Source organism: uncultured Brevundimonas sp. (assembly GCF_937863155.1).
In the GTDB taxonomy this organism is placed as follows: domain Bacteria; phylum Pseudomonadota; class Alphaproteobacteria; order Caulobacterales; family Caulobacteraceae; genus Brevundimonas.
On sequence record NZ_CALMFB010000034.1, the window covers coordinates 1 to 57671 of the forward strand.

At 68.7% G+C, this 57671-nt stretch carries 43 protein-coding genes (1 of these 43 running past the window's edge); 17 read left to right on the top strand and 26 right to left on the bottom strand.

Annotated features, from left to right (window positions below):
* The first annotated feature begins 150 nt into the window (after positions 1 to 150).
* A complete protein-coding gene (gene ugpC, locus Q0581_RS05465; protein WP_298698338.1) occupies positions 151 to 1239 on the top strand; it encodes a sn-glycerol-3-phosphate ABC transporter ATP-binding protein UgpC in 1089 nt (362 codons plus the stop codon).
* A 31-nt stretch (positions 1240 to 1270) separates the two neighbouring features.
* Here ugpC and Q0581_RS05470 read toward each other — a convergent pair whose 3' ends face one another.
* The 8 genes from Q0581_RS05470 to Q0581_RS05505 all read right to left on the bottom strand — a co-directional run bounded on the left by Q0581_RS05470 (position 1271) and on the right by Q0581_RS05505 (position 15107).
* On the bottom strand, positions 1271 to 4429 hold the full coding sequence (locus Q0581_RS05470; protein ID WP_298698339.1) for a discoidin domain-containing protein: 3159 nt from the start codon (positions 4427 to 4429) through the stop codon (positions 1271 to 1273).
* Positions 4430 to 4570: 141 nt separating this feature from the next.
* Positions 4571 to 5386 (bottom strand): carbohydrate ABC transporter permease, encoded by an 816-nt coding sequence (locus Q0581_RS05475; protein WP_298698341.1) that lies wholly within the window; start codon positions 5384 to 5386, stop codon positions 4571 to 4573.
* Between the two features lie 172 nt (positions 5387 to 5558).
* Positions 5559 to 6503, bottom strand: a complete 945-nt coding sequence (locus Q0581_RS05480; protein WP_298698343.1) for a sugar ABC transporter permease — start codon at positions 6501 to 6503, stop codon at positions 5559 to 5561.
* Complete coding sequence (locus tag Q0581_RS05485; protein WP_298698344.1) at positions 6500 to 7771, bottom strand: sugar ABC transporter substrate-binding protein; 1272 nt, start codon at positions 7769 to 7771, stop codon at positions 6500 to 6502. The genes Q0581_RS05480 and Q0581_RS05485 overlap by 4 nt, the downstream gene beginning before the upstream one ends.
* The gene (locus Q0581_RS05490) at positions 7768 to 9207 is read right to left on the bottom strand and encodes a glucoamylase family protein (RefSeq protein WP_298698346.1); all 1440 of its coding nucleotides are present in this window, start codon (positions 9205 to 9207) and stop codon (positions 7768 to 7770) included. Before Q0581_RS05490 ends, Q0581_RS05485 begins: the two co-directional genes overlap by 4 nt.
* Positions 9208 to 9293: 86 nt before the next feature.
* Entirely contained in the window at positions 9294 to 12302 is a 3009-nt protein-coding gene (locus Q0581_RS05495) for a TonB-dependent receptor (protein WP_298698348.1), read from the bottom strand.
* A 17-nt stretch (positions 12303 to 12319) separates the two neighbouring features.
* Entirely contained in the window at positions 12320 to 13369 is a 1050-nt protein-coding gene (locus tag Q0581_RS05500) for a LacI family DNA-binding transcriptional regulator (RefSeq protein ID WP_298698350.1), read from the bottom strand.
* A 211-nt stretch (positions 13370 to 13580) separates the two neighbouring features.
* Entirely contained in the window at positions 13581 to 15107 is a 1527-nt protein-coding gene (locus tag Q0581_RS05505; RefSeq protein ID WP_298698352.1) for a carboxylesterase family protein, read from the bottom strand.
* Between the two features lie 107 nt (positions 15108 to 15214).
* Here Q0581_RS05505 and Q0581_RS05510 point away from each other — a divergent pair, with 107 nt between their 5' ends.
* Complete coding sequence (locus tag Q0581_RS05510) at positions 15215 to 16726, top strand: HWE histidine kinase domain-containing protein (RefSeq protein WP_298698354.1); 1512 nt, start codon at positions 15215 to 15217, stop codon at positions 16724 to 16726.
* Between the two features lie 6 nt (positions 16727 to 16732).
* Positions 16733 to 17098, top strand: coding sequence for a response regulator (locus tag Q0581_RS05515; protein ID WP_298698356.1), 366 nt, complete (start codon positions 16733 to 16735; stop codon positions 17096 to 17098).
* Here the strand turns inward: Q0581_RS05515 and Q0581_RS05520 are convergent.
* The 4 genes from Q0581_RS05520 to Q0581_RS05535 are packed head-to-tail and all read right to left on the bottom strand — an operon-like array spanning position 17095 to position 24357.
* Entirely contained in the window at positions 17095 to 18678 is a 1584-nt protein-coding gene (locus Q0581_RS05520; protein ID WP_298698357.1) for an NAD(P)/FAD-dependent oxidoreductase, read from the bottom strand. The two genes, Q0581_RS05515 and Q0581_RS05520, sit on opposite strands and share 4 nt — an antisense overlap.
* A gap of 48 nt (positions 18679 to 18726) precedes the next feature.
* Positions 18727 to 22209, bottom strand: a complete 3483-nt coding sequence (locus Q0581_RS05525) for a DNA methyltransferase (RefSeq protein ID WP_298698359.1) — start codon at positions 22207 to 22209, stop codon at positions 18727 to 18729.
* 49 nt (positions 22210 to 22258) lie between these two features.
* On the bottom strand, positions 22259 to 23470 hold the full coding sequence (gene hutI, locus Q0581_RS05530) for an imidazolonepropionase (protein WP_298698477.1): 1212 nt from the start codon (positions 23468 to 23470) through the stop codon (positions 22259 to 22261).
* Complete coding sequence (locus Q0581_RS05535; protein ID WP_298698361.1) at positions 23470 to 24357, bottom strand: agmatinase family protein; 888 nt, start codon at positions 24355 to 24357, stop codon at positions 23470 to 23472. The genes hutI and Q0581_RS05535 overlap by 1 nt, the downstream gene beginning before the upstream one ends.
* A gap of 154 nt (positions 24358 to 24511) precedes the next feature.
* Here Q0581_RS05535 and hutU point away from each other — a divergent pair, with 154 nt between their 5' ends.
* From hutU to hutH, 3 genes are read left to right on the top strand one after another with little or no spacing between them, the layout of a single operon-like run.
* Positions 24512 to 26182 (top strand): urocanate hydratase, encoded by a 1671-nt coding sequence (gene hutU, locus Q0581_RS05540; protein WP_298698363.1) that lies wholly within the window; start codon positions 24512 to 24514, stop codon positions 26180 to 26182.
* Positions 26183 to 26197: 15 nt separating this feature from the next.
* On the top strand, positions 26198 to 27049 hold the full coding sequence (locus tag Q0581_RS05545) for a bile acid:sodium symporter family protein (protein WP_298698366.1): 852 nt from the start codon (positions 26198 to 26200) through the stop codon (positions 27047 to 27049).
* Positions 27050 to 27087: 38 nt separating this feature from the next.
* A complete protein-coding gene (hutH, locus tag Q0581_RS05550) occupies positions 27088 to 28614 on the top strand; it encodes a histidine ammonia-lyase (protein WP_298698369.1) in 1527 nt (508 codons plus the stop codon).
* Between the two features lie 7 nt (positions 28615 to 28621).
* Here the strand turns inward: hutH and Q0581_RS05555 are convergent, their stop codons facing one another.
* Together Q0581_RS05555 and Q0581_RS05560 are read right to left on the bottom strand one after the other, a co-directional pair.
* Positions 28622 to 29596, bottom strand: a complete 975-nt coding sequence (locus tag Q0581_RS05555) for a class I SAM-dependent methyltransferase (protein WP_298698372.1) — start codon at positions 29594 to 29596, stop codon at positions 28622 to 28624.
* A 7-nt stretch (positions 29597 to 29603) separates the two neighbouring features.
* The gene (locus Q0581_RS05560; RefSeq protein ID WP_298698373.1) at positions 29604 to 31415 is read right to left on the bottom strand and encodes a PPC domain-containing protein; all 1812 of its coding nucleotides are present in this window, start codon (positions 31413 to 31415) and stop codon (positions 29604 to 29606) included.
* 99 nt (positions 31416 to 31514) lie between these two features.
* Here Q0581_RS05560 and folD point away from each other — a divergent pair, with 99 nt between their 5' ends.
* The 5 genes from folD to Q0581_RS05585 all read left to right on the top strand — a co-directional run bounded on the left by folD (position 31515) and on the right by Q0581_RS05585 (position 35473).
* Positions 31515 to 32429, top strand: coding sequence for a bifunctional methylenetetrahydrofolate dehydrogenase/methenyltetrahydrofolate cyclohydrolase FolD (gene folD / locus Q0581_RS05565; RefSeq protein ID WP_298698375.1), 915 nt, complete (start codon positions 31515 to 31517; stop codon positions 32427 to 32429).
* Between the two features lie 66 nt (positions 32430 to 32495).
* Positions 32496 to 33182, top strand: a complete 687-nt coding sequence (locus Q0581_RS05570; protein ID WP_298698377.1) for a LemA family protein — start codon at positions 32496 to 32498, stop codon at positions 33180 to 33182.
* A gap of 2 nt (positions 33183 to 33184) precedes the next feature.
* The gene (locus tag Q0581_RS05575; RefSeq protein WP_298698379.1) at positions 33185 to 34003 is read left to right on the top strand and encodes a TPM domain-containing protein; all 819 of its coding nucleotides are present in this window, start codon (positions 33185 to 33187) and stop codon (positions 34001 to 34003) included.
* Complete coding sequence (locus Q0581_RS05580) at positions 34003 to 34689, top strand: TPM domain-containing protein (RefSeq protein ID WP_298698381.1); 687 nt, start codon at positions 34003 to 34005, stop codon at positions 34687 to 34689. Before Q0581_RS05575 ends, Q0581_RS05580 begins: the two co-directional genes overlap by 1 nt.
* Before the next feature lie 52 nt (positions 34690 to 34741).
* Positions 34742 to 35473, top strand: coding sequence for an endonuclease/exonuclease/phosphatase family protein (locus Q0581_RS05585; protein WP_298698383.1), 732 nt, complete (start codon positions 34742 to 34744; stop codon positions 35471 to 35473).
* On the opposite strand, the gene Q0581_RS05590 is transcribed toward Q0581_RS05585, so the two are convergent.
* Positions 35461 to 36930, bottom strand: a complete 1470-nt coding sequence (locus Q0581_RS05590) for a phospholipase D-like domain-containing protein (protein WP_298698385.1) — start codon at positions 36928 to 36930, stop codon at positions 35461 to 35463. The genes Q0581_RS05585 and Q0581_RS05590 overlap by 13 nt on opposite strands.
* A gap of 176 nt (positions 36931 to 37106) precedes the next feature.
* Between Q0581_RS05590 and Q0581_RS05595 the strand changes: the two genes are divergently transcribed.
* The 3 genes from Q0581_RS05595 (at position 37107) to Q0581_RS05605 (ending at position 40672) form a co-directional block, all read left to right on the top strand.
* Positions 37107 to 37304 carry a hypothetical protein gene (locus Q0581_RS05595; protein WP_298698387.1) on the top strand — a complete coding sequence of 66 codons (198 nt, stop codon included), beginning with the start codon at positions 37107 to 37109 and terminating at the stop codon, positions 37302 to 37304.
* 125 nt (positions 37305 to 37429) lie between these two features.
* The gene (locus tag Q0581_RS05600; RefSeq protein ID WP_298698389.1) at positions 37430 to 39979 is read left to right on the top strand and encodes a tipN; all 2550 of its coding nucleotides are present in this window, start codon (positions 37430 to 37432) and stop codon (positions 39977 to 39979) included.
* Between the two features lie 93 nt (positions 39980 to 40072).
* On the top strand, positions 40073 to 40672 hold the full coding sequence (locus Q0581_RS05605; RefSeq protein WP_298698391.1) for a hypothetical protein: 600 nt from the start codon (positions 40073 to 40075) through the stop codon (positions 40670 to 40672).
* 9 nt (positions 40673 to 40681) lie between these two features.
* Here Q0581_RS05605 and Q0581_RS05610 read toward each other — a convergent pair whose 3' ends face one another.
* Entirely contained in the window at positions 40682 to 41836 is a 1155-nt protein-coding gene (locus tag Q0581_RS05610) for an MFS transporter (RefSeq protein ID WP_298698393.1), read from the bottom strand.
* 49 nt (positions 41837 to 41885) lie between these two features.
* Here Q0581_RS05610 and Q0581_RS05615 point away from each other — a divergent pair, with 49 nt between their 5' ends.
* Together Q0581_RS05615 and pip are read left to right on the top strand one after the other, a co-directional pair.
* On the top strand, positions 41886 to 42257 hold the full coding sequence (locus tag Q0581_RS05615) for a DUF423 domain-containing protein (protein WP_298698395.1): 372 nt from the start codon (positions 41886 to 41888) through the stop codon (positions 42255 to 42257).
* Between the two features lie 31 nt (positions 42258 to 42288).
* A complete protein-coding gene (gene pip, locus Q0581_RS05620; protein ID WP_298698397.1) occupies positions 42289 to 43260 on the top strand; it encodes a prolyl aminopeptidase in 972 nt (323 codons plus the stop codon).
* On the opposite strand, the gene Q0581_RS05625 is transcribed toward pip, so the two are convergent.
* The 9 genes from Q0581_RS05625 to Q0581_RS05665 form a co-directional block, all read right to left on the bottom strand.
* Positions 43257 to 43721: a DUF6173 family protein gene (locus Q0581_RS05625; protein WP_298698399.1), complete on the bottom strand. Its 465-nt coding sequence runs from the start codon at positions 43719 to 43721 to the stop codon at positions 43257 to 43259. The two genes, pip and Q0581_RS05625, sit on opposite strands and share 4 nt — an antisense overlap.
* A 40-nt stretch (positions 43722 to 43761) precedes the next feature.
* Positions 43762 to 44919 (bottom strand): rod shape-determining protein RodA, encoded by a 1158-nt coding sequence (rodA, locus tag Q0581_RS05630; RefSeq protein ID WP_298698400.1) that lies wholly within the window; start codon positions 44917 to 44919, stop codon positions 43762 to 43764.
* Entirely contained in the window at positions 44916 to 46970 is a 2055-nt protein-coding gene (gene mrdA, locus Q0581_RS05635; protein WP_298698402.1) for a penicillin-binding protein 2, read from the bottom strand. The genes rodA and mrdA overlap by 4 nt, the downstream gene beginning before the upstream one ends.
* A gap of 85 nt (positions 46971 to 47055) precedes the next feature.
* A complete protein-coding gene (locus tag Q0581_RS05640) occupies positions 47056 to 47526 on the bottom strand; it encodes a hypothetical protein (protein WP_298698404.1) in 471 nt (156 codons plus the stop codon).
* Positions 47527 to 47570: 44 nt separating this feature from the next.
* On the bottom strand, positions 47571 to 48632 hold the full coding sequence (gene mreC / locus Q0581_RS05645; protein WP_298698406.1) for a rod shape-determining protein MreC: 1062 nt from the start codon (positions 48630 to 48632) through the stop codon (positions 47571 to 47573).
* A gap of 128 nt (positions 48633 to 48760) precedes the next feature.
* Complete coding sequence (locus tag Q0581_RS05650; protein WP_298698409.1) at positions 48761 to 49798, bottom strand: rod shape-determining protein; 1038 nt, start codon at positions 49796 to 49798, stop codon at positions 48761 to 48763.
* Between the two features lie 224 nt (positions 49799 to 50022).
* Positions 50023 to 50646, bottom strand: a complete 624-nt coding sequence (locus Q0581_RS05655) for a glutathione S-transferase C-terminal domain-containing protein (protein ID WP_298698412.1) — start codon at positions 50644 to 50646, stop codon at positions 50023 to 50025.
* A 77-nt stretch (positions 50647 to 50723) separates the two neighbouring features.
* Positions 50724 to 51440, bottom strand: a complete 717-nt coding sequence (locus tag Q0581_RS05660; protein ID WP_298698414.1) for a VTT domain-containing protein — start codon at positions 51438 to 51440, stop codon at positions 50724 to 50726.
* Positions 51441 to 51443: 3 nt separating this feature from the next.
* A complete protein-coding gene (locus Q0581_RS05665; RefSeq protein WP_298698415.1) occupies positions 51444 to 52505 on the bottom strand; it encodes a hypothetical protein in 1062 nt (353 codons plus the stop codon).
* Between the two features lie 84 nt (positions 52506 to 52589).
* Here Q0581_RS05665 and Q0581_RS05670 point away from each other — a divergent pair, with 84 nt between their 5' ends.
* Complete coding sequence (locus tag Q0581_RS05670) at positions 52590 to 53795, top strand: pyridoxal phosphate-dependent aminotransferase (RefSeq protein WP_298698418.1); 1206 nt, start codon at positions 52590 to 52592, stop codon at positions 53793 to 53795.
* A gap of 89 nt (positions 53796 to 53884) precedes the next feature.
* Here Q0581_RS05670 and rpoC read toward each other — a convergent pair whose 3' ends face one another.
* Positions 53885 to 57671 carry the 3' portion of a DNA-directed RNA polymerase subunit beta' gene (gene rpoC, locus Q0581_RS05675; RefSeq protein ID WP_298698420.1) on the bottom strand. 410 nt of this gene lie beyond the right edge of the window, so the window shows 3787 of its 4197 coding nt (coding positions 411-4197); the start codon falls outside the window, past its right edge; the stop codon is at positions 53885 to 53887.

A 57671-nucleotide genomic window follows, 5' to 3' on the forward strand; every position in this document is an offset into this window, starting at 1 on the left:
AGCACCTCGTTCACACCGAGGGGGTCACAGGTTCAATCCCTGTCGCATCCACCATTCCCCACTTGCAGAGAGTCGCCCCCAGCCCCGCCTTGCGGTGCGGCTGTAACCGTTTACGGTGGTGGCAAAAGAAAGTTCGGGTGAGGAAGATCGATGGCGCAAGTCCGGCTGACCGGCGTGACCAAGGCGTTCGGCGCGGTCCAGGTGCTGAAGGGCGTCGATCTGGACATTGCGGACGGCGAGTTCGTGGTCTTCGTCGGCCCGTCCGGCTGCGGCAAGTCGACCCTGCTGCGCACCATCGCCGGACTGGAAGAGGCGACATCGGGCACGGTCGAGATCGGCGGGCGGGTGGTCAACGCACTGTCGCCGTCGGATCGGGGCATCGCCATGGTGTTCCAGTCCTATGCGCTTTATCCGCACATGACGGTCTATGAGAACATGGCCTTCGGGCTGAAACTGGCCAAGGCGGACAAGGCCGAGATCGACCGCCGGGTGCGGGCGGCGGCCGAGACCCTGAACATCACCGACTATCTGGACCGCAAGCCCAAGGCCCTGTCGGGCGGCCAGCGCCAGCGGGTGGCCATCGGTCGGGCCATCGTGCGCGAGCCGGAGGTGTTTCTGTTCGACGAGCCGCTGTCGAACCTGGACGCCGCCCTGCGGGTGCGGATGCGGTATGAGTTCGCCGCCCTGCACCAGCGGCTGAAGACCACCATGATCTATGTCACCCACGACCAGGTCGAGGCCATGACCCTGGCCGACCGGATCGTGGTGCTGAACGGCGGGCGGATCGAACAGGTCGGCGCGCCGATGGAGCTGTATGAGCACCCCAAGAACCTGTTCGTGGCCGAGTTCATCGGCAGCCCCAAGATGAACCTGATCGCCGCCCAGGTGACCCAGGCGTCGGCGGCGGGCGCGACGGTGAAGACGGCCGGGGGCGAGACGGTGACGGTGGCGGTGGACGCCTCTGCCGCAAAGGCCGGGGACACGGTCACCCTGGGCGTGCGGCCCGAACATCTGACGCTGGACGGCGACGGCGGCGCCCTGGCGACCACGGCGGACTTCGTCGAGACCCTGGGCAACGCCACCTATGCCTATGTGCGTCATCCGGGGTCGCCCGAGACCCTGACGGTGCAACTGCCCGGCGATGTGCGGCCGCGGGCGGGCGACGCCATGACCATGCATGTCGCACCAGGCCAAGCGCATCTGTTCGATGCGGACGGGGCGGCGTTCAAGAGACTCTGATCCTTCTCCCGCAAGGGGAGAAGAATCGCCTTCATCGCATCTCGACCCGGCGGGCGCCGACCGGGATGGACAGTTCGCCGTCAGCCCATTCGGCCGCCTGTCCGTCGATGGTGACGCGCGCGGGCGGCGTGGCGTCTTCGGGCCAGCGCAGGGCGAAGCCGCCGGGCGGAACCGCGCCGGGCGCCAGGGTCAGGACATAGGCCACCCCTTCCCGCTTCAACCGGTATGACAAGGCGCCATGGGCGGTGCGAAGCCGCTCGACCCCCACGCCCGCCTCGCTGTCGATCCAGGCCAGGGGCAGGCCGGCGGCCAGCACCAGGGCGCCGTCGCGGTCGCGCTCATAGGCGAACAGGTCCAGGGCCGAACGAATGTAGTCCGAGCTGATCCAGGCGTGGGGCATGTCGCCGATGAAGACCGGCCGACGCTTGTCGCGCCCGGCCACCTCGGCCCAGCCGTTCCAGGCGGCGGGTCGAACGTCGTGGAACATCCAGTTCAACGCCTGAAGCGCGCGGTCGCGCTGGCCCAGCCGCACAAAGGCGCCGACGACGCGCAGCTCGTAGGGCGTATAGACATCCCAGTCGTCGCGATTCGACAGACGTTCCTGGAAATTCTCCCAGTATTTGTCGAAGGTTCGGGCCAGAAGCTGTTGCGGCAGATCGTCGATCAGGCCCGCAGGCGACAGGCCGATGGTGGTCGAGGTGGCGTCGAAATCGCCCCTGTCGGCGGCGCCGGCGATCCAGTCAATGCCGTGATGCGCGGCCGTGTTGCGGATCGAGGCCATCAGGTTGGACCGGAACTGACCCGTCGCGGTGCGGATGCGCGCCGCCTCAGCGTCCTCGCCCAGAACATCGGCGATGAAGGCCGCATCGCGATAGCCCAGCAGGCCCCAGAAATCGTCCCAGTAGGAATAGGCCGGACGGTCCGAATAGCCCTCGTGGCTGATCGACGGCGGCAAGAGGCCGAACAGATGCGCCTTGTCGGCGGCTTCGTATTCGGCGGTGCGGGTCTCGGCCCGCAGGGCGTCCATATAGGCGACGGCTTTTTTCACCGGCCCCCACACCTGGCGCAGCAGGGCGTCGTCGCGGGTGTAGCGCCAGGTTTCGGCCGCCAGGAAGATGAACTCGCCGTGGCTGTCGTTCTCGGGCACCGGGTCGGCGCCGCGCGCATCGACGCAGCAGGGAACCTTGCCGTTGTCGAACACATAGGGGGCGTACCAGCGTAGATAGTCGGCCGACAGATCGGCGTGGCCCAGGCGGTTCAGCCCCTCGGCCATCATGGCGCCGTCGCGGATCCAGCTGCGGTTATAGCTGCGGGTGCCGGGCTGCAGGATCGGACCCTGGCGCGACATCAGCATGTGCGCCAGCGACGAACGCAGCACATCCTCGATCCGCTGGGCCTCGGGCGGCAGGATCAGATCGACCCGGTCCAGCTTCTGACGCCAGCCGGCGGCGACGCGGTCTTCGACCCCATCCAGCATCGCCCCGACCGAGCCGGTCACGACCGGCGTGGGCGCGCCGCCCGACAGGGGCGCCATCCAGCCGAAGGTGCGGCGTTCGCCGGGCGCCAGGGTGACGTCATACAGCAGGGCGCCGGACATCAATTCGGTGGCGTCGGATTCGACCAGACGCTGGGTCGCCGGCGACCGGCGGCCGGTGGCGATCAGGCTCTGGGGATCGGCGCCGGCGTCGAAGGTCGCGGCCGTGACGCCATCGGGGCGGGCCAGGGCATTGACGCGGATGGCGTCGTTCAGCACCAGGGCGCCGCCGTTCCAGTCGATCTGCATCAACGGCCCGACGCCGCCGGGGATGGCCAGGAACTGTTTCGGTCCATTGACCTGATACGGCCGCGCCGCCAGCGCCAGGGTCAGGGTCAGCGGGCGTGGCGAGGTGTTGATCAGGTCGTATCGGCCCCACAGTTGCGCCTGATCCAGCGTTCCGTCCGCGAAGGCGGTGACCGTCAGGCGCCAGTCGCCGGCGGTCCAGGTGACCGAGGGGATGGGCAGGTCGTCGTCCCTTTGGCCTTGCGTCACATTGACGTCGGCCCAGGTGAACAAGCGGCCGTCCTGCAAGACGAACGGCTCCATCGACGGGCCGGAGCGGCGCAGTTCGATGGCGCCGTCTTCGCCGATCAGGCCGCTTTCGCCCCCGCCGTCGACGCCGACCAGGGTCCAATAGGGCTGCTCGCCATGGAAGCCGCGCGGATACAGGCCACGGCGGCTGCGCTGGGCTATGGCCTCCACGAAGGCGGTCGGGTCTTCGCCGAAGGCCAGGGGTTCGATGCGCAGATCGTTCAGGGCGTATGCGGTCTGCTCGCCGCCCTGCCCTTCGGTCAGGATCAGGCGCAGGTGGCGGGCCGAGGCCTCGGGCGTGCGCAGCCAGTCGGTTCCGCCGTTTCCGCCGCTGACCGAGGCGATGGGGCGCCAGTCGCGCCCGTCCGACGACGCCTCGACGCGATAGGCGGTGGCGGCCGACCGGGGCGCCCAAGTCAGGGTCAGGCCCCCGAACTCGCGCTCATAACCCAAGTCCAGCGTCAGCGACTGCTCCCTCAGGGCGGCGGTGCGCCAGGCGGTGGCAGGGTCGTCGTCCACCGCGCGGGCGGCGATGTCGGCGCCCGCCTGGCTGCTGGCGGCGGCGACCGGGCGCGGATCGACCGACGGGACCGGCGGCAGTTCGCGGATCGACAGCTGGTCCACCTCGATGAAGCCCAATCCGCCCTGGCCCGCCGTGATCACGAACTCGATGCGGGCGGCGCCGGTGAAGGCCTTGTCGGTCGTCGGCCCCCAGGCGAAGGCGATCTGGCGCTTCTTGATGGTGAACAGGGTCCAGCCGTCCGGCGCGGTCCAGCCGGGCACGCGGCGCCAGTGGACGTTCTCGCCGCTGGCGTCGACGAATTTGATCTCCAGCGTATTAGTCGGGCCTTCGCCGCGCACCCAGAAGCTGATCTCGTAGTTGTCGGGCGTGTTCAGATCGATGGCCCGCGCCGCGAAGGCGTAGCCCGACCGGCCGTTGAAGTCATAGGTCAGGCGCATGGCCTTGCCGTCTTGGCCATCGACCGCGCTGACGGCCGAATCCACGTCGGTCGAGGCGTCGGCGGCCCACGGCGTCAGATCCTCGAAGGCGTCCAGCACCCGCGTCTGGGCGGCGGCCGGGGTGGCCAGCAGAAGGGCGAACAGGGCGATCAGCAGACGCATGACGGACTCCGAAACGATCCTCCCCCATCGGGGGAGGGGGACCACCCGAAGGGTGGTGGAGGGGGCTGGAACCGCCAGTGTCCGGGGTTGCCCCCTCCACCGCTTCGCGGTTCCCCTCCCCCGGTGGGGGAGGATTTGCAGTCAGCCCTTCACGCTGCCCGCGAGCATGCCGCGGATGTAGTAGCGTTGCAGGGCCAGGAAGAGGATCAGCACCGGGGCCACGGTCACCACGGCGCCGGCCATCATCATTTCGATGTCCTGGACATGCTCGCGCGACAGGGCCGCCAGGGCCACCGGCAGGGTGTAGTTCGACTGGTCCGTCAGGATGATCAGCGGCCACAGGAAGTCGTTCCAGCTGCCCAGGAAGACGAACAGGCCCAGGGTGACGATGATCGGCTGCAGGGTCGGCAGAACGACGCGGCGGAAGATCTGGCCTTCGCTGGCGCCATCGATGCGCGCGGCCTCCAGCATCTCGTCGGGGATCGACAGGGAATACTGGCGCACCAGGAACAGGCCGAAGATCGACGCCAGCCAGGGCACCAGGGCGCCGGCATAGGTGTTCACCAGCCCCATCCCCTTCAGCATCAGGAACAGCGGCAGGGTGCCGATCTGGGCCGGAATGACCAGGGCGCCGACCAGCAGCTGGAAGATGCGCTCACGCCCCTTGAAGTTCAGCTTGGCGAAGGCGTAGCCGGCCGGCACCGTGAACGACAGGGCCAGCACCGTGGCCAGGGTCGCCAGGGCGAAACTGTTCCACATATAGCGGCCCATCCCCTGCCCCACGAACAGGTCGCGGTAATGATCCAGGGTGATGGTTCGCGGGATCAGCGGCGGCGGGAAGTTGGCGGCCGCGCCCGTCGGCATCAGGCTGACCGACAGCATCCACAACAGCGGAAACAGCACGATCAGCGCCACGACGGCGACAGCGAGGTTCAGGACCAGGGCCTTGATTTTCATGCCCGCCCTCCCCGCTCGTCATCCTCGGGCTTGACCCGAGGATCAGAGGTCAGGACAGGCTGGACATAGCCGATGCGGCTCAGGCCGTGCGCATGCATTGACCCTAACGGAGCCGACGGTCTGATCCTCGGGTCAAGCCCGAGGATGATGGTTTGGGTTGGGCCGGAGGCGATCATGTCTGGCTCCCGAGGCGGCGCGCGACGGCCAACTGGACCAGGGTCACGGCGAAGATGCACAGGAACAGGATGAAGGCCACGGCGCTGGCGGACCCCAGGTTCCACCATTTGAAGCCTTCCTCGTACATGAAATACAGCACCGTCACGGTCGATTGGGCGGGGCCGCCCTGGGTCATGACGTAAGGCTCGGCGAACAGCTGGAAGAAGCCGGCGACCGAGATGATCGACACCAGAAGCAGCGTCGGCGCGATGGCCGGCAGGGTGACGTGGACGAACTGCTTCCACGGCCCGGCCCCGTCGATGCGGGCGGCCTCGTACAGCTCGTCCGGCACGGTCTGAAGCACGGCCAGGAAGATCAGCATGTTGTAGCCGAAGATCTTCCACACCACGAACATCAGGATGGCCGGGATGGAGGTCTCGGGCTGGCCCAGCCAGTCGACCGGCGACAAACCCACCGACTGCAGCGCCCAGTTGATGACGCCGTATCGGGTGTGCAGCAGATAGCGCCACACCACGGCGGTGGCGACCAGGGTGGTGACGAAGGGAGCGAAGAACATCACCCGCCAGATCGGCCGCCATTTCACCACCCGCGCATTCAGAATCACCGCCGCCCCCAGGGACGCCGCGATCGACAGGGGCACGCCCAGGACAGCGAACCACAGGGTGTTCTTCATCGCCCCCCAGAACAGCGGATTGGTCAGCAACTGCTCGTAGTTCTTCAGGCCGACGAAGCGCAGATTGTTCAGGTCGGCCAGGGCGTAGATGTCGAAGTCGGTCAGGCTGAGCAGCAGGGCCGACACCACCGGTATGACGAAGAAGACGGCGATGGCGATCAGGGCCGGCGCCACGAAGCCCCAGGCCGCGCGCTCGCGGCGGCCGATCCCATGGCGGCGCATGGGTTTGGCGGCGACGGTGTTTGCGGCGGCGGGCACATCGGTCATGCGCTGCGCCCCCGGTCCAGCATCCAGCGGCGCTTCTCCAGCAGGCGGTCGGCGCGGCGGTTGATCTCGGCGCCCGCCGTCTCGGGCGTATATTCGCCGCGCACCATCCGTTCGGCCACGATCTGCATCTCGGTGACGATCCGCTCCCACTCCGGCGCCTTGGGCACGGCCTCGGCGCGGGCCAGCTGGCTCTCGAAGGCCTTCAGATAGGGGTCGTTCGCCACCGTCGGGGTGGACCAGGCGCTGCGCCGGGCGGGCAGGTCGCCGGTGATGCGCGCGAACTCGGCCTGAACCCCTGGCTCCAGCAGGTAGCGCACCAGGGCCCAGGCGGCCTGCTGGTTCGGGGACGACCGGAACACCGCCAGCGACGATCCGCCGGGCGCCGAGGCGCCGGGGCCGGTCGGGCCGGGCACGCCGGCGGTCATCCAGCGGGTTTCCGGCGGCAGGCGACGGCGGAACTCGCCCACGCTCCACGGGCCGGACATGTAGAAGCTGAAATAGCCGCGCTGGAACTCGGTCCAGACGTTCGAAATCTGGGTGTTGGACGCCAGCGGGGCCAGCCCCTCGTCGAACAGGCTCTTGTAGAAGGCCAGGGCCGAGATGAAGCCGGGGCTGGCGAAGTTTCCGCGCGTGGCTTCGTCGATCAGCAGCGGCTCGTCGACCTGAAGCCCCAGGGTCAGAAGCTGCTCGAACTCATTGACCGGCAACAGGATCGCATAGTTGCCCGGCCCCGCCACACGCTTGACCGCATGCATGGCCCGCTTCCAGTCGGCCCAGGTCGTGGGCATGGCGTCCCAGCCGGCGCGCGCCAGCAGATCGGTGCGATAGAACAGCAGCCGGGTGTCCACATACCAGGGCGTGGCCATGGCGCGGCCGTCGATGGCGTTGGTGTCCAGCACCGCCGGGAACTGGTCCGTCAGCAGGTCGCGCGCCATGTCCGGCGTGGGCGACAGGGCGCCGATGGCCGACAGTTCGGCCACCCAGGTGTTGCCGATCTGGCTGACGTCCGGCAGCGAGTCCCCCGCATAGGAGGTCAGCAGCTTTTCGTGCGCCGCCGTCCAGGGAATGACCTGGACCACGACCTTCACGCCCGGATTGCGCCGCTCGAACTCGGGGATCAGGTCGCCGACATGGTCGCCCTCGTTGCCCATGGCCCACAGGCGCAGGCGGGTGACGCCGTCCTGTCGGCCACAGGCGGCCAGGCCCGACGCCGCCGCCCCGGCCATCAGGCCCAGCGCCGCGCGACGATCGGGCCGGCCGTCGATCATGCCTGGTCCAGCCAGCCGCCGGTGAAGCCCGCGCGCTTCAGGCCGCGCATCAGGTTCGGCTCGCCGCGCATGTGTTTCCACACGATGTCCGAGCGGTGGTTTTCGGTCATGACCACGATCGGTCCCTGGTCGATGCCCAGATAGTCGCCGTCGACCCAGCCCACGCCCTGAACCATCTTGCCGTGCAGCAGCGCGGGCACGTTCTCGGCCTGGCCCAGCGTCGGGTTGAAGGAATCCAGGAAGCCCCATTCGGTATAGACGCCCGCCCCGTACCTGGCCTTGATGGCCTTGACGCAGGCGGTGACGTCGTCGGGCGCGAAGGGCATGGACCCGGCCGCCGCCGTGGGGGCGATGGTGCCGTCGTCGCGCGCGCCGGGGCCGCGGGCCGAATAGCTGAAGAACTCGCGCTCGCGTCCCTCGACCATCAGCTTGAAATCGCCCGGCCCATCGCAGGCCGTCAGACCCCAGACCTCGGCCGAATAGCCGGTCCAGCCCATCGGATTGTCCGTGCCGTATTTCTTCTGCGCCTGGATGGCGCGGCGGCTGTTCTCGAAATAGTCGAACGGCGCCCCCAGCTCGGTCGACTTGGCGCGCAGCCAGGCGTCCTGAATGCCGCGGAAGTCGATGAACATGTGGCTGTACTGGTGTCCGAACATGGGCGCGAAATGCAGGTGCGCCGGCCCCCATTGGTCGGTCCAGCTGCGGTCATAGACGCTGCACCACTCGGTCCAGACGGTTTCGGGCACAGGGTGGGTCGGGCTGCCCATCGCCATCAGCAGCACGATCATCGCCTCGTTATAGACGTTCCAGTCGTGCGGGATGTGGCCGGTCTCGGGGTGCCAGCCCATCGAGATGCGGTCGGTGCGCACGATGGCCCAATTCCACTCGATGCGATCATAGATGGCCTGGGACAGACGCCGGATCTCGGCCTCTTCGGCGTGGTCGCCGTCGAACCAGCGTGCGGCGAACAGCATGCCGGCGACCAGCAGGGCCGTGTCCACGGTCGACAGCTCGGTCTGACCAAAGCGGTGGCCGGTCTTCATGTCCAGGAAGTGATAGAAGAAGCCCTTGTACCCGCCGACGCCCGTTGCTTCGGGGCCTTGGGGCAGGTCGTGGAAGAAGCGGACGGTGTTCAGGGTGCGGGTGCGCGCTTCTTCGCGCGTCATCCAGCCGCGTTCGACCCCCACGGGCCAGACGGCCAGGGCGAAGCCGACGGCGGCGACCGAGGCGAAGCTCTCGGTGGGCCAGCGGTCGCGGGTCAGGCCATTGGACCGGTCCGTCGCCTCGATGAACCAGCGGAAGGTGCGTTCCTGAAGCTCGTCGATCTCGGGGTCCAGCACCAGCGGCGTCGCGGCGCCCGGTTTGGTCCCACAGGCCCCCAGCGCCAGAGCGGCGGCCCCGGCGGTCGATCCCAGAAGAAACAGACGACGATCCATGGGCGGCCTCATACTCAGAATGAACTCATACCAAAAAAGAAGGGCCGCCTCCCTCTCGCAAGGAAGGCGGCCCCAGGCTCAGGAGATTACCAGCGGTAACGCAGACCCAGCTGGATGCTGCGGGTCGGCAGATACTGGTTCGTCGGCTGACCATACCGGGCGTTGGTGAAGTTGGTCTCGAACGACGAATAGTTTTGGAAGTTGAAGATGTTGATGCCGTCGATGGTGAATTCGACCGCATTGCCGTCCCACAGCTCCAGCGTCTTGGCCAGGCGCAGATCGATCTGGCGGAAGGCGAAGGCGTTGGGGATGATGAAGCTCTTCTTGTCCGGATAGGCGGCGTTCCAGCAGATGGCCGGTCCGGGCAGTTGAGCGTCGGGGCAGCTGTTGATGTTGTACGGCTTGCCCGAAGCCAGGGTCAGGATCGACGACAGCTTCCAGTCGCCCGGAATACGCATCGTGCCCGAGGCGACCAGCCGGTGACGATCGACGTCGGGCGAGTTGAACGTCGGGCTGATGGCCACCGTGGCGTAGTCGAAGTCGAAATTGCCCAGGCCCTGACCACGGCTGCCGTTCTGGGTCGAGTCCGCCAGGGTGTAGGCGACGTTGAAGCCCCAGCCGTCGATGTCGTTGTAGGGACGGTCGATGGTCAGATACATCGCCTTGTATTCGCGCTCACGGCTGTGGTCGGAATAGAAGACGCTGTCGTTGAAGGCGAACGGACGGCTCGTCGACGGATCGATGAACTGCGACGGACGCACGGTCAGCTGGTTCAGGTTGTTGACGTTCAGGCGCGACCACTGGAACTCGTTCTCGGTCTTGGCGTAGCTGAAGGTCAGGGCCGTCTGGATGTCCCAGAACTTCTGACGGATGCCGAAGTTGAACTGATCGGTGCGCGGCGGGGGGGCCGAGTTGTCGATCAGGAACACCTCGCCGTTCGCCGTGGTGCCGGCCAGCAGCGCATCCAGACCTGCCGCCGTGGCGTAGATCGGGTTCCAGGCCACCGTGTCGGTACGGCCGCCGAACGTACCGCCGGCGGGCGAGAAGTAGATGGTCCGGTTGCGCTGATAGGGCTTGAACCGCTCGTCGAAGGCGAAGTTGAAGCCGATGCGGTCGAAGTAACGACCGGCGCCGCCGAAGATCACCGTCCGCTCGTCGCCGAAGACGTCGTAGCTGAAACCGATGCGCGGCTGCCAGGCGTTGGTGTAGGCGTCACGGCCGTTGGTGATGTAGTTGGCCGGGTTCACCGGCGGCTGGAAGGCCGCATTGGTCTGGAAGGCGGCGATCAGGTCGCGCACCACCTGAGGCGTGGAATAGTCGTTGTTGACCGCGTTGTCCTCATAGTCCCAACGCAGGCCGATGTTCAGTTCCAGCTTGTCGGTGATCTGCCAGTCGTCCTGGATGTACAGGCCCCAGACGTTGTTTTCCGCCTCGGTCGGATCAACCGGCAGGTTGACGCTGACCTGGGTCGGGATGGTGGTCGAACCGAAGATCTCCGGCCGCGCCTGCACATCGTAGGTGAAGAACGGGTTGCGGTTGAACTCCTTGGACACGCCCAGCGTCTGCCTGGAGTATTTCACGCCCATTTTCAGGGTGTGGCTGCCCATCCACTGCAGGTCGGTGAAGGTCAGGTCGTTCTTGATGGTCCAGGCTTCCTGATCCAGGTCCTGGTTGTTCGCGCCGCCACCGAAGTTGAAGATGGTCGCTTCGATCTGGTTGTAGGCGAAGTTGAACGCGCCGCCCGCCACGTTGTCGCGGAACACCACATACCGGCCCGCCGACTGGTCGAAGTTCAGCGCGCGCGGGTTGTAGACCGAGTTGAAATAGTCGATCGAGAACTCGTTCAGGAAGCCATCGCCCTGATACTGGTGACGCAGAACAATCGAGCGGGTCGAGCCGTTCACCGCCGTGGCGCGGTCACGCGACGTCGGGCCGTTGCCGAAGTCACGAACGTCCTGCTCCTCGCGATAGGTCGCCGACAGGTCGATGCGCTGGCGGTCGTCGATCTGCCAGGACAGCTTGCCGAAGGCCAGGTCTTCCTCGAACGGCGCCTCGAAGGTGCCCAGCTCGTTGGTGAACAGGCCATTGTAGGCCGTCTGGTTCAGGAACACCGAACGTTCGCGCGTCTCTTCCTTGCGCTCATAGCTCAGGAAATAGTGCAGCGTGTCCTCGATGATCGGGCCGCCGACCGAGCCGCCGTACTGCAGGCGGTCCAGGCGGGCCTTGGACTCGCCGCGACGACGGGCGAATTCGTTCTGGGCCGTCCAGTCGCCGTTCTGCCAGAAGACGAAGGCGTCGCCGGTGAAGGTGTTGGTGCCCGAACGCGTGACCGAGGTGATGATGGCCGACGAAGCCTGTTCGTACTCGGCCTTGAAGTTCTGGGTCAGGACGCGGAATTCCTGAACCGCGGCCTGCGGGAACGGGTTGCCGCGGCTGTCATCCTGGCCGGCGATGCCGCCGTCGGTGATCAGCGACTTCTGGCTCTGGCCGTCGATGAAAACGTTTACAGTCAAGCTCGGCTGACCGCCCGCCGAGATGGTGCGTTCGGTGTCGCCTTCCTGCACCTGCACGCCGGGAGCCAGGGCGGCGAAGTTCAGGAAGTTGCGGCTGATCTGCGGCAGGTCGTTGATCTGCTGCTGGGTGACGTTGGTGGCCACTTCCGAAGTGCGGACTTCCAGCAGGCGGCGGCCGGTCACGACGATGTCGTCAACCGCGGCGGCGCCGTCGGCGGGCGCGGCCGAGGCGGCGCTGACGTCCAGATTCAGCGTGGTGACCTGACCCAGGCCGATGGTCACGGTGTCGGTGGTCGACTGGCCGTCCGCCGTGGTCACGGTGACGCGGAAGGTGCCGGGGCGCAGGCCGGGGATGACATAGCCGCCGTCAGCCGACACGCGGCCGCGGTTGACATAGCCGGTCGACACTTCGGTCGCGGTGACCGTGCCGCCGGTCTCGATCTGGCCGCTGTCATAGACGGTGCCGCGCAGGGTCGCCGTGGACGACTGAGCCATGGCTCCGCCGGCCGCCAGCAGGGACGCCGCGACCGCCAGGGCCGAAACGGTCCCCAGGGTGCGATAACGTTGGGTCTTGATGGTCATGGGCTTTTCTCTCCCCCTCAGGAAACAAGGACCGGTTCGGGCGCAGGCCCGCCGGCTGTGGTTTTCGGAACGACGACGCTGCTGGACTGGCGGACAATCAGTTCCGGGGTGACAACCTCGCGAGAGGTGTCGGACCGGTCCCGACTGCCGATCATACGGACCAGGCGCTCCAGCGCGCGTCGGCCGGTTTCGGCGATGTTGATGCGCATGGTCGTCAGCGACGGGCGCATCAGGGCGGCGATGGGCACGTCGTCGAAACCGACCACGGCCACATCCTCGGGGCAGCGGACGCCCCGGTCCTGCAGGGCCAGAAGGGCGCCCACAGCCATCATGTCGTTGGCGGCGAAGACCGCATCGGGGCGCGACGGCCCGTCCAGCAGCTCCAGACAGGCCGCATGGCCCGCCGCCTGGGAGAAGTCGCCGCGCAGACTGACGGGCGTCAGGCCGGCCTCGCGCACGGCCTTTTCATAACCGGCCAGACGCGCCTGGGCCTCGGCGTTATGCGCCGGCCCGCCGATATGGGCGATGCGTGTGCGGCCTTGGTCGATCAGATGCCGGACGGCGGTCACGGCCCCGCCGTGGTTGTCGACCACCACCGAGGGGCGTTTGGCGTCCAGATCGCCGCCGTTCATCAGCAGCACGGGCATGCCGCCCGCCAGGCCGCCGGCCAGCTTTTCCCCGTCCAGATGCGGCGACAGGACGATCAGACCATCGACGCGCCCGCGCATCGAGCGAATGGCGGCCGCCGCCTCTTCGGCGTCGTCGTGCGAACTGGAGACGATCAGGTGATAGCCCGCCTGACGCGCCGCCAGGTCCAGGCCGCGGATCAGCTCGGAAAAGAACTCGCCGAACAGGTCCGGCAGGATGACGCCGACACTGCTGGTGCGGCTGGTCGACAGGCTGCGAGCGCCGCTGTGCGGGACGTAGTTCAGGGCCTCGACCGCCTCCAGCACCCGCTTGCGCGTGGGTTCGGTCACTTGACCGGCGCCGGTCAGCACGCGCGACACCGAGGCCACGGAGACGCCCGCCATGCTGGCGACGTCGCGAATCGTGGCCGGCTTCACCATGCCGCCCGTCCGCCGTCGATGAAGGGGGTCGCTGCGCGTCCCAAGCCGTTCTCCCTGGCCGCTCCATGGTTCCGGCCCCCTTGACGAGGGTCCGTCCGTGAAACTTCTGTAACCGATTACATGGCACAGTCGCCCCGCGCCCCGCAAGGGCCCATATTTCGCCACACATGAGATGCGGCATTTTCGCGACGATCCGCCGCGTGCCCCCCGATCAGGGGCGAATGCGGCCGTAGAACGCCTCGATCAGATCCAGCCGCGCCTTGAACGGCATGGGCCGGGCCTCGGCGCCGTCATTGCCGAACTCCAGCAGATGATCGGCCTGGCGGCGAAAGTCGGGCCAGCCGGGACGACCCGCGCCGTTGGGATCACCGGCGGCGGCGAAGGCGGTCCAGTAGTCGGCCATCAAGGTCGCGGCGCGCTGGTCCCGTTCGCCCATGGGCCAGTTCGAGGTGTGCAGATTGTCGAACACATAGGGCCGCTCCGACGCATGGGTGGCGCCGTCGTGCGGCTCGGGATTCGGGTCGGGCACGACGTCGAAACGATAGAGGAAGGTCGGGTTTCCGGCGCCCGCATGCAGCCGCGCCAGCGCCCGCACCGGCTCGTTGAAGGCCAGGTCGCTGATGACATGGGCGTTGTACCCGGCCAGGCCGCCATAGGCTTCGTGGAAGGCCACGCGCTCCTGAACCGTCATGGCGTCGTCGATCTCGCCATAGGGGCTGATCTCGGTCGGTTTGATCCACCAGAACTCGGCGCTGTTGGTCCCCAGCATCAGGGGAACCGGCGCCTGACGCCCGGCCTGGAACGCCGCCATCACGTCCTCGGTCACCACCACCCCGTCGATGGGCAGATTGTCGCCGCCATAGAAGCTGGGCGCCGGGCGCAGCAGCCGCTCGGCCGGAATGGCGCGCAGTGCCTGGGCCGTGGCGTCGGCGAACCCCGCCTGGTCGGCCCAGGCGGCGCCGCGATCCTGAAGCGAGGGGCGGCCCGAGGCGCTGGGCCGGCCCAGCGGCGCGCCCTCGTCGCGGCCCAGGCCCGACTGGATCACCGCCTTGTGGAACAGGCCCCGAGCGGCGGGAGAGATCATCAGCCGCGTCACCGCCGCGCCGCCCGCCGATTCGCCGAAGACGGTGACATTGCCCGCATCGCCGCCAAAGCCGCCGATGTTGTCGCGCACCCATTCCAGGGCCGCGACGATGTCCATCATGCCATAGTTGCCGCCCGCCTCGCTCGCCGGGCGTTCGGCCGCCAGAGCCGGATGATCGAAGAAGCCGAAGCGCCCCAGGCGATAGTTGACCGTGACCACCACCACGCCGCGCCGGGCCAGGTTCGATCCGTCATACAGCGCCGCCGTGCCCGAGCCGTTGTTGAACCCGCCGCCGTGGATCCAGACCATGACCGGTAGCGGCCGATCCCGGTCCGTCGGCGCCCAGACGTTCAGCGTCAGACAGTCCTCGCTGATCGGCGGCGGCCCGACGCCGGGGTCGCCGTTCGAGGGCGGCTGGATGCACAGGGCGCCGTATTGGGTCGCGGGCCGCACCTGGGTCCAGGTCGCCGGTGTCTGGGGAGGTCGCCAGCGCAGCGCCCCCACCGGCGGCGCGGCGTAGGGCAGACCCTTGAAGCTTTCGACGCCCGCATCGACGGCGCCCGCGACGGCGCCCTGGCGCGTCTGGACCACGGGTGCGGCGGCGTCAGGCTGGGTCATCAGGGTCAGGGCGGCGACAATCGAAGCGAGGAACATGGCGCAACCCTAGTGGGCCGCCCGGCCCTGCAAAGTCAAAATTGGTGACGTGCGCCGGAACCAGACCGGACCTTGACCGTTGTGCGCGGATTGCGGCGGGGATTGTGTTGGACGATTTGGTCAAGGCGGACGACAGGGCGGTCGATCTGGCGACGGCCTTCGACGCCTCGCCGAACCCCTATATGCTGCTGACGCCCGAGCTGCGTTATGCGGGCATGAACCAGGCCTATCTGGACGTCACCCGTCGACGCCGCGAAGACCTGATGGGCCGCCACGTCATGGAGGCGTTCGACGCCAACGGCGACACCACCAACGCCGACCTACTGCGTCACTCGTTCGAGAAGGTTCTGGCCACCGGGGAAACCGACCGGATCGCCATACTGCACTACGCCATCCCCCTGCCCGACGACGCCGGGGCGCTGCGTTACGTCGACAAATACTGGAGCTGCACCCACACCCCGGTCCGCGACGACGGGGGGCGCCTGCGCTTCATCCTGCAGCACACGACCGACATCACCGAACTTCACGCCCTGCGGAGCCAGGCCGGACGCGGTCGCGCGGATGAGGGGCAAGCCGTGGACGCCCTGCTGGGCGGGCGCGTTATGCGCCAGGCCGAGGATATCCAGGAGAAGAACCGCCAGCTGGAAACCGAACGCACCCGCCTGTTCGAGCTGTTCCTCCAGGCGCCGGGCTTCATCGCCGTGCTCAGCGGGCCGGACCATGTGTTCGAACTGACCAACGCCGCCTATGCGACGGTGATCGGCCGTACGGGCGTCGAGGGCCGCACTCTGCGCGACGCCCTGCCCGATCTGGCGGGTCAAGGCTTCTACGAACTGCTGGACAATGTCTATCAGACCGGCGAGCCGTATGAGGGCAAAAACCAGAAGATCCGGCTGCAGCGCACGCCCGACGGGCCGCTGGAAGACCTGTTTCTGAACTTCATCTACCAGCCGATCCGCGACGGAGCGGGCAAAATCGCGGGCATCTTCGTTCAGGGGCACGACGTCACCGAAACCGTCCTGGCCGCCGAACGGCAGAAGCTGATGATCGACGAACTGAACCACCGGGTGAAGAACACCCTGGCCACGGTCCAGTCCATCGCCATGCAGACGGCCCGCCACCACCCCGATCCCAAGGGGTTCGCCGAGGCGTTCCAGTCGCGGCTGATGTCGCTGTCGCACACCCACGACCTCTTGACCCGCAGCCATTGGGAAGGCGCCGATCTGCGCGCGGTGCTGCAACACGAAACCGACGCACGAGGCGGTCCGACCCGCATCGTGCCCAACGGCCCGCCGGTGGCGCTGGACCCGGCCCAGGTGCTGTCGCTGGGCATGGTGTTCCACGAACTGGCGACCAATGCGGGCAAGTATGGCGCCCTGTCGACGCCGGACGGGCGGGTGTTCGTGGACTGGTCGGTGGCCGACCAGCGCGCGCCGCGGTTGCATCTGACCTGGCGCGAAAGCGGCGGCCCGCCGGCCCAGCCGCCCCAGAAGCACGGTTTCGGCAGTCGTCTGATCGAACGCAATGTGCGTCATGATCTGGCGGGCGAGATCGAACTGCACTACGGCCCGGAAGGGTTCAGGGCGGACATATCCATGCCGCTGCGCAGGGGGGAGTGACGGTTCATGGACGCGCTGACGGGACGACGCATTCTGGTGGTCGAGGACGAATCCCTGGTCGCCATGCTGATCGAAACGATCCTGGAAGACCTGGGCTGCATTCCGGTGGGGCCGGCTGCGACCGTGCCCGAGGCCCTCAGCCTGATCGAAGGCGACACGGCGATCGAAGCCGCCCTGCTGGACGTCAATGTGGCGGGCCAGCAGGTGTTTCCGGTCGCCGAGGCCCTGGCCGCGCGCGGCGTGCCCATCGTCTTCTCGACCGGCTATGGCGAAGCGGGGCTGGAGGACCAGTGGCGCGGTCGCCCGACCCTGCAGAAGCCCTTTACCGAGGCGGCGGTGGAACAGGCGATCCGGCAGGCGCTGGGGGCCTAGCGCCTGACGTCCTTCAGCACGGCGCGCGCCGCATTATGGCCCGGTGCGCCGGTGACCCCGCCGCCCGGGTGGGCGCCCGATCCGCATAGATAAAGGCCCGGAATCGGCATCCGATGATCGGCGTGGCCCAGCACCGGCCGGGCGCTGAACAACTGATCCAGCGTCAGCCGCCCGTGGAAGATGTCGCCGCCGACCAGGCCGAACCGCCGCTCCAGATCGCGCGGCCCCAGGGCCAGCCGCCCCAGCACCGAGGCCTTGAAGCCCGGCGCATGGCGATCGACCGTCTGGATCATCAGGTCGGCCACCGTCTCGCGATGGTCGTCGGCCAGATCGGGCGACACGTGCTGGCAGAACAGGCTGGCGACATGGGCGCCGGGCGGGGCCAAGCTGTCGTCCAGGGTCGAGGGGATCAGCATCTCGACGATCGGGTCCGACGACCAGCCGTTCAGTCGCGCCTGGGCGTGGGCGCGGTCCATATAGGCCAGGCTGGGGGCGATGATGATGCCCGCCGTCAGATGGTCCCCCGCCTCGGGCAGGGCCGTGAAGCGCGGCAGTTCGGACAGGGCTAGGTTCATGCGGAACGTCCCGGACCCAGACGCATAGCGCCCCATCCGCTCGGTGAAGTCCGCCGGAACCATGGCCGGATCGACCAGCCGGTCGAACAGCAGGCGCGGATGCAGGTTCGACACCACGGCCCGGCCGCGCACGACATCGCCGCCTTCGGTCACCGCCCCGACCGCCCTGCCCTTTTCGGTCAGCACCTGGGCCACGGGCGCATCCAGCCGGATATCCACCCCCTGTTCGACACAGGCCGCCGCCATGGCCTGGGTGATGGCGCCCATGCCGCCGATGGCGTGACCCCAGGCGCCCGGCTTGCCATTCACCTCGCCAAAAACGTGGTGCAGCAGCACATAGGCCGAGCCGGGGGTATAGGGGCTGGCGTAGTTGCCGACCACGCTGTCGAAGCCAAACAGGGCCTTGATCGGATCGCTGTCGAACCAGCCGTCCAGCCAGTCGCCCGCCGACTTGGCGAACAGGTCCAGAAGGTCGCGCCGCCCCTGCACGTCCAGCCCCGCCGCCTGCCGCCCCAGCCGCCCGGCCGACAGCAGCTCCGGCAGGACCGCCAGCCAGCCCCCCTCGGCCATGTTCGGCGGCGGCCGCAGGATCCAGTCGCGCAGCACCCCGGCCACGACCTCCAGCCGCCGCTCGTATTCGGGCAGGCGTTCGGCGTCGCGCGCCGAGAATTTGGCCACCTGCCCCTGCGTCCGCCCCTCGCCCGCCAGCAGGTAGCGACCGTCGTCCAGCGGCAGGAAGTTCGCCGCCCGCCGCTCGACCACCCTCAGCCCATGGCGGGCCAGGTCCATGTCGGCGATGACGCGCGGGTTCAGCAGGCTGACGGTGTAGCTGGCGGTCGAGTTGCGGAAGCCGGGATGGAATTCCTCGGTCACCGCCGCGCCGCCGACGACGCCGCGCCGCTCCAGCACCGTGACCTTCAACCCCGCCCGCGCCAGATAGAAGGCGCAGACCAGCCCGTTATGCCCCCCGCCCAGAATGACGACATCGGTCTGCGTCTCGGCCATGCGGTCGCCCCCCTCGCCCACCTGCCATAGCAGCCGGACCCGGGCGCGTCAGCCGCGACGCACGGCGGCGAACCATCCCGTCTCCGTCCTCTGAACCGATCCGGCCACGGCCAGGACGGCCAGCATCTCGCGCACCCTGGCCTCTCGCGTGCGGCGCGTGCCGCCGTCGAACCGGGCGGACAGGGCTTCGGCCTCCACGGGCGCGCCGCTGCGGCGCAGGGTGGCCAGAAGCGATGACGCCAGACCTTCGGGCGATGGCGGAAGGGTCGGGCGCACCGCCGCCGGCGCCAGGCTGACCTCGATCTGAACCGGCCGGGCCGCCACCGCCACCCGCGCCGCCTGATAGGCGGGCCGCAGGAAGCGCACCAGGCCGCGCGCCTCCTCATCCGCCCGCTCGCGGTTCAGCCGGGCCAGGGCGGCGACGACCGCCGCATCGTCCATGTCGGCAGGCCAACCATAGGCCAGGGCCGTCTGCGCATCTATGCGGCGGTGCAGATGGTCCAGCAGGCGCACCAGCCCCCGGTCGCAGACCTCACGTTCCGCCTCGGTCAGAACGGCCCCGGACGCCAGACGGTCCCTGGCGTTGTACAGGCCCGTCATCGTCAGATCGGGATGGTCGGCCAGGACGCGCGCGCGCAGGGCGTCCATCTCCTCGGCCAGGGCGCCCAGCTCCACCCCCGCCGCCCCGTCCAGATCGGGGAAGGGAAAGGCGTCGAAACAGGCGCTCTTCACATAGACGGCGTCCTTGTCATAGACGCCGATGCGGCCCGAATTGGCCACGAACCACGCACGGTGAAGGCGCGACGACAGAACACCCAGAATGCGCGCGTCATCGCTGGCCACCACCACCAGCTTGTTGTCCGGCAGGATGTCCGCCTCCAGAAATCGGAACCAGCGGTGCTTGGCCGTCTCGACCGTGACGATGTAGCGTTTCAGCCCTTCCAGCGCCGGGCGCATCTCGCGGCGCGGCTCGCCGAGTATCCACCAATTGTCGCGGTAGACCACACGATTGTTGCGCTCCCTTTCAGGCTTCACCGCTTCCAGAAGATGCTGATACAGGCCCGGATGTTTCCGTCGGACGTCAGCCTCGTCCCAGCCGAACAAATCAATCACCTTCAAATCCCTGGTCCGTCCAGCCAGGTCGCGACCGTTCCGGTAACCGCGAACGGGCGGGTCCGCGCCTTCAGACGATGCAGACAGCAAGGCTTCCGCTCGCTGGGCCGTAACCAGAAAGCCCGCGCCATGCAGTTTGACGCCCGGCGAACACAGCCCATCATTGGCCTTCAGCGCCTCCGACCGAGAAGCCGCGCCATCGACCGTCAGATCCGCCGCTATCATTCCGCAGGTCTCACGCAACGCGATGCGCGGCGCATCCGTATTCAGCCCCTCTTCGGTCACCACGGTCAGCAGCCGCCCCTGCCCGTCCGGTTCACCGCGTTCAGCCACGGTCATGGCGATGCGGACCGCCGCCCGGTCCCCGCCCTTCAGCCAGGGATGGTCGGGAATGGCGAAGACCAGCCGCATCGGCGGGCGGCCGCTCAGATGATGCTCCAGCACGCGGCGCGAAAAGGTCTGGGTGATCGAATTGGTGGTGATGAAGCCGAACCGGCGCAGGTTCGATCCCGGCCGCGTCAGGATCTCGGCCGCCCGATCCCACCAGGCGGTGACCAGGTCGGCCGACCGGAACCGTCCCTGACGCACATGCCACAGGGCGTCGACATAGCCGGGCCCTAGTTCGCGCCGCATGTCCTTGCCGCCGATGAAGGGCGGATTGCCCACGATGAAATGCACGTCGGGCCAGGCGGCGGGGCGCGGATCGACATAGCGCACCACCTCGACCGCCTCGTCGTCGGCCTCGAACAGACAGGGCGCGCCTCCGGTCCCGCCCGCGCGTGTCCACCGTCGCGGCCGCCCCCGTCCATCCATGGCCATCTCGACCCGCGACCAGGTCAACAGGGCGTCACGGTGCTGGATCTTCTCGAAATTCCTCAGGATCGGCTCGGACGGCTGGGCATCGCCGAACAGCCTGAAATGCCATTGCAGATAGCCGATCCACATCACCATCTCGGCGATCCAGGCGGCATAGGCGTTCTTTTCGATGCCCCAGAACTGCTCCGGCCCCACCGTATGGCCGTCCAGCGCCAGGCTGGCCTGGGCCTCGCCCAACTCGGCCAGGACGCCCAGGACCTCGCCCTCCAACGCCTTCATCATCCCCATGGCGACATACAGGAAATTGCCGGTGCCGCAGGCCGGGTCCAGCACGCGGACATGACACAGCTGGCGGTGAAACTCGCGCACAGCCTTTCGGGCCGCCTTCTCGTCTCCGGCCAGATAAAGACCGATGGCCCGCGCCTCGACCGCCTCCCAGTCCGCGCGCAAAGGCTCCATCACCGTCGGCTCGACCAGCCGTTCGACATAGGCGCGCGGCGTATAGTGGGCGCCCAGTTCGGTGCGCTCACGCGGGTCCAGCGCCTGTTCCAGCAGGGCGCCGAAGATGGCCGGCTCGACCGACGCCCAGTCCCGCCGCGCCGCCGCGATCAGGGCCTCCAGTTCCGCGTCCGTGATCGGCAGGGTGGTGGCGTGTTTGAACAGGCCGCCGTTGAACCGCCTCAGATCCTGGCGGATGGCGGCGCAATGGCCGCCCTCGTCCATCCGCCGAAAGAAATCGCCCGCGCCCTTGTGGAACTGGTCCGCCTGGCCGCGATAGCTCTCCAGAAAGGCCAGGAACCCCCGCCGTTCGATCAGTCCGACACTGTCGGCGAACATGGCGAAGATGCACTGCATGACGAACAGGGCCGTCTGATTGGCCCAGGCGGCGCGCGTGGCCGCATCCGGCGCGCCCGACGGGCCGTTCGGCACCCGCGCCCCGATGGAGCGCACCAGCCAGGCCAGGCGCGTCGCGATGTCGGTGGTCACCTCGGCCACCTTCTGGGCCGGGTCCAAGCTCATCGGATCGACCCAGACACGGCGCAGCCGCTCGCGGATCGCCGGATCGGCCAGATCCGTCAATTCGATGCGATACCGCGCCCGATCCGGGAAAGGCGCATAGGCCTTTCCCTGCCGCGCAAAGTCGGACCACAGTTCGATGGCGCGGCCCACATCGACGACGATCAGAAAAGGCGGCCATTCATCCAGAGCCTTGGCGTAGCCCTCGGCCTGGCGTTTGGCGGCGCGCATCAGCCGTTCCAGCGCGGCCTCGGAAACCGGGACCGTCCGACGTCCGCGGCCGCCGACCAGGGCCAGTTGCGGCTGCGGGTCCAGGTCGCCGCCATGGCGCCGCTTTCGCGACTGCTTGGCCTCCAGCACGAAGGCGCCGCGTCGATAGCAGTCGATGAAACCGGGATGGGATGTCCCGTCTTCGTGCTGGAAACGCACGGGGCGCTCGAAACAGTAATCGAGGTCGCCGACCCGCGTCTCGTCCGGCGCAGGCGCCCCCACCAGCCGGCACAACTGGCTGATGAAGCCCTGATAGTGCGCGCGTTCGGAAATCCCCGCCGCGCTCCAGACCTGGATGAAGTCGTCGATGTCCATGCTTGCCCCCTGAAGGGCAAGACAACCTCAGATCATATATCAATGCAACCTAGGATGGATCGCCGCCGACGTATCGCGCATGCAGCATCGGCTTGCCCAGCCAATAGGCCAGCTCGGCGGGGCGGTCGATGTCCCAGACGGCCAGGTCGGCGGCCAGGCCCTTCCTGATGCGGCCGACGTCGGCATAAAGACCCAGGGCGCGGGCCGCCTCGCGGGTGGCGCCGGCCAGGGCCTCTTCCGGCGTCAGGCGGAACTGGACGCAGGCCAGGTTGATCGCGGCCGTCATCGAGGCAAGCGGCGAGGTGCCGGGGTTGCAGTCGCTGGCCACCGCCATCTTCACCCCATGCTGGCGGAACAGGGCGATGGGCGGCGCCTGGGTCTCGCGCAGCATCAGGTATGCGCCGGGCAACAGCACGGCGACCACCCCCGCCTGGGCCATGGCCTTCACGCCCTCTTCGGTCGTGTGCTCGACATGGTCGGCCGACAGGGCGCCATAGCGGGCGGCCAGAGCGGCCCCGCCCCCGTCCGACAACTGGTCGGCATGCAGCCGCACCGGCAGGCCCAGGCTGCGCGCCCGCTCGAACAGGCGCGAGACCTCTGCGGTCGTGAAGGCGATGGGCTCGCAATAGGCGTCCACCGCGTCGACCAGATCGTGGTCGTGCGCGGCCGTCAGGATGTCGCCGATGGCCAGATCGACATAGGCATCGCGGTCGTCGCGATGCTCGGGCGGCAGGGCGTGCAGGCCCAGATAGCTGGTGCGGACGCGCACCCCGCCTTCCTTGCCGATGCGGCGGGCGACCCGCAGCATCTTCAACTCGGCCTCCATGTCCAGGCCATAGCCGGACTTGATCTCGACCGTGGTGACGCCGGTGGCCTTCAACCCTTCCAGGCGGCCCATGGCGCTGTCGAACAGGTCGTCCTCGCTGGCCTCGCGCGTGGCGCGCACGGACGAGACGATGCCGCCGCCGGCTTTGGCTATCTCCTCATAGGTGGCGCCGCCCAGCCTCTGTTCGAACTCGCCCGAGCGGTCGCCGCCGAAGACCAGATGGGTGTGGCAGTCGATCAGCCCCGGCGTGACCCAGCGCCCGCCCAGCAGATCGGTCTCGGCCGCCTTGTGCTTGGGCAGTTCGCCGCGCGGCCCGGCCCAGACGATCTTGCCGTGATGGATCAGGATGGCCCCGTCCTCGACCGCGCCATAGGGTTCGTCCGACTGGACCATGGTGGCCAGGCGGCACTCGGTGATCAGTCGGTCGGCCTTGATCATCGCGACTGGAACCCCATCAGCAGTTCGCAGAACCAGCGCCCGGCCGTCAGCGAGCCCAGGTCGCCGATCTCCAGCGACGGATCGTATTCGGTCAGATCGACGGCCCCGACCTTGGCATGAGCGCCGATGATGCGCGTGGCGGCGAAGACGTCGTGCACGGACACCCCGCCTGGCCGCGCGCCGGGGCTGGCCGGCCACTGGCTGCGGTCGATCACATCGATGTCGAAATCGACGTAGAGGACGTCGCACAGGTCCGACAGACGCTCCAGCTCCTCGGCCACGACCGCCGCCAGGCCCCGCGCGCGGCATTCGCCCGCCATGCGCACCGAAATCCCCGCCGCCTTCGCCTTGTCGTGCGCCCGTTTCGTGTTGGCGAAGGGGGCCAGGCCGACCTGGCTGATACGGCGCCCGTCCAGTCCGTCTTCCAGCAGCGCCTGGATCGGATTGCCGTTGGTCAGACCCTGGTCGGTGTCGCGCAGGTCGAAATGGGCGTCCAGCGTCAGCACCCCCACCCGTTCCAGCCCCAGACCATGCACGCCCGGCCGGGTGATGGCGTTATTGCCGCCGATCAGCACCGTCAGCGCCCGCGCACCTTGCGCCGCCACCGCGTCACGCACAGGCGCAAAGGCGTCGGCCGGCGACACGGCCTTCAGCGGCACGTCGCCCGCGTCATGAACCGCTGTCTCCAGACTGACGCCCGTCTCGACGTCATAGGTCGAAAAACGCGGCAGAACGGCCCGGAACGCCTTCGGCCCCAGGTCGCACCGGCCCGGCGTCAGAGACCGCTCGTTCAACGGCGCCCCGATCAGGGCGACCGGCGCGCTTGGGTTATCGCCGACAAGGTCGCCGACCGACCGCCAGCCCAGGGCTTCCGACTCTTCCATGCCTCTCCATAACCCCTTCTCCCCTTGCGGGAGAAGGTGGCGCGCAAAGCGTGACGGATGAGGGGTCACGCCGAACTGTCCGAGCAACCCCTCATCCGTCAGGCCTGCGGCCTGCCACCTTCTCCCGCAAGGGGAGAAGGGATAGGAAGCGCGCATGACTCAACAACAGACCCCGAACACCCGCATCGTCCGCGCGCCCCGTGGCCCCGAAATGACCGCCAAGACCTGGGCGGCCGAGGCGGCCCTGCGCATGATGATGAACAACCTTGATCCCGAGGTGGCCGAGCGGCCCGAGGATCTGGTCGTCTATGGCGGCATCGGCAAGGCGGCGCGCGACTGGGTCGCCTTCGACCACATCGTCGAGCAGTTGCGGGCGCTGGAGGCGGACCAGACCCTGCTGGTCCAGTCGGGCAAGCCGGTCGGGGTGTTCCGCACGCATGAGGATGCGCCGCGGGTGCTGATCGCCAACTCCAACCTGGTGCCCAAATGGGCGACCTGGGAGCATTTCAGCGAACTCGATCGCAAGGGTCTGATGATGTACGGCCAGATGACGGCCGGGTCGTGGATCTACATCGGCACCCAGGGCATCGTTCAGGGCACCTATGAGACCTTCATGGAGGCGGGGCGCCAGCACTACGGCGGCGACTGGTCGGGCAAATGGATCCTGACGGCGGGCCTGGGCGGCATGGGCGGGGCGCAACCGCTGGCCGCCACCATGGCCGGCGCTTCGTGCCTGGCGGTGGAATGCCAGCGCAGCCGGATCGAGATGCGCCTGCGCACCCGTTATCTGGACGTGATGGCCGAAGACCTGGACGAGGCCCTGCGCCTGATCGACCAGGCCAAGATCGAAGGAAAAGCCATATCCGTCGGACTGTTGGGCAATGCGGCGGATGTTCTGCCTGAACTAATCAAGCGCGGCGTCCGGCCCGATCTGGTCACCGACCAGACCAGCGCCCACGACCTGGTGAACGGCTATCTGCCCAAGGGCTGGACGGTCGCGGAATGGGAGGAAAAGCGCCAGTCGGACCCCGACAGCGTGCGCGAGGCGGCGGCGCAATCAATCGTTGATCATGTCGAGGCCATGCTGGCCTTCCAGGCGATGGGCGTGCCGACCACCGACTATGGCAACAACATCCGCCAGGTCGCCTTCGACCGGGGCGTGCAGAACGCCTTCGACTTCCCCGGCTTCGTGCCCGCCTATATCCGCCCGCTGTTCTGTCGGGGGATCGGCCCCTTCCGCTGGGCCGCCTTGACCGGCGATCCGGAGGATATCCGCAAGACCGACGCGGCGATGAAAAAGCTGTTCCCCGACAACGCTGGGCTGCACCGCTGGCTGGACATGGCGGGCGAGCGGATCGCCTTCCAGGGCCTGCCCGCCCGCATCTGCTGGATCGGCCTGGGCGACCGCCATCGGGCGGGTCTGATGTTCAACGAGATGGTGGCCTCGGGCGAGCTTTCCGGCCCCATCGTCATCGGCCGCGATCACCTGGACTCCGGCTCGGTCGCCAGTCCGAACCGCGAGACCGAGGCCATGATGGACGGGTCGGACGCCGTGTCCGACTGGCCCCTGCTGAACGCCCTGCTGAACACGGCCTCGGGCGCGTCGTGGGTGTCGTTGCACCACGGCGGCGGGGTCGGCATGGGCTATAGCCAGCATTCGGGCGTGGTCATCGTCGCGGACGGCACGCCCGAGGCGGCGAAACGGCTGGAACGGGTTCTCTGGAACGACCCGGCGACGGGTGTGATGCGCCATGCCGACGCTGGCTATGACATTGCGAAAGACGCCGCGCGCGCCAACGGTCTGAACCTGCCCAGCCTCGGCTGAACCTAGGAGTCTGATATGGAATTCGCCGCTGTCGCCCTGCCGCTTGCGCTCGGGATCATCATGTTCGGCCTGGGGCTGGACCTGACGCCCGCCGATTTCGTTCGCGTGGCCAAACAGCCCAAGGCGGCGGCGGTGGCCCTGGCCTGTCAGCTGCTTCTGCTTCCGGCGATCTGTTTCGGACTGGTGCTGGCGTTCCAGCTGCCGCCGATCCTGGCGGTGGGCATGCTGCTGCTGGCGGCCTCTCCGGGCGGGACGACGGCGAACCTGTATAGCCATCTGTTCCGCGGGGACGTGGCGCTGAACATCTCGCTGACGGCGATCAATTCGGTCATCGCGGTCATCACCCTGCCGGTCATTACCAATCTGGCCATCGCCTGGTTCCGGCCCGGCGACCTGAGCGTCGGCCTGCAGTTCGCCAAGGCGCTGGAGGTGTTCGTGATCGTGCTGGCGCCCGTCGCCCTGGGCATGGTGGTGCGCGCGATCAAGCCGGAGTTCGCCCGGGCGATGGACAAGCCCGTGCGGATCGCCTCGGTGGCCATTCTGGTGCTGGTGATCGCCGGTTCGGTGGCCAGCAGCTTCGACCTGCTGGCGTCGAACTTCCTGCTGCTGGGCGGCATCACCACGGCCTTCTGCGTGCTGAGCCTGTCGGTCGGCTATATCGTGCCGCGCCTGCTGAAGATCCAAAAGCCCCAGGCGGTGGCCAGCGCCTTCGAGGTCGGCATTCACAACGCCACCCTGGCCATCGTGATCGCCCAGGGCGTGCTGGGTCGGCCGGACATGTCGCTGCCGGCGGCCATCTATGGGGTTTTGATGTTCCCGATCGCGGCACTGTTCGGCCTGCTGATCACGCGACGCCAGGCCCGCTGAACACCCAAAAGACCCCTCGTAAACCGAGCAATGTGACCATGACCCTGACCATCGGCCAGTCTCCCCTGACCCTGTCTCAACTGCGCGCCGTGCTGGAGGGGCCGGTCACCGTCGGCCTGACCGACGCCGCCTGGGCCGATGTGGACAAGGGCGCGGCGACCGTGGCGGCGATTCTGGCCGAGGGCCGCACCGTCTATGGCATCAACACCGGGTTCGGCCTGCTGGCCAACACCTCCATCGCGGCCGAAGACCTGGAGACGCTGCAGAAGAACCTGGTGCTCAGCCACGCCACCGGCGTCGGGCCGCTGCTGAGCGAGCCGGTCACCCGCCTGCTGATGGTGCTGAAGATCGCCAGCCTGTCGAAGGGCGCCTCGGGCATCCGGCGTGAGACGCTTCAGGCCCTGATCGGCCTGGTCAACGCCGACATCCTGCCGTGCATTCCGTCCAAGGGGTCGGTCGGCGCATCGGGCGATCTGGCGCCTCTGGCGCACATGAGCTGCGTCCTGATCGGTGTGGCCCAGGCGCGGGTCGGGGGCCAGACCCTGCCGGCCGAGGCGGCCTTGGCCAAGGCGGGGCTCAAGCCCATCGTCCTGGGGCCGAAAGAGGGTCTGGCCCTGCTGAACGGCACCCAGTGTTCGACGGCCCTGGCCCTGGCCGGCCTGTTCGCGGCCGAGGCCTGTTTCGCCGCCGCCATCGCCGCCGGCGCCCTGTCGGTCGATGCGCTGAAGGGGTCGGACGCCCCGTTCGATCCGCGCATCCACGCCCTGCGCGGCCAGCCGGGCCAGATTGACGTGGCGGCGCGCTTACGTGCCCTGATGGCCGACAGCGCCATCCGCGACAGCCACCGCGAGGGCTGCCACAAGGTTCAGGATCCCTACTCCCTGCGCTGCCAGCCCCAGGTGATGGGCGCGGCCCTGGATGTGCTGCGCCACGCCGCCGCGACGCTGGAGCGCGAAGCCAACGCCGTGACCGACAATCCGCTGGTCTTCATCGAGGACGGCGACGTGATCTCGGGCGGCAATTTCCACGCCGAGCCGGTGGCTTTCGCGGCCGACCAGATCGCCATGGTCCTGTGCGAGATCGGCAATATCTCGGAACGCCGGACCTCCATCCTGGTCGACCCGAAGATGAGCGAGCTGCCGGCCTTTCTGGTCAAGGAAAGCGGCCTGAACTCGGGCTTCATGATCGCCCAGGTGACGGCCGCCGCCCTGGTGGCCGAGAACCGGATGGTCGCTCATCCGTGCGTCGTCGACACCGTGCCCACCAGCGCCAATCAGGAAGACCACGTCTCCATGGCCACCCACGGCGCGCGCCGCCTGCTGGACATGGCCCAGAACACCGCCACCGTGGTCGGCATCGAACTGCTGGCGGCCGCGCAGGGCATCGAGTTCCACCGGCCGCTGACGTCCTCGCCCGCGCTGGAGCAGGTGCACGCCCTGGTGCGCGAGGCGGCGGCCCCTTACGGCTCGGACCACTATTTCGCGCCGGACATCGAACGGGCGACCGAGGGGGTCAGCGCGGGCCTTTATCGTCCGTTCGCGGGCGACCTTCTGCCCTCGGCCTGACGGGCGATTACAGCTTCAGCCCATAGAAGGTGGTCGAGCCGATGATGGCGCCGGTGCGCGCATCGGCCACCACGTCCAGCGGCCGGACGCCGTGCGCGGCCATTTCGGCCAGCACCACCGCGCGCGGCAGGACGTGCATCTCCATCTCGGGCGCGGCGCCGGACAGATAGTCTTCGGCGTCGAAGACATAGCCCGCCTGTTCGCCCAGAAGCTGGAACAGGGCCACGCCTCCCGGTTTCAGCCGGTCGAACACGGCGCGCAGCATCGCCTTCTGCACCGGCGGCGGATTGTGCTGAAGCGTGATGACCGAGAAGAAGGCGTCCATCGGCGGCAGGGCGTCAAAATCCTCCAGCCCCCGAACCAGGCGCGTCTCGACGTTGGTGATGCCGTCCTCGGCCATATAGGCGTCGGCCAGGGCCAGATTGCCGGGCGAAATGTCCAGGGCCAGAACCCGGTCGAACCGGTCGGCCAGATGCCGCGTCACCCGCCCGACGCCGCACCCCAGTTCGACGCACAGGCCCGTGGGCGCCGCTACGCCGGTGCGGGCGGCGAAGGTGTCGATCAGGCCGGCTTCGCGCGCGCCAGTGTGGCGGAAGAAGGCCAGGCTTTCGGGGTCCGCGGCCAGATTACGGGCGCGGAACCGCTCGGCGGTGACGACGGACCAATGAGGCTCGGCCTCGCCCAGGCGGGTCCACTGGTCGCGGATGCGGGCGACCATCCGGGCCATCACCTCGGGCGGGGCGTCATGCTGGACCTGCGGCGGGGGGGCCGACATCAGCCCATGCAGGGCCGCGCGCACTGCCGGAAAGCTGACGCGGTCCAGGAATTCGGACGACGCCAGCATGGCGCGGTAAAGGCTCGCCCGGTCGGCATGGGCGGCACGGTGGTGGGCCACCGCCTCGGCCGATTCCGGCTCGCGTTCCAGGAAGATGCGATAGGCTTCGACGACGTCCGCGTCAGTCAGGCCGCCGTCATGCGCCACAGTCGCCTCAGGGTTGCTTGTCCACGGTCAGGGCGTAGTCCCCGACCCCGCCCGGCGCATAGCTGCGCGCGCGGATGACATAGACGCCGTCGTCCGGCGCCGTCCAGTCCAGCTGGGCGTTTGTGTCCGACAGACCGTCGTCATCGCCGGCCAGGCTCTCGAAGTCGCCGTCGCCGTCGACCCGGCCGATCTCCACAAAGGCGTCGAAGGCGTTGGACACCATCTCCAGCCGCAGCCGGTCGCCCGACTTGACCGCGATCTCATAGGCGTCGAACGACACGCCTTCGCCATTGATGGCGTCCGCCTCGACCAGCGAGCCGCGCGTGGTCACGCCCACCAGTATGCTGCCGGGCAGCGGCTCCGGCCCCCGGTCGATCAACTGGATCGAATACAGCCCCTTGCCGTCGGTCCCCAGCGGCATGGCCCGCACCTGATAGTCGCCGTCTTCGGGCAGGGTGAAATTCAGGCGCGAATCCAGCCCTTCGCCCAGACCGTCGTCATCCACGGCCAGGGCTTCCCAGGCGTCGCCGGGACGGCCGATCTCGACGAAGCTGTCGAAGTCGCCCGAGCGCACGATCACCTGCACCCGGCGGCCGGCCTGTCCAGGGAAGACATAGGCGTCATAGCGTCGGCCATTGTCGTCGGACGCATCCTGTTCGGTGATCTCGCCCTGGACCGTCTCGTCAAAGGCCAGTTGCGCGGCCGGCGGTGGCGGCACGGCCTCGGCCAGCGACAGGCTATAGGCGCCCTGGCCCGAACCGAAGGCCCGCGCCTCGATCACATAGTTTCCGCCCGCCGTCAGGGTGGTGGTCAACCGGGCGTCGGTTCCCGATCCGGCCCCGTCGTCGTCGCGGGTCACCTCTTCGCGCCCGTTGGCCGTCTCGCGATGCAGGATCAGATAGGCGTCGAAGGCCGAGGACGACAGGGTCGCCGTCACCCGCTGCCCCTCGCTGGCGCGGAAGCGATAGAAGTCGGCGTGCTGGCCTGCGTCGTTCAGGCCGTCTTCGGCCGTCAGTTCACCCTGGACCGTGCCGCCGATGGCGATGGTGTTGATGGGCGCCGGCGCTGGGCCTTCAGCCAGTTTCAGCACATAGGCGCCGGCCGCGTCGGCGGCGTATCCGGTGGCCCGGATCACATAGTCGCCGTTGGCCGGCAGGGTGTGCACCAGGCGCGAGTTCAGTCCGCCGCCCGGCGCATCGTCGTTGGACGCCAACTCCTCGAACACGCCGGCGCGCGACATCCGGCCCAGGCGAACCAGGGGGTCGAAATCGTCGGATTCCAGATCGATGGCCACCCGGCCGCCCGACCGGCCCCGGAAACCATAGGCGTCATAGCGAGGGCCGGCGTCCTGTTCCGGGTCGCTGTCGGTCAGTTCGCCGCGAACCTCGCCGCCCAGACGGATCGCCTGGGGCCGGGGCGCGGGCGGCGCCGGCGGCCGTTCGGTCAGAACCAGGCTGTAGTCCCCCTCGCCTTCCGTCAGCGGACGGGCGCGCAGCACATAGGTCCCGGCCTCGGGCGCCGTGAACCGCAGGCGGGCGTTGACCCCTTCGCCCAGGCCGTCGTCGTCGCTGGCCAGGGCCGCTTCGGTGTTGCCTTGGGCGAACACCTCCAGATAGGCGTCGAAGGCGTCGGACCGCATGACGATCTCGAACCGCTGGCCCGCGCGCGCGGTGATGCGATAGTCGTCGGCCGTCTCATCCGCCGTGATGGCGCCCTGCACCGTCTGGCCCGGACGCAGCGGCTCCTGCGCCAAGGCGGGGCCGGCCGCCAGCATCAGGGCGGCGACGGCGGTGGCGGTCGAGAAGGTCAGGCGACGCATGGGATTCCCCGGAAGAATGATCCGGCGATGATAGACGCCGAACCGGCCCGTCTGTAAATCGCGCGCCACATGTTCGATTCCTGACGAAGGCGTGACCGGATGGGCGAAGCGGCGATTCTGATCGACGGCAAGGCGTTCGCGGCCGGCCTGGTCGACCGCGTCGCCGCGGCCGCCGCGCGGCTGAAGGCGGATCATGGCGTCCAGCCAGGCCTGGCCGTGGTCATCGTCGGCGAAGACCCCGCCAGCCAGGTCTATGTGCGGTCAAAGGGCGAACGCACGGTCCAGGCCGGCATGTATTCCGAGACCCACCGCCTGGCGGAAACGGCCAGCCAGGACGAGCTGCTGGCCCTGATCGCGCGTCTGAACACCGATGCGAAAATCCACGGCGTTCTGGTGCAGTTGCCGCTGCCCGCGCATATCGACGCCGACGCCGTGCTGGCCGCCATCGACCCGGACAAGGATGTGGACGGGTTTCATGTCGTCAACGCCGGTCGGCTGGCGGTCGGCCTGCCGGGGCTGGTCCCGTGCACGCCGCTGGGCTGCATCATGCTGCTGAAAGATCAGCTGGGTGATCTGTCGGGCCTGAACGCCGTGGTGGTGGGACGGTCCAACATCGTCGGCAAGCCGATGGCGCAACTGCTGCTGGCTGAAAGCTGCACCGTCACCATCGCCCATTCGCGCACCCGCGACCTGCCCGCCCTGTGCCGCACGGCCGACATCCTGGTCGCCGCCGTGGGCCGGCCCGAGATGGTGCGCGGCGACTGGATCAAGCCGGGCGCCACGGTGATCGACGTCGGCATCAACCGCGTCCCCGCCCGCGATCCGCAGAAGGCCGCCGAGGGCAAGACCAGGCTGGTCGGCGACGTGGCCTTCGACGAGGCCGCGACCGTCGCCAGCCGCATCACGCCGGTGCCTGGCGGCGTGGGGCCGATGACCATCGCCTGCCTCTTGGCCAACACCTATGGCGCCGCCTGCCGTTCGGTCGGTTTGACGCCTGAAGAACTGGACGCTTGAAGCCGCACCGACATGGGCGGATAGTTTGATTCACGGCCGCGTTTCGAACGGCCGCCGGAGGACGCCATGACCCGCCTGAACCCGCGTTTCGCCGCCGTCGCGGCCGTCGCCCTCCTGGCCCCTTCGGTGGCCGGCTGCGGGATCAACGCCATCCCCACCAAGCAGGAACGGGCCGAGGCCGCCTGGGCCGACGTTCAGTCGCAGTATCAGCGCCGCGCCGATCTGGTGCCCAATCTGGTCGCCACCGTCCAGGGCGCGGCCTTGCAGGAGCGCACCACCCTGACCCAGGTGGTCGAGGCCCGCGCCCGCGCCACCGGCGTCACCGTGACGCCCGAGACCCTGAACGACCCGGCCGCCTTCCAGCGCTATCAGGCCGCCCAGGGCGAACTGAGCCAGGCGCTGAGCCGTCTGCTGATGGTGGTCGAAAACTATCCGACGCTGCAGTCGAACCAGAATTTCCTGGCGCTTCAGTCGCAACTGGAAGGCACCGAGAACCGCATCAACATCGCCCGGCGCGATTATAATGAGGCAGTGCGCGACTATAACACCTCGTTGCGCACCTTCCCGACGGTGATCTGGGCCAAGACCATCCATGGCGGGTCCAAGGCGATGCCGCTGTTCACCGCCACCGCCGCGGCCCAGTCGGCGCCCAACGTCAATTTCGACGCGCTGAACCCCGCCGCCCCGCCGCCCGGCGCCGCGCCCGGATCGCCTCCGCCCGCTCCCGCCCCGGCCGCCGCCCCGGCCCAGTGACCGTGAACGCTCTGCTGCGACGCACGGGCGCCCGCGCGCGCCTGCTGATGCTGGCGGCCCTGACGCTGTGGGCCGTCCTGGGCGTGACCGCCGCCTGGGCCGAGCCGACCTTCCCGGCGCTGAGCGGCCGTGTGGTCGATCAGGCGCGCCTGCTGGACGACCCGACCGAGACCGCCGTGACCCAGAAGCTGGCGGCGCTGGAGGCCGACACCGGCGATCAGCTGATGGTCGTCACGATCGACAGCCTGCAAGGCTATGAGATCGAGGATTACGGCTATCGCCTGGGCCGTCACTGGGGCATCGGCCAGAAGGAGGGCGACAACGGCGTGCTGCTGATCATCGCGCCGAACGAACGCAAGGTGCGGATCGAGGTCGGCTATGGGCTGGAGCCGATCCTGACCGACGCCCTGTCGGCCCAGATCATCCAGACCCGCGCCCTGCCCGCCTTCCGCACCGGCGGCTATCGCCAGGGCATCAGCGACACGGTCGACGCCATCGACCAGCAGCTGCGTCTGGACCCGGCCGAGGCCCAGGCGCGGGCCGAGGCCGCCGACGCCGGCGGGCCCGACGTGCCGGTCTGGCCGATGCTGGTGATCTTCCTGGTGTTCGTCTTCCTGTTCCTGGGCCTGCTGGGCGCCGCCTCGCGCGGGCGCAAGCACAAGGGCGGGGTTTCGCCCATCCTGATCTGGGCCGCGTCCGAGGCCCTGCGCAACAACGGCGGCGGAAGCGGGCGCAGCAGCCGCGGCGGCTGGAGCGGCGGCGGGGGTTTCAGCGGCGGCGGCGGCAGTTTCGGCGGCGGCGGCGCCTCGGGAGGATGGTGATGCCGATCACGCCCCAGGATCATGAACGCATCTCGGCCGCCATCGCGGCGGCTGAACGGCGCACGTCCGGCGAAATCTTCTGCGTCGTGGCGCGCAAGGTGTCGGATTATCGCGACATCCGCCTGGGCTGGGCGGCGCTGGCGGCGCTGCTTCTGCCGATGGCGCTGATTCCGCTGGGCTTCGACCCGGCCTGGTTCCCCGGCGTGGCCGACAGCTGGGAGATCGCTCACCTGGCCGCGCGCGACGTGACCATCGGCCGGGCGCTGACGGCCTACGCCATCGTCCAGGCGGCGATCTTCATCGGGGTCTTCCTGGTGGTGTCGGCGCCGGGGATGTCGCGGATCGTGACTCCCGCTCCGCTGCGCCGTGCGCGGATGCGCCGGGCGGCCATGCAGCAGTTCCTGGCCCACGGCCTGCACCAGACCGAGGCCCGCACCGGCGTGCTGATCTTCGCCAGCGTCGCGGACCGTCAGGTCGAGGTGGTGGCCGACACCGGCATCTATGAAAAGGTCGACGCCACGGTCTGGGGCGACGCCGTGGCCGCCCTGACCCGCGAACTGCGCGCTGGACGCCCGGCCGATGGGTTCGAGGCGGCGGTGACCCTGTGCGGCGACGTGCTGGCGACCCATTTCCCGCCGCGCCCCGCCGACGTCAACGAACTGCCCGACCGCCTCGTGGTCCTGTGACGGTCATACGCTGGTCGCTTTCGCAGCCGAAAGGACGGGACAGCAAACTCCCATGCCCCGTCTGATCACCTACAATGTCCATCGCTGCGTCGGCGTCGATCGCCGGCTGGATGTCGGCCGCATCGCCGATGTGCTGGCCGAGCACGACCCAGACATCGTCTGCCTTCAGGAACTGGACGTCGGCCGCGCCCGCACCGGCCATGTCGATCAGGCCCGAACCATCGCCGATCGTCTGTCGATGAATCTGCGGTTCCACCCGGCCATGGCGGTGGAGACCGAGCTTTACGGCGACGCCATCCTGACCCGCCGGCCGGAACAGCTGGTCAAGGTCGGCGCCCTGCCGACGGTGGCGGGCGTGCCGGGGCTGGAGCCGCGCGGCGCCCTGTGGTCGCGGATCGATATCGACGGGACGCCGCTGAACGTGCTGAACACCCACCTGGGTCTGGTCCCGCGCGAGCAGAGGCTTCAGGCCGACGCCCTGGCCGGGCGCGACTGGGTGGGGGCCTGCGAAGGGGCGACGATCCTGACCGGCGACTTCAACGCCACCTCCCTGACGCGGCCCTATCAGACGCTGTGCGGACGCCTGGCCGACGCCCAGCGCATTCTGGGCCTGAAGCCGTCGGTGAAGACCTTCCCCTCGACCTTCCCGGCCATCCGCATCGACCATCTGTTCGTCAGTCCCGAGGTGAAGCCGGTGCGGGTGTTCGCCCCCCAGTCCCCCCTGGTGAAGGCGGCGTCGGATCACCTGCCGTTGGTGTTCGACTTCGAGATTCAGCCGGCCTGAGTTTCCGGCTGCTGAAGCGCCAGTCCGCGCGCCCGCCGCCGCCAGGGGCGCCAGGAATCGCGCGACGACATCGGGTCGCCCAACTGCCAGTCGGCGATGCGTGATTGCAGCCATGAGGGCGGCTCGGCCCCCAGAACCTGCATCCGGCCGGTGTCGAAAGCGCCGATGGCCGCCTCCATCGATCCCATCACCGCCTCGGCCGCGGCGAATTCGGCCGCCGTCACCCCCAGGAAATGCCCCAGGGCGTGATGGCGATAGTCGCGCACGGCGGCGCGGCCCGCCGCATCCTCAGGCTCGACCGACACGTCGCATTCGGTGTCGAACCCCAGCGACCGGTTGTTCAGATTGGTCGAGCCGATCCGCAACAGCTTGTCGTCGATCACCGTCACCTTGGCGTGCACGATGATGCGCCCGCCGCCCGTGGTGCGCGGCGCCAGGGCCAGGAAGCGGCCATGCCGGTCGGCCTGCTCTAGCCGATACAGGACCTGGGCGCGGGCCTTGTCCATGGTCAGGCTGTCGAACCAGCTGGGACTGCGGGCGGTGGTGACCAGCACCACCTCCGGGCCGTCGTCCTCGGCCAGACGCGCGGCCAGGGCCTGGGCGATGGCGGGCGAGGTGAAATACTGGTTCTCGAAATAGATCAGGCGCCGGGCGCGCCGGATGGCCTCCAGATGCAGGGCCTCGTTCTCGCGGATCTCGGGCCGGCCGTTCCACGCCGGTTCGGTGCGCGACAGACCGACGGAAACATCGTGCATCGTCGGGGCCACGCCGTCAGGCCAGGGGTCGGTCTCGGTCTCGTCCGGCAGGGTGCGTTCCCAGGTCGCCCGCGCCCAGCGTTCGCGCGCCAGGTCGCCCAGCGCCCGCGCCGCCGGGCCGTCGAACACGCACATGGTCTCGTGCCGGGGCCGCGCGATCAGGCCCGAAGGCTGGCAGCGACGCGGATCGTCGTCCAGGTGTTCGGCGCTGTCCCAGCGGTCGGTGGCGATGTCGCCGCCGCCACAGAAGGCCAGCTTGTCGTCGATGATCACCGCCTTCTGGTGATGGCAGGCGCCGATGGGGCCGGGGCTGTCCATGCGGAACTCGACCGTGCGCTTGCGGAACCAACCCCGCGCCCGGTGCGGATAAAAGCCCTGCGACGCCGCGATCAGCAGCGGCGATTTCCAGATCAGCAGCCGCACGTCCAGCTCGGGCTTCTGCTTGACCAGCAGGCGCAGCCGGTGGCCGATCTCGGCCGCCCGGTCGTCGGCCCCCGCCTCGACCGACAAATGGGTGCGCGGGTCGAATTGCCAGCCCAGGACGACGATCGACCGTTCCGCCTTCTCCAGCGCCGAGGCCAGGGCGGCGAAATAGGCGTCATTCTCCATCAGGGGCGCGAACCGGTGCGCGCGTTCGGTGCGCCAGACGCCCGCGCCCGGGGTCAGAAGCCGACCGTCATAGCTGTCCACAAAGGCCTGCATGGCGCCAAGCGTGACCGATTCGAGTGATGGGGGCGTGTCGCCGCCCAATGTGACATCCGTTCCACGCCCCGTCACATTCGGTCAATCTGTGTCTGAAATCTGGCCGCACGCCATCATTGCGCCTTAGTATTCGCGCGCATGAGGCCTGTTGCTGTGGGGAGGATCGGGCGTTGCAAGTGCTGATCGAATTGATCGCCGGCCTGATCGCCCTTTTGGCCGCGCTGGCCCTGTCGCAGTTCGGTGTCGACCTGCATCCGGACAAGACGGATCGAGAGATCACCCGCGTCCTGGATTGCGGCGAAGGAGCCTCGCCGACCAAGGCGATGATGAAGGCGGCGCCCCGGCCCGCGTCGGCGCCGTCGCAAGAGTGCTGATCGTCATTCTGGCGAACTGGCGTCTTTGATCTTGCGGACTGAGCGGCTACGGTCCCGAACCTTCGTTTCCGGGCCCTGTTTTCCGGGCTTCGACCCGCGAAGGATCAGACCGAGAACGACGACTGATGAAATCCCGCAGCCGGCCGCCCCAGAAGTCACGCACCCCGTCTTCCGACGCCCTCGATCCGATCGCCGAGGCGGCGCTGGAGATTCAGCCCCTGCCCGAGGCCGCGCCGGACGCCGTGACCGACGCGGCGCCTGAACCTGACGCCCGGCCGGACCCCGAACCCGCGCCCCGGCCGATGTCCGAACGCCGTCGCAGGCGGCTGCTGGAAGAACAGCGCCAGGCCGAAGAGGCCGCTCTGGCCGCCCAAGCCCATGTTCAGGCCCAGGCTGAAGCGGCCGCAGAGTCCGTCGTCCGCATCGACATGACCGACGCCGAAACCGCCGCGCCCCCGGCGCGTGTGGACGCCGCTCCTGCGCCCGCCTTGCGCACCCCGCGCGACCCGGCCCCCAGCGGGCGCCACGCCTATCTGATCGCGGCCGTGGCCGCCGCCCTGTGGATCGGCGGCGTCGCGTCCTGGGCCGCCTATGAATATGGCGCGGGCGGGACCGAGCTGGATCCGCTGCGCATCGCCATCTATGCGCTGCTGGCCCTGGCCCCGGCCGGGGTGGCGATCCTGCTGGCCCATGCCGTGCGTCAGGGGGCCGGCCTGGCCGCCGAGACCCGCCGCGCGCGCGACCTGTCGCAGGCCCTGCTGGCGCCCACCGCCCTGGCGGCCCAGCAGACCGGCGAGGTGCTGAACACCCTGAGGGCCGACATCGACCATGCCGCCCTGGCCGCCGAACGGGCGCGCGACGACATGCGACTGTTGCGCGAGGCCCTGGCCGGCGAGACCGAGCGCCTGAACGAAGCGGCAGAAACCGCCGGGCGCACGGCGCGGCGGCTGGTCGAACAGCTGGGCGTCGAACGCGACCGCCTGACCACTCTGGGCGGCCAGCTGGAAGGCCAGGCCACGGGCGTGCTGGAGGCCGTGGAGCGCCAGTCGCGCATGGTGATCGACGCCTCCGACCTGGCCCAGACTCAGTTGCGCGAGGCCGAGGCCGCCCTGGCCGCCCGCGCCGCCGACCTGGCCGCCGCAGCTGGAGAGGCCCAGGACGCCGCCCGTCTGGCGTCGGACGACCTGTCGCGCCAGACCCTGCGACTGGAGAACGCCGGCGCCGGCGTGGCCGAACAGATCCAGTCGGTCGAGGAAGGCCTGGGCCAGCAGCGCGCCGCCCTGGTCACCGCCGCCTATGCCCTGCGCACCGACCAGGAGGATTTCTCGGCCCAGGTCGAGAGCCAGCGCGCCCAGCTGACCGAACAGCTGTCGGCCACGCGCACCGCCACGACCGAACTGGCCCAGACCACTCAGCTGACCACCGAAACGGTCAAGGATCTGGTCGAGGCGGCGACGGACCAGTTCCGCGCCCTGGTCGAAATGTCCCAGCGCGAGGCCGACGGCTTCGACGCCGCCACCAAGGTGGCGCTGGACCGGTTCGAGGCCCTGGCCGCCGACGCCCGCGACACCCTGATCGAGGAAACCCGCCGCGCGCTGGAAGCCCTGCGCGCCACGGCCGAGGAAAGCCGCGCCGCCTCGGCCGACGCCGCCGAAGAAGCCCGCCTGCGCGCCGAGCGCCTGGGCGAAACCCTGTTCGAAGCGGCCCAGAAGGCCGACCAAGCCGCCGAGGCCCGGATCGGCGAGGCCCGCCGCATCGTCCAGGAGACCACCGGCCTGGTCGGCGACGCCGGCGAACAGGCGCTGGAGCGTCTGGAGGAAACGCTGGAGCGGATGAACGCCGCCCTGGCGCGGGTCGAAACCGCCGTGTCCGATGTGGATGCGCGCGCCGCCGAACTGCCCCAGCAGGCCCAGGCGCGGGTCGACGCCGTGCGCGCGGCGGTGGAGGATGGCCTGGCCGCCCTGTCCGAAGCCTCGCGCAAGGCCGCCGCCGACACCGAGGCGCTGGACGCCGGCTTCCAGGAGCGGGTGCGCCGCAACTACGACATGCTGACCGAAGCGGTGCGCCTGATGGGCGTGGTCTCGGGCGACGCCCCCGGCGGCCGTCGCCGCGAACCGGCCGAAGAGCCCGCGCCGCGCCGCCGACCGGCCGCAAAGGACGAGGACGCCGGTCGCGGCTTCGGCCTGCGCGGCCGCCTGAAACTGGCGCCGGCCGAGGGCGCGCGCCCGACCGCCGACGAGCAGTTGGGCTGGAGCGATCTGACCGCCGAACCGGCCGACGAGGCGCCGATGGACCTGACGGCGCCCCTGATGCCGCCGGTGGATGTCGAGGCCCTGGCCGACACCATGGTGGCCGCCATCCGGCGCATGGGGGTCGATCCCAACGCCCTGTTGCCCCGCTCGCGCATCGAAGAGGCCGCCCGCGCCTGGTCGACCGGCGATCCGTCCGGCTCGCGTCAGATCGTGCGCCGCGTAGCCCCCGCCGCCGTGCGCAGCGTCTCGCGTCGGGTGCTGACCGACCCGGACCTGAAGGCCGAGGCCGAACGCTATGTGCGCGGTTTCGCACGCGAACTTCAGGCGTTCGGGCCGGAATCCACCGGCGTCCTGGCCCGCCTGGCCAGCGACGGCGGACGGGCCTTCCTGTTGCTGGATGCGGCGGTCGGCGACCTGGCCTGACGCCACAAGAAACGGATTCCGGCTTGACGTCGGCGCGACCAGACCGCACGGTCGGGTCGCTGTCACGTTGATGTCACATTACCCAACGGACCCATGGTTGCCGACGACGAAGACACCGCCGACGACCGACTGCCCGTCATCGTGCTGTGCGCCTATGACGCCCAGGACGAGGTGTGGGATCCGGTCGAGGATCTGTCGGGCCGGCACTGGCGGCCGAACGGCGCGCGCGCGGTCAGCCTGGACCCCGACACGCCCGACCGCCTGTATGACGCCCTGAACGATCAGCTTAGCGACCGGCGTCGCCGCGCGGTTCTGCTGCTGGGCCGCAGCCGCCAGCCCGGCCAGTTCAGCATCCAGATGCGGGCCGAGAACAGGGCCTTGCAGGGAACCGAACGTCTGGACCCGCTGGGGCCCAGCCTGGCGCGGGCGACCCTGCCGGTGGCCGATGTGCTGAACGGGCTGGGTGCCGCGGGATTGAACGCCGTCGCCACTTCCGAGGCCGAACCGGACGCCGGATCGTATCTGCTGTTCCGCATCCTGTCGGACCTGCCGGATGTCAGCGAGGCGCCGATCGTGGGCCTGTTGCGGGTTCCGGCCGACGCCACCCTGGACGCCGCGCGACGGGGCGTGAAGGCCGCCGCCGCCGCCATCGCCGCCCAACTGGCGCCTCTGAGCCGGTCGCAACTGGCCTGAGCCTGCGCCTCAGCCCAGGCGCCGCCGCAGCCCCAGCGCCAGCAAACCCCCGAACCCCGCCAGCAGGGCCATGGCGCCATAGCCCCACACGCCGACCTGATCATACAGCGGCCCCGACGCCAGGGTCGCCAGGCCGATCAGAACCCCGGCCGCCAGCATGGAGTTCAGCGTCTGGCCCGCCGTATGGCTGTCGTCCGGCGTCAGACGCTCGATGATCTGCACCCCCGCCAGATAGGTGGCGGCGAAGGTCAGGGCGTGCAGCGCCTGCAACGGCCACAAGGCCCACAACGGCGGCGCCAGGGCCATCAACCCCCAGCGCACCACCGACGCCCCCACGCCCAGCATCAGCACGCTCCAGGCGGAAATCCCCCGGCGTCGGCGCCACGGCTCGACCCACCACATGAAGCCGATCTCGACCACGACCGAAAAGGCCCACAGCGCGCCGGTGGTGCGGGCGTCCAGCCCCTGCCCTTCCCAGGCCATGGCCGAAAAGCCGTAATAGAAGGCGTGCGCCGCCTGCACCGCGCCGATGGCGAACAGAGCGGTCATGAACACCGGGTCGCGCACCAGCCGCCCCAGGCCCCGGAACCGCGCCATGCCGTCTACAGGGCCTGCGGCGCCGACCGGCTCGTCCGGCAGGCCGCGCCAGGCGTAGAGGCCGATGCCCGCGCTGGCGGCCACGACCCAGACGATCACCGCATCGGTCGGCGCGACCGTCAGCAAAGCGCCCACCGCCATGTTGGCGCCCACGAAGGCGGCCGATCCGCACCCGCGCGGAAAGGCGAAGCTGTGCCCCGTCCGGCGCGCCACACGCAGGTTCAGCACATCGGTCAGCGGGATCAGCGCCGCGGCCGCGCTGGCCGCCGCGAACCAGCACACAGCCCTGAGGCCTGCATGATCGGTCAGCCCCGCCGCGCCATAGCCGACCGCCGCGACCAGCCCCAGAATGGCGATGGGCGTGCGCCGCGACCGGAACCCATCGGCCCAGACCGCCGCCGCCGGCCCGGTGACCAGCCGCCCCAGCATGGGCGCCGCCAGAAGCGCGCCGATCTCGGCCCCGCTGAGGCCCCGGCTGGATAACCACAGGCCGGCGAACGGCAGGCTGGCGCCCGTGGCCGCGAACAGCAGCACATATTGAAAGGCCAGACGCAGGGCGGGAGTCATGGCGAGTGCGATAGCAGACTCGCGCCGCGGCGTCGGCTAGGACATTCAGATGACCCTGCACCGTTCGCTCGCTCTGTTCGCCGCCGTCTCGGGCGCCCTGGCCGTGATCCTGGGCGCCTTCGCCGCCCATGGGGCCGGGCCGCAGATCAAGAGCCTGCTGACCACCGGGGCGCAGTATCAGATGGGGCACGCCCTGCTGGCGCTGATCTGCGCCGCCTGGCCGGGCGGCGGTCGTCTGGCCGGGGTTGCGGGTTGGCTGGCCGGTGTCGGAGGTCTGGTGTTCAGCCTGGCGCTGGCGTCGGTGGCTCTGTTGCGACTTTCGGTCATGGGGGCGGTTGCGCCCGTCGGCGGCATGCTGATGATCGCCGGGTGGCTGGTGCTGGGATTCGCGGTTCTCCGGTCACGGTCCGTCAACGCCTGATCGTTCAGAAATCCGGAGTTCCGTACACAGAATGGCTTTTGTCGTGACCGATACGCCCCGCCGCGAACTGTATCCCGAGATCGAACCGTTCGCCTCCGGCTGGATGACCGCAGACGGTCACGAGATCTATTACGAGGAATGCGGCAATCCGAACGGCCTGCCGGTCGTGGTGCTGCACGGCGGCCCCGGCGGCGCCTGCAATCCGGGCATGCGGCGCTATTTCGATCCGGCCAAATACCGAATCGTCCTGTTCGACCAGCGCGGATGCGGCCAGTCGCGGCCCAACGCCTCGCTGGAAGACAACACCACCTGGACCCTGATCGAGGACATCGAGCGGCTGCGCGAACGGTGCGGCGTCGACAAATGGGTGGTGTTCGGCGGCAGCTGGGGCTCGACCCTGTCGATGGCCTACGCCATCACCCACCCCGAGCGGGTGGCGGCCCTGGTTCTGCGCGGCATCTTCCTGCTGACCAAGCCCGAGCTGCACTGGTTCTATCAGAACGGCGCCTCGATGATCTTCCCGGACGCCTGGGAAGGCTTCGTCGCCCCCATCCCCGAGGCCGAGCGTCACGACCTGATGGGCGCCTATTACAAGCGGCTGACCGGCGACGACCGCAAGGCCCAGCTGGAATGCGCCGTGGCCTGGTCCAGCTGGGAAGGCGACACCGTCAGCGTGCGCGGGCCGGAAGCCCGTCCCGACAAATTCGCCGAGCCTGAGTTCGCCCTGGCCTTCGCCCGGATCGAATGCTGGTACTTCATGAATGGCGGCTTCTTCCCGGAGGACGGCTGGATCCTGAAGAACATCCACCGCATCCGCCACATCCCGGCCTGGATCGCGCAGGGGCGGTTCGACGTGGTCACGCCGATGGACAGCGCCTGGCGTCTGCATCGCGCCTGGCCTGAGGCGACGCTGGATGTCGTCGGCGACGCCGGTCACGCCTCGACCGAGCCGGGCATCATCGACAGCCTGGTGCGCGCGACCGACTGGGCGGCCAGTCTTTAAGCGGACGGGTTGGTCTTTTCGACCAGTTCGTTCAGCTGGAAGCCGATGCGGCGCGCGGGGCGGTCCTCGGGCTTCTTGGCGACGTTCAGCACGACGTTGATCTGGCCATAATGCTGGATCAGCCGCACCGGCTTGCCGTCGCCGTTCTTGCCGAAGAACATGATCAGGTCCGGCCCCCAGAAGCCGACGTCCTCGATCCGCATGGTGCCGTCGCCCGGCAGGCCGACGATGGAGGCGGCGACTTCCTCGTCCTTGTCGATGCCGGCCTCGAACGCCTCGATCATCTTGGACAGGCGCACAAAGGCCCATTCGGCCGGATTGTCGCGCATGCGTACGCCGTGGGCCATGGCGGCGGCGTCTTCGGGCGCGCTGTCGGGCACGACGGGCTGGGGACAGGGCGGGCCCGAGAACAGGTTCGGGTCGGCCTTGACGGGCGGGGGCGTGGTGCTGATGACGGTCATGACGGCACTCTAACGCGACAGGCGCTTCAGAACAGGCGGATCAGAACAGGCCGTGGCCCTTGGGCAGTTCGGCATAGCGGTGCACGCGGATCGACAGCACCAGACCGAAACCGACCATCACCGTCATCATCGACGACCCGCCATAGGACATCAGCGGCATGGGCACGCCGACGACCGGCGCCAGCCCCATGACCATGGCCCCGTTGATCAGCACGAAGATGGCGAAGAAGGCCGTCATCCCCGCCGCGGCGATACGGCCGAAATGGCTGTGCGACAGCGAGGCGATCCGCAGCGAGATCAGGATGACCGCCAGATAGCAGGCCAGCAGCGAAAAGGTGCCGATGAAGCCGATCTCTTCGGCCACGGTCGAGAAGATGAAGTCGGTCTGACGTTCGGGCAGGAACTCCAGCTGGCTCTGACTGCCCAGGCCATAGCCACGACCCAGCACGCCCCCTGCGCCCAGGGCGATCTTGGACTGGATGATGTTGTAACCCGTGCCGGCCGGGTCGGATTCCGGGTTCAGGAAGGTCAGCACCCGCGCCCGCTGATAGTCGTGCATCACGAACATCACGAACGGCGGAATGGCGGCGGCGGCGGCGGCGACGCCCGCCACGATCACCCGCCAGCTCAGCCCCGCCAGGAACATGATCGCCCCGCCCGTCAGACCGATGACCATGGCCGAACCCAGATCCGGCTGCTTGGCCACCAGCAGGAAGGGCACGCCGATCATCGCCAGCGGGAAGATCAGCTTCCACGACAGCCGCGCCTCCTTGGCCGTGTGGCTGTGGTACCAGCGAGCCAGGGCCAGAACGAGGCCCAGCTTGACGAACTCGGCCGGCTGGATGCGGATGAAGCCCAGATGCAGCCAGTTCTTGGCACCCCCCGCCGTATAGCCCAGCGGCGTGAACTCGATCAGCAGCACCAGGAACAGCAGGAATCCGTACAGCGGATAGGCCGCGTGGAACCACCATTTCGGATGGATCAGCGCCAGCACCAGCATGACCCCCAGCATGACGGTGAACCGGAACACATGGTCGGCGGCCCACGGTTGCCAGTCGCTGCCTGCGATCGAATACAGCATGGCCGCGCCGGCCCCGGCGATGGCGCACAACAGGGCCACCAGCCGCCATTCGATCTGGCCGATCTTGACCGACAGCCGGTCGCGTTCGCCCGGACGGGTCAGGGCCGAAGCGGTCATTGCGGCGTCTCCGGCAGATAGGGTTGCGGGCCGGACGGCGTTGCAGGCGCTGCGGGCGCAGCCGTCGACGGCGCGGGCGGCGCAGCACTGTCAACCAGGCCACCGATGTTGCCGGCCTCCCCTTCCCCGGCCTCGACCGGGCCTTCGGCCTCGGGCGGCAGGGGCCGTTCGATGCGCGCGCGCATGTCGGGGTCTTTCAGCAGGGCCACCTTCATGATCTCGCGCGCGCGCGGGGCCGCATCGGCCGCGCCGCCCGCCGGGGCGTGCTGGATAATCAGGGCGATGGCGTAACGCGGCGCATCGTGCGGGGCGAAGGCCACGAACAGGGCGTGGTCGCGCCGGGTCCAGACCGCATCGCGCGGCCCGCGAGAACCCGAGCCATAGTCGCGCGACTGGGCCGTGCCGGTCTTGCCCGCCATCTGGATGTCGCCCAGCCCCAGTTGCGAGGCGCGATAGGCCGTGCCCGAGCGATCATTGGCCACCGCCGCCATGCCGGCGCGCACGATGTCCAGATGCTCCTGCGAGAACGGCAGATCCTTGCGGCTTTCGGGCTGGGGCCGCTCCACGCCGCCGACCGACTTGATCAGGCGCGGGGTGATGGCCTTGCGGCCGTTGGCCAGGCGCGAGGTCATCACCGCCAGTTGCAGCGCCGTGGTCAGGGTGGCGCCCTGGCCGATGGCGACCGACAGCGTCTCGCCTGGATGCCATTTCGGATCGCGCGGACGGGCCTTCTTGACCCATTCGGTGGTGGGCATCAGCCCCTTGGACTGACCGCCGATGCCGATGTCATAGGTCTGGTTGAAGCCCAGATCCTCGGCCACGCGCGAGATGCGGTCCACGCCCGCGCGGTTGCACAGGTGGTAGAAATAGGTGTCGCACGAGTTCTTGATGGCGTTGTGCATGTCCATCGCCCCGTGCCCGCCTCGCCGCCAGCAACGGAAGGTGCGATTGCCGTAGCGATAGCCGCCCGTGCAGACCACCCGTTCGGCCGGATTGATCCCCGCCTCCAGGAAGGCCAGGGCCGTGGTCATCTTGAAGGTCGAGCCGGGCGGGAAGGCGCCATAGATCGCCTTGTCCAGCAACGGTTTGCGCTCGTAATCGGCCAGGGCGCGATAGATTTTGGACGGCACGCCGCCCACGAACAGGTTCGGATCGAACGACGGCGCCGAGACCATGCACAGCACGTCGCCGTTGCGCACATCCATGACGACGCAGCCGCCCGATTCCTCGCCGAACACCTCCAGCGCACGGTTCTGGATGTCGGCGTCCAGCGTCAGGATGACTTCGTCGCCGTGCACGGCGGGCTTGGAGCCGCCGACATCCTCGCCGACCACGCGGCCGCGAGCGTCGACCTCGACCCGATTGCCGCCGGCCTCGCCGCGCAGGTCCTCGTCCAGGGCCTTTTCCACCCCCTGACGACCGACGCGGAAGCCCGGGTTGAACAGGATCGACGGCGGCTGTTCGCCCCGGTCGCGATAGGCCTGAACGTCGCGGTCGTTGGGCTTGGCCACATAGCCAACGACGTGGGCGAAGGCGCCGCCGAAGGGGTAGTATCGGGCCTCGTTCATGTCGGCCATGACGCCCGGCAGTTCGTTGGCGTACAGATTGACGCGCGCGAACTCTTCCCAGGTCAGGTCGCTCTTGACCGGCACGGGACTGAAACGCGGCGCGGCGTTCACGTCGCGGATGATCGCGCGCCGCCGATCCAGCGTATCAGGCAGCAGGCGGCCCAGCAGGTCCAGCGTCTGGTCCAGATCCTTGGTCTCGTCGCGCACGACCAGGACACGGAAACTGGGCCGGTTGCCGGCGATGACGACGCCGTTGCGATCCTTGATCAGGCCGCGCGGCGGCGGCACCAGGCGGAAGTTGAACTGGTTGGCGTTCGCCAGGGTGGCGTATTCGCGCGCCTGGATCACCTGCAACTGCATCAGCCGCCCGACCAGGGCCGTGACCCCCAGGGTCGTCAGGCCGCCCAGCACCAGGGTGCGCCGCAGGAACGACCCCTGCCGCTCGTTGACGTCGGAAAAGAAGATGGACGGTTCGCTGCTCACCCTGCTTCGCTCCTGGCAGGAGCTTCGCAGGGTTCGGACCCGAACCCGGGAAGGACATGTCCTTCAAAGCCTTGGCGAAGACGGATCATCGGAAGCGCGTATCCCCGTCATCGAACCGCTCGATCAGCCAGGCCGAGACCGGGAACAACAGCAGGGTCGGGACCACCTGCCAGAACAGGGCCAGCAGGCTGGGCGGATTGCCGGCGCGAATGGCGACGATCAGATAGGCCAGGGCGAAGGCGCCCAGGGTGCACACCGCATACCAGGCGAACAGAACCCGCGTTTCCTGCCCGGCCAGAAAGCTGCGCGAGGCCAGAACACCCCCGTACACAGCCAGCAGACAGGCCGACCACAGGCCCAGCGGCCCGCCCCATAGCAGGTCCAGATAGACGCCCAGGACGAACAGCATCACCGGGCCCAGAACGGACGGCCGGATCAGGGGCCAGGCGAAGGCCAGGGTCAGCGGCAGCACCACTTCCGGCAGCGAAAAGCCGAACAGCTTAACCGGCGTGGCCAGGATCAGACTGACCACGGCCACCGCCAGCGTCGGCAACAAGACCCACTGCGTCGGCCCAACCACACGGACCGCCACCGGCCGCCTCACGCCGGACCCTCGGTCGTGGCGGGCGGGGCGGGGGGGGGGGGGGGCGGGGTCTGCGTCGTCGCGGGTGCGGGCGCGGGCCGACGCGCGGCGGCTTCGGCCGCGGCCTGGCGGCGCGCCTGGGCGTCGGCGATGGCGGCGGCCTGGGCCGGGGTCGGCGGCGGCGCGGCGGCCAGGCCCGCCAGAGGCGCGGCGTTCAGCGCCTCGGGATCCGCCAGTTGGCCGAAGTCCTCGAACAGCATGACGCGCACATAGTCGATGGCCCCGCGGTCGCTGAACAGCTTGACCCGCCACGAGCCGTCGATGCCGCGCGCCACCACGCCGATGGGCACGCCGCGCGGCAGGCCCCCGCCGTCGCCGGAACTCAGCACCCGGTCGCCCTTCTGGACCGCATCCTGACCGCGCACATACTCCAGACGCGGATTGCCGCTGCCGTCGCCGGTCAGCATGGCGCGCGCATCGGTGCGGTCGATCAGCACCGGTATGCGCGACGTGACGTCGGTGACCAGCAGCACCCGGCTGACGTTCGGGGCCGCGCCAACCACGCGGCCGACCAGCCCATGCTCGTTGACGACCGGATTGCCGACCCGAACACCGCGCGAAGATCCGGCGTCGATCAGGCGCGCATTGACGAACGGCCCGCGCGCCTCGGAAATCGACCGCGCCGTGGCCATGGGCACCGGCGGCTCGGTCCGCAGGCCCAGCATGGCCTCATAGCGGGTGTTGACGTTCTTCAGCGCGATGGCGTGGTCACGCCAGGGCTGCAGCTCCTCCAGCTCGCGGCGCAGGCGGCGGTTCTCTTCGACCGCATTGAAATAGCCGCCGACATAGCTGGCGACATGGCCGGTCCAGCGGACGGGCGCGGCGAAGAGCCCGCCCAGCGGCCCCGCCCCGGCGGTGAAGCCTGCCCGGACAGGGGCGATGGGGCCGGTTCCGTCGCGCGAATGGCTGTCGGTCACCAGCAGCATGACCGAAGCGGCGATGCCGGCGACGACCAGCCCTGCCGCCGTCCAGACCAGCGGCAGCTTCAGATTCTCGAACGGTCCGTCGCGAAACGCCACGGCCAGCCTTCCTGATAGAGGGAATCGGCGCGACGCCACGCACCGACAATGCGCTGCCTATCGCAAATTCCGTGCCGCATGAAAACCTTGGCGGCGCCCGGAATCACGGGGATTTGCGGCGAAAATCCTTAGAGCGCCGAATCCAGGATGCCCTTCATCCAGCGCGGATGCTCCAGCACCCGGCCGCAACCCACCGCCACGCACGACAGGGGGTCGTCGGCCACCGACACCGGCAGGCCGGTGTGATCGCGGATTTCAGCGTCCAGACCGCGCAGCAGGGCGCCGCCGCCGGTCAGCATGATGCCCTTGTCGGCGATGTCGGCGGCCAGTTCGGGCGGGGTGGCCTCCAGGGCGACCTTCACGGCCTCGATGATCTGGGTGACCGGCTCGGCCAGGGCCTCGGCGGCCTGACGTTCCGAAATGCGCACCTCGCGCGGCACGCCCTGCATCAGGTCGCGGCCCTTGACCTCGATCGACAGACCCTCGCCGTCGGCCGGGATGCGGGCGGTGCCGATGTCCTTCTTGATGCGCTCGGCCGTGGTCTCGCCGATCAGCAGATTATGGTTGCGGCGCATATAGGCGATGATGCTGTCGTCCATCTTGTCGCCGCCGACGCGGACCGAACGCGAATAGACGATGCCTGACAGCGAAAGCACGGCCACCTCGGTGGTGCCGCCGCCGATGTCGACGACCATCGAGCCGGTCGGTTCGTGGATCGGCAGGCCAGCGCCGATCGCGGCGGCCATCGGCTCGTCGATCAGGCCCACGCGGCGGGCCGAGGCGTTCAGGCAGCTGTCGTTGATCGCGCGACGTTCGACCGCCGTGGCGCCCGAGGGCACGCAGACGATGATCTTGGGGTTCACGAAGCCCTTGCGGTTATGAACCTTGCGGATGAAGTGCTTGATCATCTCTTCGGCGACTTCAAAGTCGGCGATGACCCCGTCGCGCATCGGGCGGATGGCTTCCATGTGGCCCGGCGTGCGGCCCAGCATCTGCTTGGCCTCGATGCCCACGGCGTGCACGATCTTGCGGCCGCCGACGTTGCGCAGCGCCACCACCGACGGCTCGTTCAGGACGATGCCCTTGCCCTTCATGTAGATCAGGGTGTTGGCCGTCCCCAGATCCATGGCGATGTCGTTGGAGATGGCGCCGAAGACGTTGAACATGAGGTCGGGTACCGTGTGCTGGGGCCTGGTCGGGCGTCTGGAATGTCTCGGCCGGACCCGGCGACGCCCCGCCCCGCGCATCCCCATACGCAAGGGCAATCCTGATCGTCTTTCGCCGCACCGACCAGGCGCCCGTTTGCCCGTATGAATCGGCGATGACAACCCCTTTCGCACCGGCCGGGACGCGATCACTCGATGGTGAGCGTCCCGGCGGCGCAATCGGGTCAGGCCGCGACCGGCTCCAGTCCTTCGGACTTCAGCATGCGCACGATGGCGGGGCGCGCCTGGACCCGGTCCAGATGGGCGTTCAGCTTGGGATAGCGGGCCTTGTCCAGCAGGCCGCCCTGCCGCGCCCAGCGGGTGAAGACCATCAGATAGCCGTCCGCCAGGGTCCAGGTTTCACCGAACACCCAGGGCCCCTGGACCATGTGCTGCTCCAGGATGTCGTACTTGGCCAGCGCCTGTTCGGCGGCCTGGTCGCGGGCCTCGCCGTCCAGCGGCGGACGGCTGAACAGCAGCTTGCCGATCGCCGGATGCACCGACGACGCCAGGAAGCCGTTGAAGGCATGGAAGCGCGCCATCTCGAACGCGTCGCCCACCGGCGCCAGGTTCGCCTTCGGGAAGGTCTCGGCCACAAAGGCCAGGATGGCGGCGTTCTGGGTCAGCACGCCCTTGTCGGTCTTCAGCGCCGGGGTCACGCCGGCCGGATTGACGGCCAGATATTCGGGCGTGCGCTGCTGGCCCGTCTTCAGGTCGATCTTCTCAAGCGCGAAGTCGGCGCCGGCCTCTTCCAGGGCGGCGTGCGAGGCCATGGCGCAGGCGCCGGGCGAATAATACAGGGTCAGCATCGGGTGTTCTCCGTGTCTGGCGCCAGCCGGGATGGAAACGCAGATGGGCCGACTCTCTTTCCGCCACAAGATCGGTTTCAGTTTGGCGGCGCCCGCATCTCGCGCCGCTTGACCCATTCGCGCACCAACAGCATCAGCCCCAGCCACGCCAGGGCCACGCCGGCCAGGATAAGACTGGTCCACACGCCGTCGCCGCTGGCCGCCGCCGCCACCGCCCCGCCGAAAAACGCCACCAGCGCCGTCTTGGGCAGCACCCCCAGCGCACAGCCCAGCAGGAAGGCCGGAAACGACGCCCGCGCCGCCCCGAAGGCCATATTGACCACGATGAAGGGGGCCGATGGCACATTGCGGATGATGAAACTGGCGTAGAAGGCGTTGCGGCCGATGAAGCGCGTCAGGCGTGCGATGGTCTCGCCGCCGAACCGGTCCAGCATCCGCGCCGCCGGGCCGCGCCCCATGAAATAGGTCACCCCGGCCGAGATCACGGTTGCCGCCCAACTGTAGGCGAAGCCCAGCGACGGGCCGAAGGCGACCACACAGGCGGCGATCAGGATGAACTGCGGCGCCCCGACGAAGGCGGCGGCCACGAACAGGGCCACGGTGGCCACAAAGGCCATCGGCCCCCCGGAATAACCCTGAAGCCAGGCCTCCATCCGATGTTCGGCGTCCAGGCCCAGCATGGCCTTGCCCGCCAGCAGCAGCCCGGCCATGGCCCCCAGCAGCAGAACCCCCGCCGCCAGCGTACGCCAGCGGGCGGCCTCCATGTTCAGGATGAAGTCGAGCAGTCGGCGCATGTCTCAGTCTCTGGCGCGAAACGGCTCCACCGTCCATTCCGACAGCATCCATTCGTTCAGGCCCGGATCCCAGACCCAGGTCTGGCGATAGGGCGCGACCATCGAAACCTCGCCCTCGGTGTAATAGGCCTCGCCCTCGACCACGCCCTCGCGCGACGACCGGCCTTCGAACCGCTGCTGCAGGAAGCGCAGATCGGGCCGTTCGGCCATGCGCGCGGCGATGAACTCGGCCACAGGGTTGTTGCGGCCCTGTTCGGTCTGCACAGACTGGCCCGCCCAGGACAGACGCGGCGACCCGTTCGTGCCGAGGGCCGCGCGCCAGACGTTGGCGTTTGTCATGTCCTGGCGCGCGCGGGGGCCGAAGCGGCTGCGTGCATTGGCCAGTTCGGCCGCCGCCAGCCGATCGCCGCCCAGACCCAGGCATTGGGCCAGCTGGGTGATGCGGTTGCGCGTCTGCTCAGGGTCCAGCGTCTCGCAGGGCGCCAGCGCCTTCACCGCCTCGTCGGCCAGGAAGAAGGCGAACTCGGTCGTCAGGGCGCCGCCACAGGCGTCTTCGGTGCGGCGGCGCACGGCCTGGGTTTTCCAGCGATCCACGGGGCTGTTGGCCATCTCGACCGTCTGAACCCAGGAATGCAGACAGAAGACGGGCGGCGGCGGGATGGTCCCTTCGGCCGGCGCAGGCGCGGCCGCCGGCTGTTCCAGACGACGGTCGGCGAAGCGGGACCGTTCGACCACCCGCGCCCAGGCTTCGCGAGACACGGCGGCGCGCATCACACGCCCCTGTGGCCCATGGACGACGGCTTCCGGCCCCCGGCCCGGCCGACGCTCGAACGCCACCGCCGGCATGTCGCGTCCATAACCATCGACGAAGAAGGCGCGATAGACTTCAGCTCCCGCCGCCGCCTCATCCTCGATGGCCGCCACGCCCAGGCTGCGGCGAACCTGGGCCTGCACCCCATCGTCGCAGCGGTTCACATGATTGTCGTCCAGGCATTCGCGGGGGCCGGGCAGACCGTCCGTCGTCTGAAATCCGATCAGGCCGGCGACCAGCAGGCTGGCGAACATGGCGGTCCTCCTCAAGGGCGGCTTCATTTGCACCCGATGCCCGTGGGCCGTAAAGCTCGGCCTCTCCCCCTAAGAGAGTCCGCCATGTCCAGTCTGCAGTCCGTCGCCCTCGCCCGCGTCAAGCCTTCGGCCACCCTGGCCGTGTCCGCCCGCGCGCGCGCGCTTCAGGCCGAGGGCCGCGACATCATCAGCCTGGGCGCCGGCGAGCCGGACTTCGACACGCCCGAAAACATCAAGGCCGCCGCCGTCGCCGCCATCCAGGCCAACCGCACCCGCTATACCGACGCCGACGGCATTCCCGAGCTGAAGGCGGCCATCGCGGCCAAATTCGCGCGCGAGAACGGCCTGACCTATGCGACGAACCAGGTCCACGTCGCGCCGGGCGGCAAGCCGGTGCTGTACAACGCCCTTCTGGCCACCCTGTCGCCCGGCGACCAGGTGATCGTGCCGGCCCCCTATTGGGTCAGCTATCCCGACATGGTGCTGCTGGCGGGCGGCGAGCCGGTCGAGGTGGTGGGTCAGGAGGCGGACGGCTTCAAGCTGCGGCCCGAGGTGCTGGAGGCCGCGATCACGCCGCGCACCCGTTGGCTGATCCTGAACAGCCCGTCGAACCCCACCGGCGCCGCCTACACCCGCGCGGAGCTGGAGGCCCTGGCCGTCGTGCTGCGTCGGCATCCGCACGTCTGGATCATGACCGACGACATGTACGAACACCTGATCTATGACGGGTTCGATTTCGTCACCATGGCCCAGGTCGCGCCGGACCTTTACGACCGCACCCTGACGGTCAATGGCGTCAGCAAGGCCTATTCCATGACCGGCTGGCGCATCGGCTATGCGGCCGGTCCCAAGCCGCTGATCGACCTGATGCGCAAGGTCATCAGCCAGACCACCTCCAACCCCTGCTCCATCAGCCAGTGGGCGGCGGTCGAGGCCCTGAACGGGCCGCAGGACTTCATCCCCGAGCGCGCCGCCCATTTCCAGCGCCGCCGCGATCTGGTGGTGTCGATGCTGAACCAGGCGGCGGGCGTCACCTGCGCCCGACCCGAGGGCGCCTTCTATGTCTATCCGTCCATCGCCGGCCTGATCGGCAAGACCGCGCCGTCGGGCGTGACCATCGACAGCGACGAGACCTTCGTCACCGAACTGCTGAACGCCGAAGGGGTGTCGGCGGTCCAGGGCGCGGCCTTCGGCCTGTCGCCCTATTTCCGCATCAGCTACGCGACATCGGACGCGCTGCTGGAAGAAGCCTGCGCCCGTATCCAGCGGTTCTGCGCCAGCCTGGGCTGAAGGCTCGGTCGGCCCCTCCGCAGCACGCATGAAAAGAGGCGGCCCCGTTGCCGGGACCGCCTCCAGTTTCAGTCAGCCTCGTCGGGCGATCAGCCCTCCGAATGCTCCAGTTCGGCCGCCAGATCGGCCGGCAGCGGCTCGACCGCGGCTTCCAGCGACTGGGTCAGTTCGGCGTCGCGCTCGTTGGCGATCTTCTGGAGCGAGCGCAGATAGGCGCCGGTGCCCGCCGGGATCAGCCGGCCGACGATGACGTTCTCCTTCAGCCCTTCCAGGGTGTCGATCTTGCCGTTGACCGAGGCGTCGGTCAGGACGCGGGTGGTCTCCTGGAACGACGCCGCCGAGATGAAGCTGCGGGTCTGCAGCGACGCCTTGGTGATGCCCAAGAGGACCGGCTGCGTGATGGCCGGACGGCCGCCGCGCTTCTCGACCTTGGCGTTTTCGAAGGCCGCCTCGGCCACTTCGACCGTGTCGGACTTGATCAGGGTGGTCTCACCCGGATCGACGACCTCGACCTTCTGCAGCATCTGGCGAACGATCACCTCAATGTGCTTGTCGTTGATCGGCACGCCCTGCAGGCGATAGACCTCCTGCACCTCGTTCACCAGATACTCGGCCAGCGCCTCGACGCCCTGGATGCGCAGCAGGTCGTGCGGATCCGGGTTGCCGTCGATGATGTAGTCGCCCTTCTGGATCAGATCGCCGTCGTGGACGGAGATGTGCTTGCCCTTCGGGATCAGGAATTCGACCGCCTCGGCCTGGTTGCCGTCGGCATCCGGCTCCGGGGTGATCTTGATGCGACGCTTGTTCTTGTAGTCACGGCCGAATTCGACGCGGCCGTCCATCTCGGCGATGACCGCGCAGTCCTTCGGACGACGGGCTTCGAACAGTTCGGCGACGCGCGGCAGACCGCCGGTGATGTCGCGGGTCTTGGCGCCTTCGGTCGGAACGCGGGCGATGATCTCGCCCGGCTTGACCTCGTCGCCGTTGGACACCGACAGAACGGCGCCCACCGGCAGCAGGTAACGGGCGTCCGAGCCCGAGGCCAGCTTGGCGTAGGCGTCGCCCTTGGTGACGCCCATGGCCGGACGCAGGTCCGAGCCGCGCGGGCTGGCGCGCCAGTCCGAAACGACGCGGTTGGCGATGCCGGTGGCTTCGTCGGTTTCCTCGCGGACCGACAGGCCCTCCACCAGATCCTCGAAGCGGATGGTGCCGCCCACCTCGGTCAGGATCGGGGTGGTGTAGGGATCCCACTCGGCCAGGCGCAGGCCCTTGGTGATGTCGGCGCCGTCCTTGACGCGGATGCGGGCGCCGTAGGGCACCTTGTGCGTCTCGCGGTCCTTGCCGTCGACGGTGACGACGACCACGACGTTGCGGCTCATGGCCACCAGGTCGCCGTGGGCGGCCTTGACGGTCGGGCCGACGATCTTGGCCTTGCCGGGGTTGGTCGCCTCGACGAACGAGGTTTCGGCCACCTGGGCGGTGCCGCCGATGTGGAAGGTCCGCATCGTCAGCTGGGTGCCCGGCTCGCCGATGGACTGGGCGGCGATGACGCCGACCGCTTCGCCGATGTTGACGTTGGTGCCGCGCGCCAGATCACGGCCGTAGCACATGCCGCAGATGCCGGCCTCGGCCTCGCAGGTCAGGGCCGAACGGACCTTGATCGACTGGACGCCGGCGGCCTCGATGGCCTCGACTTCCTCTTCCTGCAGATAGGTGTCCGCGGGGAACAGGAGGGTGTCCGACCCCGGCTCCTTGATGTCCTCGGCCGCGTAACGGCCCAGCACGCGCTGGCCCAGCGAAACCAGGACGTCGCCGCCCTCGACCACCGCACGCAGGGTGATGCCGCGGGTCGAGCCGCAGTCTTCCTCAGTGACGATGGAATCCTGGGCCACGTCCACCAGACGACGGGTCAGATAGCCCGAGTTGGCGGTCTTCAGCGCGGTGTCGGCCAGACCCTTGCGGGCGCCGTGGGTCGAGTTGAAGTATTCAAGAACGGTCAGACCTTCCTTGAAGTTCGAGATGATCGGCGTCTCGATGATCTCGCCCGACGGCTTGGCCATCAGGCCGCGCATGCCGCCCAGCTGCTTCATCTGGGCCTGCGAACCGCGGGCGCCCGAGTTGGCCATCATGAACACCGAGTTGACGTCGGGCGCCTGGCCCTCGATCAGCACGCGGGGCTGGGCGATCTCGGCCATCATGGCGTCGGCGATCCGGTCCGTGGCCTTGGCCCAGGCGTCGACGACCTTGTTGTACTTCTCGCCCTTGGTGATCAGGCCGTCGGCGTACTGTTGCTCGTACTCTTCGACCTGTTTGCGGGTTTCCTCGACGAACTCGACCTTCTTGGCCGGGATGACGATGTCGTCCTTGCCGAAGGAAATGCCCGCCTTGGCCGCCTCGCGGAAGCCCAGGCCCATCATCTGGTCGGCGAAGATGACCGTCGCCTTCTGACCGCAGTGGCGATAGACCACGTCGATCAGATTGCCGATCTCCTTCTTGGTCAGGTTCTTCTCAAGCAGGCGATAGCCGACGTTCGGATTCTTGGGCAGCAGGGCGCCCAGCTTCATCCGGCCCGGCGTGGTGTCGATCACCTTGGTGACCAGTTCGCCATCGGCGTTCATCTCGGTCCAGCGGGCCTTGATGCGGGTGTGCAGGCTCACGACGCCGGCGTCCAGCGCCGCATCGATCTCGCCGACATTGGCGAACAGCTTGCCCTCGCCCGGCTCGCCGTCCTTGACCAGCGACAGGTAGTACAGGCCCAGGACGATGTCCTGCGACGGCACGATGATCGGCTTGCCGTTGGCGGGCGACAAGATGTTGTTGGTCGACATCATCAGCACGCGCGCTTCCAGCTGGGCCTCAAGGCTCAGCGGGACGTGCACGGCCATCTGGTCGCCGTCGAAGTCGGCGTTGAAGGCGGCGCAGACCAGCGGGTGCAGCTGGATGGCCTTGCCCTCGATCAGCTTGGGCTCGAACGCCTGGATGCCCAGACGGTGCAGGGTCGGCGCCCGGTTCAGCATGACCGGGTGTTCGCGGATCACCTCGTCCAGGATGTCCCAGACCTGCGGCTGCTCACGCTCGACCATCCGCTTGGACTGTTTGACGGTGCCCGACAGGCCCTTGGCGTCCAGGCGCGCATAGATGAACGGCTTGAACAGCTCCAGCGCCATCTTCTTGGGCAGGCCGCACTCGTGCAGCTTCAGCTCGGGGCCGACCACGATGACCGAACGGCCCGAATAGTCGACGCGCTTGCCCAGCAGGTTCTGGCGGAAGCGGCCCTGCTTGCCCTTCAGCATGTCGGCCAGCGACTTCAGGGGCCGCTTGTTGGCGCCGGTGATGACCCGGCCGCGACGGCCGTTGTCGAACAGGGCGTCGACCGATTCCTGCAGCATCCGCTTTTCGTTGCGGATGATGATGTCCGGCGCCCGCAGCTCCATCAGGCGTTTCAGGCGGTTGTTCCGGTTGATGACCCGGCGATACAGGTCGTTCAGGTCCGAGGTGGCGAAGCGGCCGCCGTCCAGCGGCACCAGCGGGCGCAGTTCCGGCGGGATGACCGGCACGACCGTCAGCACCATCCACTCGGGCTTGTTGCCGCTGTCCAGGAAGGCTTCGATCAGCTTCAGGCGCTTGGAGGCCTTCTTCGCCTTCATCTCCGAGGGGCTGTCGGCCAGTTCGGCGCGGTGCTTCTCGGCTTCCTGATGCAGGTCGATGCCCATCAGCAGGTTGCGCACGGCCTCGGCGCCGATCTCGGCGGTGAAGCCGTCATCGCCGAACTCTTCCTGGTAGTGATAGAATTCGTCCTCGGTCAGCAGCTGGTTCTGCTTCAGCGGGGTCAGGCCCGGCTCGGTGACGATGTAGTTCTCGAAATACAGGACGCGC

Excerpts from the sequence above, each read along its gene's own strand:
- ugpC (WP_298698338.1), top strand. The coding sequence starts at position 151 with ATGGCGCAAGTCCGGCTGACCGGCGTGACCAAGGCGTTCGGCGCGGTC.
- Q0581_RS05470 (WP_298698339.1), bottom strand. The coding sequence starts at position 4,429 with ATGCGTCTGCTGATCGCCCTGTTCGCCCTTCTGCTGGCCACCCCGGCC.
- Q0581_RS05475 (WP_298698341.1), bottom strand. The coding sequence starts at position 5,386 with ATGAAAATCAAGGCCCTGGTCCTGAACCTCGCTGTCGCCGTCGTGGCG.
- Q0581_RS05480 (WP_298698343.1), bottom strand. The coding sequence starts at position 6,503 with ATGACCGATGTGCCCGCCGCCGCAAACACCGTCGCCGCCAAACCCATG.
- Q0581_RS05485 (WP_298698344.1), bottom strand. The coding sequence starts at position 7,771 with ATGATCGACGGCCGGCCCGATCGTCGCGCGGCGCTGGGCCTGATGGCC.
- Q0581_RS05490 (WP_298698346.1), bottom strand. The coding sequence starts at position 9,207 with ATGGATCGTCGTCTGTTTCTTCTGGGATCGACCGCCGGGGCCGCCGCT.
- Q0581_RS05495 (WP_298698348.1), bottom strand. The coding sequence starts at position 12,302 with ATGACCATCAAGACCCAACGTTATCGCACCCTGGGGACCGTTTCGGCC.
- Q0581_RS05500 (WP_298698350.1), bottom strand. The coding sequence starts at position 13,369 with ATGGTGAAGCCGGCCACGATTCGCGACGTCGCCAGCATGGCGGGCGTC.
- Q0581_RS05505 (WP_298698352.1), bottom strand. The coding sequence starts at position 15,107 with ATGTTCCTCGCTTCGATTGTCGCCGCCCTGACCCTGATGACCCAGCCT.
- Q0581_RS05515 (WP_298698356.1), top strand. The coding sequence starts at position 16,733 with ATGGACGCGCTGACGGGACGACGCATTCTGGTGGTCGAGGACGAATCC.
- Q0581_RS05520 (WP_298698357.1), bottom strand. The coding sequence starts at position 18,678 with ATGGCCGAGACGCAGACCGATGTCGTCATTCTGGGCGGGGGGCATAAC.
- Q0581_RS05525 (WP_298698359.1), bottom strand. The coding sequence starts at position 22,209 with ATGGACATCGACGACTTCATCCAGGTCTGGAGCGCGGCGGGGATTTCC.
- Q0581_RS05535 (WP_298698361.1), bottom strand. The coding sequence starts at position 24,357 with ATGGAAGAGTCGGAAGCCCTGGGCTGGCGGTCGGTCGGCGACCTTGTC.
- hutU (WP_298698363.1), top strand. The coding sequence starts at position 24,512 with ATGACTCAACAACAGACCCCGAACACCCGCATCGTCCGCGCGCCCCGT.
- Q0581_RS05545 (WP_298698366.1), top strand. The coding sequence starts at position 26,198 with ATGGAATTCGCCGCTGTCGCCCTGCCGCTTGCGCTCGGGATCATCATG.
- hutH (WP_298698369.1), top strand. The coding sequence starts at position 27,088 with ATGACCCTGACCATCGGCCAGTCTCCCCTGACCCTGTCTCAACTGCGC.
- Q0581_RS05560 (WP_298698373.1), bottom strand. The coding sequence starts at position 31,415 with ATGCGTCGCCTGACCTTCTCGACCGCCACCGCCGTCGCCGCCCTGATG.
- folD (WP_298698375.1), top strand. The coding sequence starts at position 31,515 with ATGGGCGAAGCGGCGATTCTGATCGACGGCAAGGCGTTCGCGGCCGGC.
- Q0581_RS05570 (WP_298698377.1), top strand. The coding sequence starts at position 32,496 with ATGACCCGCCTGAACCCGCGTTTCGCCGCCGTCGCGGCCGTCGCCCTC.
- Q0581_RS05580 (WP_298698381.1), top strand. The coding sequence starts at position 34,003 with ATGCCGATCACGCCCCAGGATCATGAACGCATCTCGGCCGCCATCGCG.
- Q0581_RS05585 (WP_298698383.1), top strand. The coding sequence starts at position 34,742 with ATGCCCCGTCTGATCACCTACAATGTCCATCGCTGCGTCGGCGTCGAT.
- Q0581_RS05590 (WP_298698385.1), bottom strand. The coding sequence starts at position 36,930 with ATGCAGGCCTTTGTGGACAGCTATGACGGTCGGCTTCTGACCCCGGGC.
- Q0581_RS05600 (WP_298698389.1), top strand. The coding sequence starts at position 37,430 with ATGAAATCCCGCAGCCGGCCGCCCCAGAAGTCACGCACCCCGTCTTCC.
- Q0581_RS05605 (WP_298698391.1), top strand. The coding sequence starts at position 40,073 with ATGGTTGCCGACGACGAAGACACCGCCGACGACCGACTGCCCGTCATC.
- Q0581_RS05610 (WP_298698393.1), bottom strand. The coding sequence starts at position 41,836 with ATGACTCCCGCCCTGCGTCTGGCCTTTCAATATGTGCTGCTGTTCGCG.
- Q0581_RS05615 (WP_298698395.1), top strand. The coding sequence starts at position 41,886 with ATGACCCTGCACCGTTCGCTCGCTCTGTTCGCCGCCGTCTCGGGCGCC.
- pip (WP_298698397.1), top strand. The coding sequence starts at position 42,289 with ATGGCTTTTGTCGTGACCGATACGCCCCGCCGCGAACTGTATCCCGAG.
- Q0581_RS05625 (WP_298698399.1), bottom strand. The coding sequence starts at position 43,721 with ATGACCGTCATCAGCACCACGCCCCCGCCCGTCAAGGCCGACCCGAAC.
- rodA (WP_298698400.1), bottom strand. The coding sequence starts at position 44,919 with ATGACCGCTTCGGCCCTGACCCGTCCGGGCGAACGCGACCGGCTGTCG.
- Q0581_RS05650 (WP_298698409.1), bottom strand. The coding sequence starts at position 49,798 with ATGTTCAACGTCTTCGGCGCCATCTCCAACGACATCGCCATGGATCTG.
- Q0581_RS05655 (WP_298698412.1), bottom strand. The coding sequence starts at position 50,646 with ATGCTGACCCTGTATTATTCGCCCGGCGCCTGCGCCATGGCCTCGCAC.
- Q0581_RS05660 (WP_298698414.1), bottom strand. The coding sequence starts at position 51,440 with ATGCGCCGACTGCTCGACTTCATCCTGAACATGGAGGCCGCCCGCTGG.
- Q0581_RS05665 (WP_298698415.1), bottom strand. The coding sequence starts at position 52,505 with ATGTTCGCCAGCCTGCTGGTCGCCGGCCTGATCGGATTTCAGACGACG.
- Q0581_RS05670 (WP_298698418.1), top strand. The coding sequence starts at position 52,590 with ATGTCCAGTCTGCAGTCCGTCGCCCTCGCCCGCGTCAAGCCTTCGGCC.